52 protein-coding genes are annotated in these 44,996 nt (G+C 44.4%); 30 read left to right on the plus strand and 22 right to left on the minus strand.

Going from position 1 to position 44,996, the window contains the following annotated elements; all coding sequences use genetic code 11:
• Positions 1 to 425: 425 nt before the first annotated feature.
• From E2R66_RS25320 to E2R66_RS25345, 6 genes are all read right to left on the minus strand, one after another.
• Positions 426 to 746, minus strand: coding sequence for a hypothetical protein (locus E2R66_RS25320; RefSeq protein ID WP_133236306.1), 321 nt, complete (start codon positions 744 to 746; stop codon positions 426 to 428).
• 52 nt (positions 747 to 798) lie between these two features.
• The gene (locus tag E2R66_RS25325) at positions 799 to 1,572 is read right to left on the minus strand and encodes an HNH endonuclease (RefSeq protein ID WP_133236304.1); all 774 of its coding nucleotides are present in this window, start codon (positions 1,570 to 1,572) and stop codon (positions 799 to 801) included.
• A 164-nt stretch (positions 1,573 to 1,736) separates the two neighbouring features.
• Positions 1,737 to 3,191 carry an AAA family ATPase gene (locus E2R66_RS25330; protein ID WP_133236302.1) on the minus strand — a complete coding sequence of 485 codons (1,455 nt, stop codon included), beginning with the start codon at positions 3,189 to 3,191 and terminating at the stop codon, positions 1,737 to 1,739.
• A gap of 41 nt (positions 3,192 to 3,232) precedes the next feature.
• On the minus strand, positions 3,233 to 3,556 hold the full coding sequence (locus E2R66_RS25335; RefSeq protein ID WP_133236300.1) for a hypothetical protein: 324 nt from the start codon (positions 3,554 to 3,556) through the stop codon (positions 3,233 to 3,235).
• 54 nt (positions 3,557 to 3,610) lie between these two features.
• Entirely contained in the window at positions 3,611 to 3,712 is a 102-nt protein-coding gene (locus tag E2R66_RS29175) for a hypothetical protein (protein WP_133236298.1), read from the minus strand.
• 71 nt (positions 3,713 to 3,783) lie between these two features.
• A complete protein-coding gene (locus E2R66_RS25345) occupies positions 3,784 to 4,149 on the minus strand; it encodes a CoA-binding protein (RefSeq protein ID WP_133236296.1) in 366 nt (121 codons plus the stop codon).
• A 190-nt stretch (positions 4,150 to 4,339) separates the two neighbouring features.
• Here E2R66_RS25345 and E2R66_RS25350 point away from each other — a divergent pair, with 190 nt between their 5' ends.
• The 24 genes from E2R66_RS25350 to E2R66_RS25465 all read left to right on the plus strand — a co-directional run bounded on the left by E2R66_RS25350 (position 4,340) and on the right by E2R66_RS25465 (position 24,020).
• Complete coding sequence (locus tag E2R66_RS25350) at positions 4,340 to 4,915, plus strand: RNA polymerase sigma factor (RefSeq protein WP_240049530.1); 576 nt, start codon at positions 4,340 to 4,342, stop codon at positions 4,913 to 4,915.
• An 18-nt stretch (positions 4,916 to 4,933) separates the two neighbouring features.
• Entirely contained in the window at positions 4,934 to 5,329 is a 396-nt protein-coding gene (locus E2R66_RS25355) for a hypothetical protein (RefSeq protein WP_192902010.1), read from the plus strand.
• Between the two features lie 130 nt (positions 5,330 to 5,459).
• The gene (locus tag E2R66_RS25360; RefSeq protein ID WP_133236294.1) at positions 5,460 to 5,672 is read left to right on the plus strand and encodes a hypothetical protein; all 213 of its coding nucleotides are present in this window, start codon (positions 5,460 to 5,462) and stop codon (positions 5,670 to 5,672) included.
• Between the two features lie 277 nt (positions 5,673 to 5,949).
• Positions 5,950 to 6,387, plus strand: a complete 438-nt coding sequence (gene rplM, locus E2R66_RS25365) for a 50S ribosomal protein L13 (protein WP_133236292.1) — start codon at positions 5,950 to 5,952, stop codon at positions 6,385 to 6,387.
• A 19-nt stretch (positions 6,388 to 6,406) separates the two neighbouring features.
• Positions 6,407 to 6,793, plus strand: a complete 387-nt coding sequence (gene rpsI, locus E2R66_RS25370) for a 30S ribosomal protein S9 (RefSeq protein WP_133236290.1) — start codon at positions 6,407 to 6,409, stop codon at positions 6,791 to 6,793.
• Positions 6,794 to 6,814: 21 nt separating this feature from the next.
• On the plus strand, positions 6,815 to 7,678 hold the full coding sequence (rpsB, locus tag E2R66_RS25375; protein ID WP_133236288.1) for a 30S ribosomal protein S2: 864 nt from the start codon (positions 6,815 to 6,817) through the stop codon (positions 7,676 to 7,678).
• A 144-nt stretch (positions 7,679 to 7,822) separates the two neighbouring features.
• Positions 7,823 to 8,674, plus strand: a complete 852-nt coding sequence (gene tsf / locus E2R66_RS25380; RefSeq protein WP_133236286.1) for a translation elongation factor Ts — start codon at positions 7,823 to 7,825, stop codon at positions 8,672 to 8,674.
• A gap of 152 nt (positions 8,675 to 8,826) precedes the next feature.
• On the plus strand, positions 8,827 to 9,948 hold the full coding sequence (nagA, locus tag E2R66_RS25385) for an N-acetylglucosamine-6-phosphate deacetylase (RefSeq protein WP_133236284.1): 1,122 nt from the start codon (positions 8,827 to 8,829) through the stop codon (positions 9,946 to 9,948).
• Between the two features lie 50 nt (positions 9,949 to 9,998).
• Positions 9,999 to 10,703: a UMP kinase gene (gene pyrH / locus E2R66_RS25390; RefSeq protein WP_133236282.1), complete on the plus strand. Its 705-nt coding sequence runs from the start codon at positions 9,999 to 10,001 to the stop codon at positions 10,701 to 10,703.
• Between the two features lie 294 nt (positions 10,704 to 10,997).
• Positions 10,998 to 12,260, plus strand: coding sequence for a PAS domain-containing protein (locus E2R66_RS25395; RefSeq protein ID WP_133236280.1), 1,263 nt, complete (start codon positions 10,998 to 11,000; stop codon positions 12,258 to 12,260).
• Positions 12,261 to 12,628: 368 nt separating this feature from the next.
• Entirely contained in the window at positions 12,629 to 12,868 is a 240-nt protein-coding gene (locus E2R66_RS25400; RefSeq protein ID WP_133236278.1) for a helix-turn-helix domain-containing protein, read from the plus strand.
• A 60-nt stretch (positions 12,869 to 12,928) separates the two neighbouring features.
• On the plus strand, positions 12,929 to 13,573 hold the full coding sequence (locus E2R66_RS25405; RefSeq protein WP_133236276.1) for an HD domain-containing protein: 645 nt from the start codon (positions 12,929 to 12,931) through the stop codon (positions 13,571 to 13,573).
• A gap of 30 nt (positions 13,574 to 13,603) precedes the next feature.
• A complete protein-coding gene (locus tag E2R66_RS25410; RefSeq protein WP_133236274.1) occupies positions 13,604 to 14,911 on the plus strand; it encodes a carbohydrate porin in 1,308 nt (435 codons plus the stop codon).
• 108 nt (positions 14,912 to 15,019) lie between these two features.
• Positions 15,020 to 15,553, plus strand: a complete 534-nt coding sequence (locus E2R66_RS25415; protein ID WP_133236272.1) for a YceI family protein — start codon at positions 15,020 to 15,022, stop codon at positions 15,551 to 15,553.
• 83 nt (positions 15,554 to 15,636) lie between these two features.
• Positions 15,637 to 16,701, plus strand: a complete 1,065-nt coding sequence (locus E2R66_RS25420) for a sensor histidine kinase (protein WP_133236270.1) — start codon at positions 15,637 to 15,639, stop codon at positions 16,699 to 16,701.
• A gap of 48 nt (positions 16,702 to 16,749) precedes the next feature.
• Positions 16,750 to 17,400: a DUF47 domain-containing protein gene (locus tag E2R66_RS25425; protein ID WP_133236268.1), complete on the plus strand. Its 651-nt coding sequence runs from the start codon at positions 16,750 to 16,752 to the stop codon at positions 17,398 to 17,400.
• A gap of 14 nt (positions 17,401 to 17,414) precedes the next feature.
• The gene (locus tag E2R66_RS25430; protein ID WP_133236266.1) at positions 17,415 to 18,446 is read left to right on the plus strand and encodes an inorganic phosphate transporter; all 1,032 of its coding nucleotides are present in this window, start codon (positions 17,415 to 17,417) and stop codon (positions 18,444 to 18,446) included.
• A 41-nt stretch (positions 18,447 to 18,487) separates the two neighbouring features.
• The gene (locus tag E2R66_RS25435) at positions 18,488 to 19,210 is read left to right on the plus strand and encodes a DUF4197 domain-containing protein (RefSeq protein WP_133236264.1); all 723 of its coding nucleotides are present in this window, start codon (positions 18,488 to 18,490) and stop codon (positions 19,208 to 19,210) included.
• A 506-nt stretch (positions 19,211 to 19,716) separates the two neighbouring features.
• Positions 19,717 to 20,169, plus strand: a complete 453-nt coding sequence (locus tag E2R66_RS25440; RefSeq protein WP_133236262.1) for a 3-oxoacyl-ACP synthase — start codon at positions 19,717 to 19,719, stop codon at positions 20,167 to 20,169.
• Positions 20,170 to 20,314: 145 nt separating this feature from the next.
• Positions 20,315 to 20,719, plus strand: a complete 405-nt coding sequence (locus E2R66_RS25445) for an RNA recognition motif domain-containing protein (protein WP_133236260.1) — start codon at positions 20,315 to 20,317, stop codon at positions 20,717 to 20,719.
• Positions 20,720 to 20,928: 209 nt separating this feature from the next.
• Positions 20,929 to 21,171, plus strand: coding sequence for a lipocalin family protein (locus tag E2R66_RS29180; protein WP_133236258.1), 243 nt, complete (start codon positions 20,929 to 20,931; stop codon positions 21,169 to 21,171).
• A gap of 113 nt (positions 21,172 to 21,284) precedes the next feature.
• The gene (locus E2R66_RS29335; protein ID WP_394347207.1) at positions 21,285 to 21,371 is read left to right on the plus strand and encodes a hypothetical protein; all 87 of its coding nucleotides are present in this window, start codon (positions 21,285 to 21,287) and stop codon (positions 21,369 to 21,371) included.
• Positions 21,372 to 21,548: 177 nt separating this feature from the next.
• On the plus strand, positions 21,549 to 22,112 hold the full coding sequence (frr, locus tag E2R66_RS25460; RefSeq protein WP_133236256.1) for a ribosome recycling factor: 564 nt from the start codon (positions 21,549 to 21,551) through the stop codon (positions 22,110 to 22,112).
• Positions 22,113 to 22,259: 147 nt separating this feature from the next.
• Positions 22,260 to 24,020: an ABC transporter ATP-binding protein gene (locus E2R66_RS25465; RefSeq protein WP_133236254.1), complete on the plus strand. Its 1,761-nt coding sequence runs from the start codon at positions 22,260 to 22,262 to the stop codon at positions 24,018 to 24,020.
• An 83-nt stretch (positions 24,021 to 24,103) separates the two neighbouring features.
• Here E2R66_RS25465 and E2R66_RS25470 read toward each other — a convergent pair whose 3' ends face one another.
• Together E2R66_RS25470 and E2R66_RS25475 are read right to left on the minus strand one after the other, a co-directional pair.
• The gene (locus tag E2R66_RS25470; RefSeq protein WP_133236252.1) at positions 24,104 to 24,595 is read right to left on the minus strand and encodes a hypothetical protein; all 492 of its coding nucleotides are present in this window, start codon (positions 24,593 to 24,595) and stop codon (positions 24,104 to 24,106) included.
• A complete protein-coding gene (locus E2R66_RS25475; RefSeq protein WP_133236250.1) occupies positions 24,596 to 25,768 on the minus strand; it encodes a THUMP domain-containing class I SAM-dependent RNA methyltransferase in 1,173 nt (390 codons plus the stop codon).
• An 83-nt stretch (positions 25,769 to 25,851) separates the two neighbouring features.
• Between E2R66_RS25475 and E2R66_RS25480 the strand changes: the two genes are divergently transcribed.
• Positions 25,852 to 26,217, plus strand: a complete 366-nt coding sequence (locus tag E2R66_RS25480) for a DUF3127 domain-containing protein (protein ID WP_133236248.1) — start codon at positions 25,852 to 25,854, stop codon at positions 26,215 to 26,217.
• A gap of 204 nt (positions 26,218 to 26,421) precedes the next feature.
• Here the strand turns inward: E2R66_RS25480 and E2R66_RS25485 are convergent, their stop codons facing one another.
• The gene (locus E2R66_RS25485; RefSeq protein WP_133236246.1) at positions 26,422 to 27,363 is read right to left on the minus strand and encodes a T9SS type A sorting domain-containing protein; all 942 of its coding nucleotides are present in this window, start codon (positions 27,361 to 27,363) and stop codon (positions 26,422 to 26,424) included.
• A gap of 134 nt (positions 27,364 to 27,497) precedes the next feature.
• Between E2R66_RS25485 and E2R66_RS25490 the strand changes: the two genes are divergently transcribed.
• Together E2R66_RS25490 and E2R66_RS25495 are read left to right on the plus strand one after the other, a co-directional pair.
• Positions 27,498 to 29,318, plus strand: coding sequence for a sensor histidine kinase (locus E2R66_RS25490; protein ID WP_133236244.1), 1,821 nt, complete (start codon positions 27,498 to 27,500; stop codon positions 29,316 to 29,318).
• A 105-nt stretch (positions 29,319 to 29,423) separates the two neighbouring features.
• Positions 29,424 to 30,119, plus strand: coding sequence for a response regulator transcription factor (locus tag E2R66_RS25495; RefSeq protein ID WP_133236243.1), 696 nt, complete (start codon positions 29,424 to 29,426; stop codon positions 30,117 to 30,119).
• On the opposite strand, the gene E2R66_RS25500 is transcribed toward E2R66_RS25495, so the two are convergent.
• Genes E2R66_RS25500 through E2R66_RS25510 form a run of 3 tightly spaced genes read right to left on the minus strand, consistent with a single transcriptional unit; the run spans position 30,116 to position 31,147 of the window.
• Positions 30,116 to 30,478 (minus strand): bleomycin resistance protein, encoded by a 363-nt coding sequence (locus E2R66_RS25500; protein ID WP_133236241.1) that lies wholly within the window; start codon positions 30,476 to 30,478, stop codon positions 30,116 to 30,118. The genes E2R66_RS25495 and E2R66_RS25500 overlap by 4 nt on opposite strands.
• Positions 30,479 to 30,480: 2 nt before the next feature.
• On the minus strand, positions 30,481 to 30,942 hold the full coding sequence (locus tag E2R66_RS25505) for a DUF6036 family nucleotidyltransferase (RefSeq protein ID WP_133236239.1): 462 nt from the start codon (positions 30,940 to 30,942) through the stop codon (positions 30,481 to 30,483).
• Positions 30,935 to 31,147 (minus strand): hypothetical protein, encoded by a 213-nt coding sequence (locus E2R66_RS25510; RefSeq protein ID WP_133236237.1) that lies wholly within the window; start codon positions 31,145 to 31,147, stop codon positions 30,935 to 30,937. The genes E2R66_RS25505 and E2R66_RS25510 overlap by 8 nt, the downstream gene beginning before the upstream one ends.
• 113 nt (positions 31,148 to 31,260) lie before the next feature.
• Here E2R66_RS25510 and E2R66_RS25515 point away from each other — a divergent pair, with 113 nt between their 5' ends.
• Positions 31,261 to 32,847, plus strand: coding sequence for a M28 family metallopeptidase (locus tag E2R66_RS25515; RefSeq protein ID WP_133236235.1), 1,587 nt, complete (start codon positions 31,261 to 31,263; stop codon positions 32,845 to 32,847).
• 117 nt (positions 32,848 to 32,964) lie between these two features.
• On the opposite strand, the gene E2R66_RS25520 is transcribed toward E2R66_RS25515, so the two are convergent.
• The 9 genes from E2R66_RS25520 to pdhA form a co-directional block, all read right to left on the minus strand.
• The gene (locus E2R66_RS25520) at positions 32,965 to 34,311 is read right to left on the minus strand and encodes an energy transducer TonB (protein WP_133236233.1); all 1,347 of its coding nucleotides are present in this window, start codon (positions 34,309 to 34,311) and stop codon (positions 32,965 to 32,967) included.
• A complete protein-coding gene (locus E2R66_RS25525; RefSeq protein ID WP_133236231.1) occupies positions 34,304 to 34,879 on the minus strand; it encodes an RNA polymerase sigma factor in 576 nt (191 codons plus the stop codon). Before E2R66_RS25525 ends, E2R66_RS25520 begins: the two co-directional genes overlap by 8 nt.
• A 182-nt stretch (positions 34,880 to 35,061) precedes the next feature.
• Positions 35,062 to 35,616 (minus strand): YceI family protein, encoded by a 555-nt coding sequence (locus E2R66_RS25530; protein WP_133236229.1) that lies wholly within the window; start codon positions 35,614 to 35,616, stop codon positions 35,062 to 35,064.
• 10 nt (positions 35,617 to 35,626) lie between these two features.
• Positions 35,627 to 36,124: a hypothetical protein gene (locus E2R66_RS25535; protein WP_133236227.1), complete on the minus strand. Its 498-nt coding sequence runs from the start codon at positions 36,122 to 36,124 to the stop codon at positions 35,627 to 35,629.
• An 89-nt stretch (positions 36,125 to 36,213) separates the two neighbouring features.
• On the minus strand, positions 36,214 to 37,311 hold the full coding sequence (locus tag E2R66_RS25540) for a helix-turn-helix domain-containing protein (RefSeq protein WP_133236225.1): 1,098 nt from the start codon (positions 37,309 to 37,311) through the stop codon (positions 36,214 to 36,216).
• A 130-nt stretch (positions 37,312 to 37,441) separates the two neighbouring features.
• Complete coding sequence (locus tag E2R66_RS25545; protein WP_133236223.1) at positions 37,442 to 38,140, minus strand: SMUG2 DNA glycosylase family protein; 699 nt, start codon at positions 38,138 to 38,140, stop codon at positions 37,442 to 37,444.
• Between the two features lie 56 nt (positions 38,141 to 38,196).
• A complete protein-coding gene (locus tag E2R66_RS25550; protein ID WP_240049531.1) occupies positions 38,197 to 38,928 on the minus strand; it encodes a M90 family metallopeptidase in 732 nt (243 codons plus the stop codon).
• A gap of 391 nt (positions 38,929 to 39,319) precedes the next feature.
• The gene (locus E2R66_RS25555) at positions 39,320 to 41,002 is read right to left on the minus strand and encodes a pyruvate dehydrogenase complex dihydrolipoamide acetyltransferase (RefSeq protein ID WP_133236221.1); all 1,683 of its coding nucleotides are present in this window, start codon (positions 41,000 to 41,002) and stop codon (positions 39,320 to 39,322) included.
• A 33-nt stretch (positions 41,003 to 41,035) separates the two neighbouring features.
• Complete coding sequence (pdhA, locus tag E2R66_RS25560) at positions 41,036 to 42,031, minus strand: pyruvate dehydrogenase (acetyl-transferring) E1 component subunit alpha (protein ID WP_133236219.1); 996 nt, start codon at positions 42,029 to 42,031, stop codon at positions 41,036 to 41,038.
• Positions 42,032 to 42,713: 682 nt separating this feature from the next.
• Between pdhA and E2R66_RS25565 the strand changes: the two genes are divergently transcribed.
• Together E2R66_RS25565 and E2R66_RS25570 are read left to right on the plus strand one after the other, a co-directional pair.
• Entirely contained in the window at positions 42,714 to 43,295 is a 582-nt protein-coding gene (locus E2R66_RS25565) for a C40 family peptidase (RefSeq protein ID WP_133236217.1), read from the plus strand.
• Positions 43,296 to 43,356: 61 nt separating this feature from the next.
• Positions 43,357 to 44,478: a CapA family protein gene (locus E2R66_RS25570; RefSeq protein WP_158288504.1), complete on the plus strand. Its 1,122-nt coding sequence runs from the start codon at positions 43,357 to 43,359 to the stop codon at positions 44,476 to 44,478.
• Here E2R66_RS25570 and E2R66_RS25575 read toward each other — a convergent pair.
• Entirely contained in the window at positions 44,475 to 44,660 is a 186-nt protein-coding gene (locus E2R66_RS25575; protein WP_133236213.1) for a hypothetical protein, read from the minus strand. The genes E2R66_RS25570 and E2R66_RS25575 overlap by 4 nt on opposite strands.
• Positions 44,661 to 44,996: the final 336 nt, after the last annotated feature.

Here is a 44,996-nt window from a genome sequence, read left to right on the forward strand (position 1 = left end):
TACCGACTGGTTCCGATACATCACTAAGTGGACAAGTTTCTCTTTAAACTCTTCCGTGAAGCTAAACTGCTCCAACATCTTTTCTTTCATTTGGAATACGATTATTCCAAAAGTGTAAACCTATAGCCGTATAAGACCAACCCGAATTTTATGAATTAATGGAATAGGCAGAATACGTTTATGCACCATTCTGATAATTCGTTAATTCTTTAAAATTCGAGTTCAGACAACCTCAGCAGCTCAGCTTCGGCCGAAAGCTGGCAGATAGCCTGCATGCAAAGCGGCTAAGCATAATGGCGACATTTATGATGGGTGTTGAAAAAGTTTCAACATGACGGATTTATTACCAACCATTTTCGTGACATCACGAAAATGGTTAATTGGTTTTGCTTCAAAATAACCGAAATGGTGTTACGCAATTAAAATTACCACTTAAATGGCTTTACCTTTTCTATAGCCGACATGAAATCGGTTAAGCTAAACGCGGTATTCGGCGCTTCGTTGGTGTGTTCTATGGATTCAAACTCGTGCCAGGTATGGTCCAATTGGTTGTTCCATATGGAGAAGTGGAGGTCGGGCAGGAGCCATTGGTCAACGTAGAAATAAGTCTCGTCGATTAGTTTGGTTTGGATGAGGGTTTCTAAATCCCTTAACTCAACATTGTGAGGATTGTCGAAGACAACCCAGCCGTGGTTTTTATAATTGCCGGCATCGCGGTAGCGGTAATTGAATTTGATATTGTGCATGCGGCTAAATTAGCCGGATGGGGGAGAATGGGCAATCGGATATAAGTGAAGATTACGCTTTGAAAGTGCTGTTATGCACTTTCAGGAACTCCACGTCAATAGAAAATTTCTTAGGCGAAAGTAAAGGCATACCATCGTAAGCAATAAAGTTCTCTTGGATGCTCGGGATACCCGCACTCTTTAAAAAGACGGACGATACCTTTATTTTGAAATCTTCCGTGATGGTAAGCAGCCCCCTGTCAAAAGCCTTATCGTGCAGGCAGTTTAAAGCCAGGCCATTCTTGGGGTTGAGGCGATTGCCTTCGTCTTTGCTCCATGGCAAAATATGGCTGGCAACCAGCAGCGATGTTTGGTCGATGCCGGTAATGCAGCATTGGTTATCAAAATTGCTCAACACCATCTTGCGGAAAGCCGTTTGATTAAGCCTTACCAATACCGAGCGGACAACTTCCCTGCCTTCCCTTTGTTCGAATTCTTCTTCCTCGATGGGATTTAAAGCTTCGATGGTGGTGTTCTTTTTTTGTGCAAGCAGGGCTTCGCTTTCTATAAATTGCTGGTCCCAATTGTGCATGTATTCTTGCCAAACCTGTTTATCCAGTTTGCTGGCGTTCTCCAAACCTTTAATACCACGGGCCTGCAGCTTTGGGTCGAAACTGGCAAAGTTGCCCAACTTGCGGGCTATAGCCGATGGGCTCCTATCGATAATGGCGGCCAGTTCCTTAACCTCCGCATTGTTGGCATGCATTTGCCCGAACCGTATTTTACTATACAGGTTGATGGCGAGGATAAGCTGCTCTTTTGTCCAGAGGGTTTGGCCGGGTTTCATGTTAATTTTCTATCTCAAAAAATACATGTTTACAATCGGTATTCAGGCATTCCTTAATTTTTAACTGGACGATGGTGTGGAGGAAGTTAGACAACTCTTCAGCTCTTGCTCCGCAGATTGGGCAGGTTGTGGATTGGTCAGTGGTTAAGTGAAAAGCTATCATTTTAACGATTATGTGCTTTTATAAATTCATATAGTTTTTCAGTTAATGTCAAAGCCTCGTCACCTAAATCATCGTTACTTTTAATATTTGACACCGCTTTCTTGGCGAAATTAAGTTTGTCTTTGACCGTTCCTGATTTATCCTGATAAGTTTTGCTTAAACCAATAACATGCTTGTCTATATATTCACCAATCTTTTTGCTTTGATACATCGATTCATTGTCGAATGCTTTCTTAAAATCTAATTGGGAAGACGACTCGGTTTCGATAATTGTCTTTTTTAGAATTTCGGGTTTTAGCGTATTTTCAATTTCTCGCGCTCGCAGGCAGTAATATCTTTCCTTTAAAGTATTATTCAATTGTTCTTGTCGCAAACCTTTAGCTGATTGATTACCGTTTTTTGTAAGTCCATCTCCATCTTTATCTGTTATTAAAAACAACTTCCCACATAGCCGTTCTACTTCGATATTGGGGTGTTCTCCATCTGCATCGTCTAAAAATGACCAATGCGTTATGTTATTGCCACCGTATTCAACGAAGGAATAATGCGTATCCTCTTTGAACTTAATGTTCTTACTTTGTTGATAGACCTCCAAGTATTTTCTAACATAAATCCTATCCGTAATTCCCTCAACCCAAATTGTGCAGTTAGATAAAAATACCGATGAATTTCTTACACCTATGCATGATAATATATTTGAGTCGCTATTCTCCACGTTCTCAATCACAAACCCAGGGTTAGCTGTATCTTTAAAGCTTTTCTTAAAAGTGTATACTGAAATCTCATTTTGCTCGAGCGTAATATCAAGTAGGTGGTTAGAATGCGTTGTTATGAAATATTGATATTCAGGGAATGTTAAAAGAGTTTCCACAAATGTTCGCTGGAAGCCAGGATGCAAATAGTGTTCAGGCTCTTCAATGAAAAAATTCAACTTCTGACCTTTGTTAAAAAACAAAGGATACGTTAAAATGATAATTGATTGAATACCATCCCCTAAATCATAAATAGGGTACTCATGATTACCAATTTGCAAAAACACCACCTCTTTATCTGACCGCGGGGTTAGAACAATTTTCTGATTATTGAAGAAACTTTCGCTCAAAAAAAACTCGAAATCTTCGATTTTTTTCCTGTCGGTAGGCCCTCCCAATTTTAATTTTTTCGAATCGTTATACAGGCTCCACCCAGTATAAATTTTGCTTTGAATATCCCCTTCGGTATTATTGTGGACAAAATAATCGTTAAATGTTCGTTCTAAATACAAGTCGGAATTCGCATTGCCTACGTTTCTCAGGCCCCGAAGAGTAGGTATATAAATATTTTTTAACCTGAAGTCAAAATCTCTGTTATCGAGAAATTCATTTAGTTTACTCGTGTATTTTTTACCAATGCTTTCAGCTAAGTATTTTAATTTGGATTGAGCAGTGGTGCTTGGATGGATGTTAGCATATAGCATTGTCAAATCACTAAAGTGCTGTTGAACGAGTTCCGTTATATTTAATGTTGAATACAAAAATCCAACGCCTTAAAATCTTCTATAAATCGCTTGACTATAAATGCCCCTTCGACTAGACCATCCAACCCTTCCTTTAATTCTTGTTTAAATTCATCTATTATAGAATTAAGTACAGTAATGTCAAGCGTATCCGAATTATATCTCAATTCATTATCAGAAAAAATAGTTCTTAAACATCTGCTTTTGCCGGAATTATTACTACCGATGAAAATGTTAATCTTAGACAGGTTTCTGATAGTACGGTCATCATCAATAGTATTATATTCTTTGAACTTGTCTTCTCTTAAATAGATGCTATTTATCACTCCGCTTAGTTTAGATTTTATAAATATATCAAGAATATTTACAAGGCATCTAATTTAAGCTATCAACCTCCGCACCACCATCTCCGGCTTGGTATCCTTCCCGCGTATGCGCGACATATTGTAGCTTCGGGTTTCTTTGGAGTGTACATCAGCCATATTGAGTCAATACGTTTCCTTTCCCTTTTGTTGCTCACGCCCTGAACGGCGCAACCACTCACTACTAACCACTAATATTGCCCTATACTTAGCAGCACCAGCGTGCAGGCGTATTCAGTTTCGATGCCCTGTTCTTCGGCCATGCGGCGGAGGTCGGCGTTCTCGGTGCCGGGGTTAAAGATGATGCGTTTAGGCCTGGTGCCGAGGATATAATCGTACAGTGGCGGCTGGTTCTGCGGGCCAACGTACAGGGTAATGGTGTCTATATCGGTGTGGAGGGTCTCCGGCTTTTCGATGGGTACACCGGCAACTTCGCCGGTTTTAATGCCCACGTTCACAATGCTGTGCCCGCGGCTCACCAGGCGGTTAGCGGCGAGGTAGGCGTAGCGGCTGGCGTCTGGCGTTGCGCCTAGTATCAGTGTTTTTTTATCGGCCATGTTTAAAGAACGCGCAAGGTAGGGATTTGGTTTTAAGCCCCCTCTACATCTCCCCCGGGAGGGGAGACTTTTACTTTTTGGTGATTTTAAAGCCCTCCCTACCGGGGAGGGTTGGGTGGGGCTTATTTATTTTATTTTATTTAAAATGTTTTAAAAGGCTGTTCGTCTTTATCTTTAAACACACATACAATTGCAAAGCGTAGTAATGCCCCAGGATAAAGAAAGCCATATCATACACACTATTAAGGCGTATGGTAAAAGCCTGTTGGGGTTTATCCGCAAGCGGGTAAAAAGCGATGCCGATGCCGAAGACATCCTGCAGGATGTTTGGTACCAGTTCAGCAACGTACTGAATTCGGAGCCCATTGAGCAAACCAGTGCCTGGCTGTACCGTGTTGCGCGCAACAAGATACTCGACAAGCATAAAAAACACACCGAAACCCTGTTGGATGATATGGCAGGCAACGATGCCGGCGACGACGACGACGCGCCCAACTTTAGCGAAATACTCCTCGCCGAAGCCCGCACGCCCGAAACCGAATACATACGCAACCTGTTTTGGGAGCAGCTCTTCATAGCGCTTGACGAACTGCCCGAACAGCAGCGGCAGGTATTCACCTGGCACGAACTGGAGGACGTCCCCTTCGAAGAAATTGCCAAACGTACGGGCGAAAACGTAAACACGCTGGTATCGCGTAAGCGCTACGCGGTACTGCACCTGCGCAAACGCCTTAAGCAGTTGTATGATGAAATGAATGATTATTAATTTAAAAAAAATACTGAAATGAACATAAGACATAAAAAGAAGCTTTTCCTGATACCTTTTGGGATAGCAGCCATATTAGCCCTGGTAAGTTACGTAGTAATGCAGCTTTGGAACCATCTGCTGCCCGATATACTGCACGTTGGCACCATTACCTTTTGGCAAGCCATGGGGATATTCGTCCTGAGCAAGATACTCTTCGGCTTTGGTGGCAAAGGCGGCAGTGCGCCATGGATGCGCCGCAAGCAAATGATGGAAGAGCGCTTCCGTAACATGAGCCCCGAAGACCGCGAGAACTTTAAAGCCCAATGGAAAGACCGCTGCGGCTGGGGCCGTAGGGGCGAACACCGCCGTGGCGGCTGGGATGCCTTCAAGGAAGAAAAACCCGAAGCGGATTTTAAGGAAGAAGCTAAATAATTAATTGCCCTGCCGAACTTGTTTCGGCACCCCATAGCGTACCGGCGACAGGCATGCACATTGCTTACCACGCGGGGTGCGGGAACAGGTTCGGTAGGGCTTTACAACATCACCAACAAAATAACAACCTATGGATGTGCTGATATTTAAAACAAGCGTAGCAACGCCCAGGCAGGCAAACAGGTTGCAGCCCCTATTAACTGCACTTACGGATATCAAACGTTACACCTTCGATTTGGAAGATTGCGACCGCGTGCTGCGCATCGTAAGTTCCCGTATCGAGCCGCAAACAATTAAGCATATCCTTAGGGTGGCGGGGTTTAGCTGCGAGGAACTGGTTTAAGAAGTGGCAATTGCGGTTGCAGTAGCAGTTAGCAGATGCAGACCACTGCTACCGCCACTGCAACTTTCCTTCCTTTAACTGCAACTTCCTCCCGCCACTGCAACTTGCTTCTGCTCCCAAACGCCCAAACCAGCCTCCGCGCCACCCTACCTACCTCATTTAAAATCAAGGGACTGCAAAAAGTAAATACCATTTGTAAATTTAACAAATACGCGTATCTTTGCAGTCCCGTAATTACGGGGTATAGAATACGTTTAATACATTTAATTTAAAGCAAGTGAATACGTTAAGTTACAAAACTGTCTCAGCCAACAAGAAAACCGTTAGCAAAGAATGGGTTGTTGTTGATGCAAACAATGAGATTTTGGGGCGCTTGTGTACGAAGATCGCGATGATGATCAGAGGTAAGCACAAGCCAGGTTTCACCCCACACGTAGACTGCGGAGATAACGTTATTGTTATTAATGCAGACAAGATCAAACTGACCGGAAACAAGTTTAGCGATAAAACTTATGTTTCTTACACCGGCTATCCTGGTGGTCAGCGTTTCATTTCTCCAAAAGAGTTAATGGCAAAGCATCCTGAGCGTGTGATTGAAAAAGCCGTACGCGGTATGTTGCCTAAAAATCGTTTAGGCCGTGCTATTTACGGTAACCTGCATGTTTATGCAGGCGCAGAGCATCCTCATGCAGCTCAAAATCCAAAAACCATTTAATTAACAGGAGAAAAGAAAAATGCCAACAACTAACACTTCAGGCAGAAGAAAAACAGCAGTTGCCCGCATCTATTTAACTGATGGTGCAGGCGCAATTACCGTAAACGGTAAAGATTACAAAGAGTACTTCCCAACCTTACCTTTACAATACATCGTTATGCAAAGCACAGAAGTTTCTGGCTCGGCTGGTAAATTTGATGTAAAAGTAAACGTAGCAGGTGGTGGTGTAAAAGGACAGGCAGAAGCCGTTCGTTTAGCTATTGCGAAAGCTATTGTTGAACTGGATCCGGAGAAAAAACCGGCACTGCGCGCTAAAGGTTTAATGACACGTGATGACCGTATGGTTGAGCGTAAGAAACCAGGTCGCAGGAAAGCACGTAAGAGATTCCAATTCAGTAAACGCTAAAATTTTAGGAGGACAACAACAATGGCAAGAACAACATATCAGGATTTACTGGATGCAGGTGTACACTTTGGCCACCTTACCCGCAAATGGGACCCGAAAATGTCACAGTACATTTTTATGGAGCGCAACGGTATCCACATTATCGATCTAAACAAAACCTTATCTAAGGTTGAAGAAGCTGCTGCAGCTATAAAACAAATCGTAAAATCGGGCCGCAAGGTATTATTCGTAGCTACCAAGAAACAAGCTAAGGATATCGTAGCCGAGCAAGCGAAACTGGTAAACATGCCCTACATCACCGAGCGTTGGTTGGGTGGTATGTTAACCAACTTTGCTACCGTACGCAAGTCGATCAAAAAGATGTCTAACATCGATAAATTGACTAAAGACGGTACTTACAGCAACCTTTCTAAAAAAGAAAGACTGATGATACAACGCGAGCGTATCAAACTAGAATCTTTGCTGGGTGGTATATCAGATCTTAACCGTTTACCGGCTGCTTTGTTCCTTATCGACGTGAAGAAAGAGCACATCGCTGTTTCGGAAGCTTTGAAATTAAACATCCCGACTTTCGCGATGGTTGATACCAACTCAGATCCTTCTAACATCGATTTCCCTATCCCGGCTAACGACGATGCTACTAAATCAATATCTTTGATTACAGGTATCATTATCAAAGCTATCGAAGAAGGTTTGGAAGAACGCAAACGCGATAAAGAAGACGAAACTGAGAAAGAAGCTGCTGCTGCTAAAGCAAAAGCTGACGCTCCTGAAGTAGCAGATCGTTCTGCAGCAACTGAAGGTGGCAAAAGGAGAAGGACCGCAGAAGTTACAGCCGAAGCTGCTGAAACAGAAGCCCCTGCTGCTGAATCAACAGAAGAATAATATTGGTGAGTGGTGGGTAGTGAATGGTGAGTTGTTCCAACCCGCTGGTTACTATTCACCACTTATTCATTAATAAAATTTGGTGTTTGGAGATACGAGTTAAAACTATTTACCACTCACTACCCACTATTTAACTAAAATAAAATGTCTACAGTACAAATCTCTGCATCTGATGTAAACAAACTGCGCCAGCAAACCGGTGCAGGCATGATGGATTGCAAAAAAGCTTTAACTGAAACCAATGGTGATTTTGAAGCGGCTATTGATTTTTTAAGGAAAAAAGGTGCTAAGGTTGCTGCAAGCCGCCAGGACCGTGAGAGCAACGAAGGTGTTGTTATATCACGCACTTCGGCAGATGGTAAACGTGGTGTTATCATCGAGCTTAACTGCGAAACAGATTTCGTAGCTAAGAATGCCGAATTCGTAGCATTTGCTAACGAAATTGCTAACATAGCTGTTGAGGCTAACCCAAAAAGCATCGAAGAGCTTTACGCTTTAAATATCGATGTTGAAAACACTAGCGTTAAAATTGGTGATGCTATCATCGATAAAACCGGCAAAATCGGCGAGAAAATAGGCGTATCTAAATACGAAGTAATTGAAGACGATAAAGTTGTGGCTTATATACACGGTAACTTCCGTTTAGGTGTATTGGTAGGCTTAAGCAAAAACGTTGAAGGTGCTGATGAAGCAGGTAAAGATGTTGCCATGCAAATTGCTGCCATGAACCCCGTTGCTATTGACAAAGATGGCGTTGATGCATCAGTTATTGAGCGCGAGCTTGAAATTGCAAAAGATGTTATCCGTGCAGAAGGCAAGCCAGAAGCAATGGTTGAAAAAATCGCTGCCGGCAAGCTGAACAAATTCTACAAAGATTCTACTTTGCTTAACCAGGAGTTCGTGAAGGATTCTTCGAAGAGCGTAAGCCAGTTCCTGGATACCGTAGATAAAGGTCTTACCGTTACCGCCTTTAAGCGGGTAGCTTTAGGAGCTTAAATATATTATCCCCCTCGTTTTTAGCGAGGGGGATTTTTTTTGCAATAGCCCCACCCAACCCTCCCCGGTAGGGAGGGCTTTATTATGAGGGGACATTATAAAACACAATTTATAAAGTCTCCCCTTCCGGGGGAGATTTAGAGGGGGCTACTATGATAACAGCACTTCATAATCTTAAACTCATCTCTAATGGTGCCATCAGCCATGGCAAGGCAATTATCATCTCAGGTGATACGATAATCGACGTGGTTGATGAGTCGGCCATACCGCATGAAGCATTAAAAAAAGATTTGCAAGGTGCTTACGTCGCCCCCGGCCTTATAGACTTGCAGATTTACGGCAGTGGTGGCAAACTCTTCGCCGGTACGCCGGAGGTGGCTGCTTTAAAGCGGATGGAAGATGATTTGCTTAAACAGGGTACTATCGGCTTTTTCGCAACCATTGGCACCAATACAAACGAAATTGTTGAACAAGGCATTGCTGCGGCAAAAGCCTACCGTGCCGAGGCACGCGGGTGCTTTTGGGGTTTGCATCTCGAAGGCCCATACCTCAATCCCACCAAAAAAGGTGCCCATCCGGAAAAGTACATCAAGAAAGCTACCCTTGCCGAAGTTAAAGGTTGGGTGGAAAGTGCCGAGGGCACCATTAAGATGATAACCATTGCGCCCGAGCTGCAAGACGAGGAGGTGATTGATTACCTGCACGCGCAAGGCATCATCATATCGTCGGGCCATAGCAACGCTACTTATGAGCAGGGTAAGGCATTCTTGAATAAGCCTATCCCGGCAGTTACGCATTTGTTCAATGCCATGCCGCAGATGCATCATCGAGAGCCGGGCTACATCCCCGCTATTTTCGAAGAGAAACCTTATACCAGCATAGTAGCTGATGGCAACCACGTAGATTGGCCCATGATACGCCTGGCCAAGCGCGAATTGGGCGATAAGCTTTTCCTGATAACCGATGCTGTAACCGCAGCCACCGAAGGTGCTTACCAGCATCGTTTAGAAGGCGATAAATACGTAATGCCTGATGGCACGCTTTCTGGTTCGAGCCTTACCATGCTGAAAGCCGTGCAAAATTGCGTAGAAAAGGCAGGCATTGACTTAGCTGAAGCCATCAACATGGCCTCTAAATATCCTGCTGAATTATCAAAAATGAACCAAAATGGCCAAATTGTTGAAGGCTTTTATGCTGATATGCTAGTTTTTGATGAAACTTATCAAATTAATGCAACTATTTTTAAAGGGAATTTATTAACAGTAGCTACATAAACTTTTTACAATCCTATTAATTAACTATTTTTGAAAAATCATTCCTATACATGAAATACAAAAGAGTTCTCCTAAAGCTTAGCGGCGAATCCCTGATGGGACAAAGACAATACGGTATTGATAACAACCAGGTTTTGCAATATGCGCAAGACATCAAAGCTGTAAAAGAACAAGGTATAGAAATTGCAGTAGTAGTTGGCGGTGGCAACATATTCCGTGGGCTAAGTGCCGAGAAAAGCGGCATGGAACGCGCCCAGGCCGATTATATGGGCATGCTTGCTACCGTGATCAACTGCATGGCACTACAGAATGCATTAGAAAGCGTGGGTGTTGAGACCCGTCTGCAATCGGCCATTAAGATGGAGCAGATCTGCGAGCCTTACATCCGTCGTCGTGCTATGCACCATTTGGAATGCGGCAAAATCGTCATCTTTGGCGCAGGTACAGGTAACCCATATTTTACTACCGATACGGCCGCGTCGTTGCGTGCTATCGAAATAAAAGCCGATGTGGTTTTAAAAGGAACCCGTGTAGATGGTATTTACACCGCCGACCCGGAGAAGGACCCCACCGCAACTCGTTATGATGAAATATCTTTCCAGGAAGTGTATGATAAAGGCCTTAGCGTAATGGATATGACTGCCATTACCCTTTGCCAGGAAAACAAACTGCCCATCATCGTATTCGATATGAACAAACCGGGCAACTTTATGAAGATTGCTCAGGGCGAACCCATTGGTACCTTAGTTAAGTAAGGATATCTTTTATTGAAATAATAAAACGCCATGATGGTTATGCCATGCATGGCGTTTTTGCTTATAACGACTTTTTATAGAAACAGCCTCTCTTCATCCTTAAGAAATTGCTTGTTGGTTTAGCAGTTCGATTTTTTTTACCTTTGTAAAATAATAACGTCAGGTTGAAATCTTTTTAAAGCCACCTGTAGCTGATTATCGGCTAAGCACCAGATCGTTTCAAAATAGCATCACGGTGCTATTCGTTTTGAATAATCCGATTTGTCCGGCGCATGATCTGCTATTTAATGTCCCATGAAATTTCTTTGCTCTTACCCCAATTATTTAATTAACCGCTACAAAGCCGGCATACGGTTAATCAAACAAAACCCTTCTGTTGACGAGCATCAAATTTTTACTTATTGGCAAAATAAAACGTTTGCTATACTTTTAGTATATATAATGCCGGCATGTATCGTGGTATTGGTTCCCAGTATGATTTTGGAGTTTCGTGAAGGAGATCATAAGGTAGTTATTTTAGATGTGCTGGCGTTTGTGGCTGTTTATATTACAGCATTAAGCCGGCAGTTAAGCTACAGTTCCCGCAAAATAATAATAGCTGCTATCCTTACCGTTTTTTCTTTCCTGCTCATGATTTTTATGAAATCACTTGCAATGGGCACCATATACTTCTTTGCGCTTAGCATTTTTCTAACGTTGCAGTTCTCAAACGAAATGGCTTATAGCTGGATAATTACAAAAACTGTTTTATGCCTAACTTTTACAGGTTTGTTTTGGGGTAATATTGTTTCGTTAAGCCAATATTTCAACATCAGCTTTTACCGGTGGGTAATTTACACATCAAACTTTTTGCTGCTCGATTGGATTATTATCATTACCATTAGACAGTTGCTCGGCGGGCTAGAAAAAGCAACGATAAAAAGAGCAGGTTTGTACGATCAGCTGGAAATGGAAATAAGCCATAAAATTAAGCAAAACAAGCTTTTGACGCAGTCACAGGCTCAATACAAAATGCTATTTTCCAGTAGCCCATTACCCAAATTTTTAATAGATAAGGATTCAAAGCGATTTAAGCAGGTAAATCAAGCCGCAATAGATCATTATGGCTACACCGAGGCCGAGTTTTTAAATATGCAGCAAAGCGATATTGAATGCCCGGGCGAAATGATGGTAAACGAACTCCGACATCCGGGCGAAGCTGCCTTATTCAATACCATTCACACTACAAAGGGCAATAACAAGATCCATGTTGAAGTGCGAAGCAATGAATTGATATTTAACGATAGAAATGCTATACTGGCTACAACAACAGATGTTACGCAAAGCGTAAAAAACATTAAAGCAATTAAAGAACAGAATGAGAAGTTGCAAAAAATAGCCTTTTTGCAGTCGCACGTGGCGAGGGTACCCGTAGCCAATATTATAGGGCTAACCAATTTGTTAATCGATTCAACTTCCTCCGAAACCGAGCAAGAGCTTATTGTTTATTTAAGGCAATCTGCCTTGCAGTTAGATGCTGTAATCAGAAATATTGTTAAAAACACAGAAGAAAATTGAAGTAACTCATCAAATAAAGTTCCCGCTGGTTGTATGTCTATGTAATTTGACGTTAAAAAACTGTTTACCACTTTGGTGGGCAATTTTAAACAGACCTTTAAAACAGAGGTTGATAAAACTATTGATTTGGGAGACTGGAGCAACCAACGACCAACCAATAACAATTTTATTTATAAGTGACAGCAAATACTGACCGTGGTTGAAAAATTAGGTCTAAAAGTAATTTCATCCGTTCGAATAGAAGGGCAGCGTAGCTTTAAGTCCTCTTTCATAAAAAAAATTAACCAAAAACTAATCCAAACAAAATCCGCGTGTAATTTATTCTCGTTTGTATATTAATTATAGCATCCCCTCTATTGAGACATACAATGAAGAATTTGTTAAATTTTAAAGTAAAAGCAGTAGCGGCCAACATCCGCAAAAAACGGGAAGAATTGAATTATACCCAGGAATATTTGGCAGCAAAGCTTAATATATCACAAAATGCCTACAGCAAAATTGAGCTTGGCTATACAAAGATTACCTTGGAGCGCCTGTTCCAGATTTCTGATGTATTAGAAACAGATTTGCTTGAGTTGATCAAAACCCCTGAGGCAGAAGCCGCATAATTTCATAAAACAACTGCAAACTAAATCTGATAAAATATATTTGCGGCAAATTGTGTTAACATGAGCCACGCAGATATAATAGCCAAAACCGTCCGTTTTGTGCAGGATACCCTCAAGGATGCTGAAGGCGGCCATGACTGGTGGCATATCAGTCGCGTGCACACCAATGCCAAACGGATTGCAGAAACTGAAGTATGCGATACCCTTGTTGTTGAACTGGCAGCATTGCTGCACGATATTGCCGACAGTAAATTCCATAACGGCGACGAAGAGATAGGGCCTAAAACTGCAGGCGATTTCCTCTGGGGGTTGCAGCTGGATGCCGCCATAGTCATGCACGTGCAGCAAATCATCAGGCACATGTCCTTCAAATCCAGCTTCGACAAGGCAACCTTTTATTCTTTGGAGTTCGGCGTAGTACAGGATGCCGACCGGTTGGATGCCATTGGTGCCATTGGCGTTGCCCGCGCATTTACCTACGGCGGTTTTAAGGGCCGCGAAATTTACAACCCCAATATTGCCCCCCACCTTAACATGAGTAAGGAAGAGTATAAAAATACTACCGCGCCCACCATCAACCACTTTTACGAAAAACTACTGTTGCTTAAGGATAAGATGAACACCGATACCGGCAAGCAAATGGCAACCCAAAGGCATCAGTTTATGCTGGATTATCTGCAGCAATTTTACAGCGAAGTGCAATAGCTAATTGCTTCATTCCCTTGTTATAAAATCATGAATAAGCCTCTACTTTTTATAGCCCTGTTATTTATTTGTGCAAACGGGCTGGCGCAGGATAGCCTAAAGCAGCAAAAGTTTAACTTGCATTTTCAGCAAACCATTATCACGCAGTTCAAACCTGCATTCAGCGCGCCTTACACGGGTGACAATAGCTTGTTGACGAGCAAAGAAACGCAAACATCGTTAACCACCACATTATTCGGGGGAGCCCGTTTGTGGAAAGGCGCCTCGGCTTATTTCAACCCCGAGATGTCGGGCGGCTCGGGTTTAAGCAAAACGCTCGGCATAGCGGGTTTCCCCAACGGCGAAACCTTTAGAGTGGGTGGGGCCGAACCTAAGATATATATTGCGCGACTGTATTTCTCGCAAAATTTCGAGTGGGGCAACGATAAAGACACCCTTGCAGATGATGTAAACCAGTTGGCTGGCCTGCGCAGCAAGCGTTATCTTAATTTTACCGTTGGCAAATTCGGCATGGCCGATTTTTTCGATGGCAACGAGTTTAGCCACGATGCACGTTCGCAGTTCATGAACTGGTCGCTGATGGATAATGCCGCCTGGGATTACCCGGCCAATACCCGTGGCTACGTAATGGGCGCCATGGCCGAGCTGGGCCAACCCACCTGGGCCCTGCGCTTTGCCTTTACTATGACTACCACATCCGCCAACGGCGCCATTTGGGACGAGCGAATCTCACGTGCTAATACGCAAACTTTAGAGTACGAAAAACGCTACAAGCTAAACGGCCAACAAGGCACGTTAAGAGTGTTAGGTTTCCGCAACAACGGTAAAATGGGCAATTACCGGCAGGCGCTTGCGGTGCAGCCCATTGCCCCCGTGGTAGATACCAACCTGGTTTACGGTAAGCATAAGATGGGCTTCGGTATCAGTGCGGACCAATACCTGAGCAAGGATTTTGGCGTATTTGCGAAGCTGAGCTATAACGATGGCAAAACCGAGACATGGGCATTTACAGAAATCGACCGCTCTGTAAGCCTGGGCGCAGTACTAAAAGGCGGCAACTGGAAACGCAAGGACGACGAGCTCGGCCTGGCCTTCGTGGGCAACGGAATTTCCAAACCCCATCGCGATTACCTTGCTGCGGGCGGTTATGGCTTTATTATAGGAGATGGTAAACTCAATTATGCTTCGGAACTGATTGCCGAAGTTTATTACAAACTGAACGCCTACCAGGGCAAACTATGGCTTACGCCCGATTACCAGTTTATAGCCAACCCGGCCTACAATAGCGATAGGGGGCCGGTAAATGTATTCTCGTTAAGGGCGCATGTAGAGTTTTAGGCGATAAAGCCCACTGGTGTCAAATAATATGATTGTTATAAAGTTTCTTTTTGCAGCATTAAACCAAAGGCCGTAAGATAAGTCCGTACTGATAGAAAGAACCCCGAGATGAGAAAAGCATATTTAGCAATAGCCCTTTTAATAACCAGTATTACCGCGTTTGCGCAGGTTAAAAATAACGTTACCAAATCGTCCATCACCTTCAAGATAAAAAACCTTGGTATTTATACGGGCGGCAAGTTGGGCACCATGCAGGCCAACGTATCTTTCGACCCGGCAAAACTGGCTGAAAGCAACATAGAGGCCGTTGCCGATGCAACCACGCTCAATACCGAAAACGAGATGCGTGATAACCACATTAAAAACCAAGACTTTTTCGATGTGGCCAAATACCCTAAGATAATCATGTCTTCGGTATCCTTCACCCGCAAAAACGCAAGTAATTACGTGGGCCGCTTCAACCTCACTATTAAGGATAAAACCAAGCAGGTAGATGTGCCTTTTAGCTACGTACCAACCGCAACCGGCGCCAACTTAAAGGGCAGCTTTAAAATAAACCGTAGCGATTTTGGCATTGGTGGCAGCGCCCTTACCCTGGCCGATGAAGCAATAATTACTATTGAGGTAGAAACAGCCAACTAGGTACCCCAATACTTAACAATAATTTAACTGTAGCCTGTGCCGGTGCGGGCAAATCATTCATATACAAAGCGTAACTTTGCTGTATGAATTTGCGCGTACTGGTCCTAATTAACTCGGCGGCGGTGGCCATTAGCCTTTCGGCGGTAAACTATTACTTCCAGCATAAATGGTACGATATGATGATAACCTTTTTGGTTACGCTGATAAGCAGCTACATCGTATTTTACTACCTTATAGAGAAATACATCTACTCTAAAATAAAACTCATCTACAAACTTATCCATAACCTTAAGCTTGGCCGCGACCTGCGCGATGCCTTGGGCGAGCACGTAAGCGCTAACCCAATAAAAGATGTGGAAGAAGAGGTTAAAGAATGGGCCCGCCTTAAAAAAATAGAGGTAGATGACCTGAAGAAGCAGGAGCGTTTCCGCCGAGATTTCCTCTCGAATATCTCGCACGAATTCAAGACCCCTTTGTTCGCCATACAAGGCTACATAGAAGCCCTGCAGGACGATGACTTTGAGGACAAGGAAATGGCCACTAACTTTCTTGAAAAGGCCTCTAAAAATGTAGACCGGTTAAGTTACCTGATCAAAGATCTGGACGAAATATCTAAGCTGGAATCGGGAGAGATACCTATAAACTACACCAAATTCAAAATAAACGATCTGGTTAAAGAGGTTTTCGAATCGTTGGAACTGAAGGCCAAACAGCACCATATCAAACTTACTTTCAAACAAAAATACGACGAGGGTATCTACGTAAATGCCGACCGGGAGAAGATAAGGCAGGTACTGGTAAACCTGATAGACAATTCTTTTAAGTACGGCAAAGAAGGCGGCGAAACCGCAGTAAGCATCTTTACCCTGCACGAGCAGGTGCTGGTAGAAGTTACAGATGACGGCATGGGGATAGAGGAAAAGTTCCTGCCGCGCCTTTTCGAGCGTTTTTTCCGTACCGATACAAGCCGTTCGCGGCAAATAGGCGGTTCGGGTCTTGGCCTGGCCATCGTAAAACATATTATAGAGGCGCACCAACAAACGATAAACGTGCGGAGTACTGAGAGCCTGGGGTCTACATTCGGGTTTACGCTGCAAAAAACCAAGCAAATACTGCCTTTTCCAAACATACCAGTGTTAAAAAGTTAACATTAAATTAACATTGCAACCGTACCTTTACACCAAATACATAAAATAATGTCACTTAACAGTATCTTCCAGTACTTCGTCCCAAAAGATAAAAAAGTTTTCTTCCCATTATTTGAGCAGGCCGCAAGCAATGTAGTAGCAATGGCAACTATTTTGGTAGAAGCTGTTAACAGCACCAACGCGGCCACACAGGAAGAGCTGTTTAGGCAGATAGACAAACTGGAGAACAAAGGCGACGAGCTTACCCATCAGATATACCTGGAGCTTGGCAAAAATTTTATAACCCCTTTTGATAGGGAAGATATACACGCGCTGGCTACTGCTATTGACGATGTAGCCGATTATATACATGGCGCGGCCAACCGAATGGCTCTTTACAAGATAGATGATTTTAACGAACATATACGTAAGCTATCTGATTTGATACTACAGGCTGCAGGCGATCTGGAGAAAGCAGTGCGCGAACTGAAAGATCTGCGCAACGTACGCGCCATAGCCGATTCGTGCATACGCATAAACAGCGTAGAGAACCAGGCCGATTACGTTTTCGACCGTGCCGTGGCCGATTTGTTTTTGTACGAAACAGATGCCATCCGCCTGATAAAATATAAAGAGATACTGGCCGCGTTAGAAACTGCAACCGATATGTGCGAGGATGCAGCAAACGTAATGGAATCCATTTTAGTTAAAAACGCCTAACAAAAACCCATTAAATGGTTACCACCTTATTAGTTGTCGTAGTTTGCCTTGCGATTATTTTCGATTTTATCAATGGTTTTCACGATGCAGCCAACTCCATAGCAACCATCGTTTCCACAAAGGTACTTACGCCTTTCCAGGCGGTGCTCTGGGCTGCTTTCTTTAATTTCCTGGCGTATATAGCTGTAAGGTACTGGGGTTTCCACGGCGGCAACTTCGAAGTGGCCAACACCGTTGCTAAAACTGTACTTACCCAATTCATTACTATGCAGGTAGTATTTGCCGGCCTTTGCGCCGCCATTACCTGGAATTTAATTACCTGGTGGTTTGGTATTCCTTCCAGCTCGTCACACACGTTGATAGGTGGCTTTGCCGGTGCTGGTATGACAAACGCCATGTTTATGGGAGTAAACGCCTTCACGGCGGTAAACGCCAAGGTTGTTTTAACCACTATTGCTTATATATTCCTTGCACCGTTTATTGGTTTGATTATTGCCTACATCATTACTATTTTCATACTTAATATTTGCCGCAACGCAAAGCCTTCAAAAGCCGAGAAGTGGTTTAAAACAGGCCAGTTGATTTCGTCGGCTGCGCTAAGCTTTGCCCACGGGGGTAACGATGCCCAAAAGGTAATGGGTATCATTTATGTAGCGCTGCTTTCATCAAATGTTATAATCAAAGGCGCGCCAATGCCAAACTGGATACCTATTTGCTGCTATAGTGCCATAGCGCTGGGTACTATGAGCGGCGGTTGGAAGATTGTTAAAACCATGGGTACAAAAATCACCAAAGTTACCCCGCTTGAGGGCGTTGCCGCAGAAAGTGCCGGCGCGGTTACCCTGTTCATTACCGAAAGCTTTGGCATACCGGTTTCTACCACACACACCATCACGGGTTCTATCATTGGCGTGGGCCTTACCAAAAGGGTATCGGCAGTACGCTGGGGCGTTACCATAAATCTGGTATGGGCCTGGATTATTACTATTCCAATCTCCGCTTTATTGGCCGGGCTGGTATTTGCTTTAGTAAGGGCAATATCGTAATATTGTTTTATTGGCAGCACTTTTGCATACAAGTAAGCACTATGAAAAAAACTCTCCTGTTTATCCCGTTCATTTTTATACTATTTTCCGGCTGCGATACGCTTAGTCAGGTTGCGCAAAGCACTGTGCAACAACTTGGCAACCCAAGCACCCTGGAGATTGCCAACGGACTTAAACAGGCTTTGGAGATAGGCACGGGTAAAAGCTCAGATCAGTTATCGGTTACCGATGGCTTTTTTGCCAATACTGCTATCAAAATTCTCTTTCCGCCCGAGGCTTTAAAGGCCGAGAAAACCCTGCGCAGCATAGGCTTAGGAAAGTTGGCAGATAATGTAATATTATCGCTCAACCGAGCTGCCGAGGATGCAGCCAAAGAAGCTAAGCCTATTTTTGTTAACGCCATAAAGCAAATGACCATTCAGGATGTTACCAATATATTGTTAGGTAACCAGGATGCTGCTACCCAATACTTCAAACGCACCACCACGCAGCAGCTTGCGGCAAGCTTTAGGCCGGTAATACAAAACAGCCTGAATAAGGTTGGCGCAACCAAATACTATAGTGACGCTGCTACGGCATATAATAAAGTCCCCTTCGTAAGTAAAATAAACCCCGATATAACCGATTACGTTACCCAGCGCGCTATAGATGGTTTATTTGTGGAGATTGCTAAGGAAGAAATCAGCATCCGCCAAAACCTATCGGCACGTACTACGCCACTGCTTCAAAAAGTGTTCGGTTATTACGACAAGAATAAGAAGTAGCAAGGATAGGTTCCTTGCTTAGAGTACTCTATGCGCGATATCTTCAGATTGCTTTCCTCTTAAACTAGGTTTTACAATCCCTTGCCTACCTAAATGGCACAACAGCAAAAAGCGCAATAAGCAATAATAATATCGAGATTAGCAAGAGGGTAAATGTGTAGCCCTTTAAGATAGGTTGTTTTGCGTGCGGCATCGTTATAATTGTTTCCAAAATTATTACGCAGCTATTAACGCAAGCGCAACAAGAGTTATAACATTATTCCGGGCAGATTGCTTTACTCGCCGATAAAATTGATCTATTTATCATTGTCAAGTAAAATGAGACGTGGCTTGCACAACATTTTGGACAATTATTTCGTTTAACAAGTCGTAGGCGCAACCCGCGCTTACATTGTGATAAGGTTTAGGTTGAAAGTCCCGGGCAGCGAGTGCTCCGGGGCTTTTATTTTTTTAGGGGCTTTGTATGTGGCATACATTTACCATCTTCGTTTTTTTGAGGATAATAGATGAGCGATATTAAAGAGCAGTTGTATGCACTATGCATTACTTACGTACGCACTCGAATGCACGCCGCAGAGCAGGCGATAGCCGAAGCGCAGCAAAGCGCTAATAATGACACCAAGAGCAGCGCAGGCGACAAGTACGAAACCGGGCGGGAGATGGCCCAGCAAGAAACAAACCGTAACCTTAGTCAGCTAAATGAGGCCAACAAGCTAATGGTCGCCCTGCAACAAATAAGTGCTGTCGGCAAAGCCGTAACAGCAGAAGCAGGCAGTTTGGTAACTACCAATAATGGAGCGTTTTACATTGCCATAAGCGCAGGCAGTTTACAATTGAATGGAATGCATTATTTTGCCGTGTCGCCGGCATCGCCTATCGGGATGCAGTTGAAAGGCAAAAGTGCCGGCGATAAATTCGCCCTGAACGGGAAAAATTACGTGATTGAGGCCGTTTCCTGAAAAAAACGGTGCAAAACGCGGCTATTTTCAAAATAAAGAGGATAGATTGATAAATTATTGTACAAGTGATTAATATCTATTCTATATTTGATGTAAACAAATAAAATGACAGGACAAAAACTGCTCATACTAAACTAATTTTTTGATGAACATATTCGTAGGAAGCCTTCCGTACTCATTAGAGGAAGCAGATTTAAAAGAGCTTTTTGAAGCTTATGGTGAAGTAACCACCGTTAAAATTATTATTGACAGAGAATCCGGCCGTAGCAAAGGGTTCGGGTTTGTTGAAATGTCTGACGATGAGGCTGCTCAAAAAGCAATATCTGGCCTTAATGGTTCGCAGGTTGCAGGCCGCAATATTGCGGTTAGCCAGGCTGAGGACAAAAAACCAGGCGATCGCAGAAGCGGTGGCGGTGGCGGCGGTTACAGCGGCGGTGGTAACCGTGGCGGCGGTGGCGGCGGCTACTCAAGAGACAGTAGAGGTGGCAGCGGCGGTGGCGGCGGCTACTCAAAAGATAGCAGAGGCGGCGGCGGCGGTAGCCGTTGGTAGTTCTTTAAGGCTTTGGCAAAGCACCGTTTCAACCGGTGCTTTGCTATTGTTTTTCAATTGCACGCTTTCATATAGTTTGGTGGCGTGATTTTGTGTATCTTACTTTTTTGTTTGTGTTTCGTGCGCTGGTCCTAATAGCGTATTCATGTTGTGAGTAAGCGTTAAAGCCTGAAAAAAACTGCCCTTGCGCTTACTTCGTTCATCGGAGTATGAGAGCGATTTGCACCATTGCTGTTTTTTTACTCGCTACCTTGAGCTGTGTGCACAACAGCCCTGTTGAAAGGGTAGACATTAAGCGGTTTGCCGGTAACTGGTATTTGCTTTATTCCATCCCCACCATATTTGATAAAGGTAGACGCGAAACTACTACCGCCTACAACTGGAACGCAGATAAGCAATATTGCGATTTGCTAACAACCTGCAAAAAAAAAGATGGGGCAACACAATCGTAAAATCGAAACTTTTCCAGGTAGAAGGCACCAACAACGCTGAGAGGAAAGCGCAGTTTTTGTAGCCCTTCGAAGTAGATTGCCGGATATTTGGCCTTGCCGACGATTACGCTTGCGTGGTAGTTGGCCATCCCGCTCATGAGTTTCTCTTCATTAGGAGCCGCAAACCCGGCATCGACAAAAAAACGATGATGTATTGGTAGGGAAGTGTAAAGATATGGGCTGCCCGATAGAAAAGCTGATGTCGCAAAAACATAGTGGCAGTTAAATTACGAGGTGCAGCAGCGCTTGCGCAATTTACCGCCACAAAATGCGTTGTTGGGTGAAAGCTGATTAGGGGCTTTGATAGTTTTTATTATTTTTGTCGAAAATATAAACCGATGAGCGAACTCATTAAAAAACAAGTAGCTGATGCAAAAGCTTTGATGGAAAAGGCAATTGCGCACACAGATAGCGAATTATTAAAAATCCGTGCAGGCAAGGCAAACCCAAGCATGTTGGATGATATCCATGTTGATTACTACGGCACGCCCACCCCGCTTAGCCAGGTAGGCAGCGTAAACACGCCTGATGCCCGTACCATAGTTGTACAACCATGGGAGAAAAACCTTTTGCCGCTAATAGAGAAAGCCATTAAAGAAGCTAATTTGGGCGTTAACCCGCAGAATGATGGCATCATCATCCGCATAAACGTACCACCGCTTACAGAAGAACGCCGCCGCGATTTGGTTAAAAAAGCAAAAGGCGAAGCCGAAACCGGCAAAGTAGCCGTGCGCAACATACGCAAGGATGCTAATGAGAAAATAAAGAAACTGAAAACAGAAGGTGTTTCTGAAGATGAGATAAAAGTTGGCGAAGCCGAAGTGCAGAAACTTACCGATGCCTACATCATAAAAGTAGATCAGCTTTCGGATGCTAAAGAAAAAGATATCATGACGGTTTAAGTTTTTTAACTGTTTAAAAGTAAAGGGAATGGCCAGTGAGGTTATTCCCTTTTTTTTCTACGGTTAATCTCGAGCAAGTTACCGCATTGTCAAATTAAAGTGGATGAGCTTCTTAGCCATTCCCTTTTTTTAGTTTTGCAGCACAGCATGAAAATATTAATCTCTTACTTATCAAAACACCGCTGGACAGTTGTGCTCGCACTGGTCCTCGCAGGTTTAAATATTGGCTTTTCGCTACTTGATCCCATGATTACAGGGACAATTATGGACAAGTACATCATACCTAAAGATAACATAGCCCGCAGCTTCGAGTATCGGTTTTATGGCTCATTAAGCCTTGTTGGGCTGGCTATCGGTGCTGCCATGGTATCGCGCATCGCAAAAAACTTTCAGGATTATTTTACCAATATCATTGTTCAAAAAACCGGGGCTGAGATGTATGCCGATGGGTTAAGGCATTCCCTGGAACTCCCCTATCAGGTATTTGAGGACCAGCGCAGCGGTGAAACACTGGGCATATTGCAAAAAGTACGCATCGATTGCGAAAAGTTTATTACCTCTTTCATCAGCGTACTGTTTGTAAGTTTGGTGGGGATGATTTTCGTCATCGTGTATTCGCTAAAAGTGAATTACCAGGTAACACTGGTTTATTTTTGCGCCATACCTATCATCACGTTCGTGAGCATGTCGCTAAGCAAGCGTATTAAATCTATCCAAAAGAAAATAGTTGCAGAAACTACCGCCTTGGCGGGTTCAACTACCGAATCGCTCAGGAATATCGAACTGGTAAAAAGTTTGGGCTTAGCCAAACAGGAGATAGAAAGGCTTAATAAAACCACCTATAAAATCCTGGATCTGGAATTGCGTAAGGTGAAATTTGTACGGAGCATGAGTTTTATACAGGGCACCGTTGTAAACCTGGTGCGTAGCGCTATGGTGTTAGTGTTATTGGTGCTGATATTTAAAAACGAACTAACTCCCGGCGATTATTTAAAATTTCTGTTTTATTCGTTCTTCCTCTTCAACCCTTTGCAGGAGCTAGGCAACGTTATTCAATCATGGCGCGAATCGCAGATATCGCTGGCGAATTTCGAAAACATCCTCAATACGCCAATTGATAAGAAACCCGAAAAACCGGTTCTCTTAGAAAAAGTTGATACCCTTACTTTTAGCAATGTTACCTTTAAGCATTTAACCGCTAATCGCAATGCTTTAAACAATATCAGCTTTGAAACAAGCAGTGGGCAAACCATTGCCTTCGTGGGGCCATCGGGATCGGGCAAAACTACTTTAGTAAAACTCCTGGTGGGTTTATATCAGCCATTGGAAGGCGACATCCTTTACAACAGTATCCTGAGCAAAGACATCGACCTTGACCAACTGCGCGAGAAAATAGGCTTCGTAACGCAGGATACCCAATTGTTTTCGGGAACCATCCGCGAGAACCTTTTGTTCGTACGCCCCGGTGCTACCGATGAAGACTGTATGAATGTATTGCAGCGCGCGGCCTGCCAAACCTTGCTTGCCCGTGCCGATAAAGGATTGGATACGGTTATTGGCGAAGGCGGCGTAAAGGTATCGGGCGGCGAAAAGCAACGCCTTTCTATAGCACGTGCCTTATTGCGCAAGCCGGATATTTTGGTGTTCGACGAAGCTACCTCTTCGCTTGATTCTATTACCGAAGAAGAGATAACCGATACCATCCGTGATGTATCAGTGCTTAACGACCATATCACCATCCTGATAGCGCACCGATTATCTACCATTATGCACGCCGACAGGATATTCGTATTGGAAAAAGGCTACATCATCGAAGCTGGCAAACACCACGATTTGATAGACCAAAAAGGCCTTTATTACGCCATGTGGAGGCAGCAAATTGGCGAGAAGTTTGCGGTAGAAGCATAAGCTGCCACTGAAACCGGCCATAAATAATAAACGCCATGCCTCTATCAACAGGCATGGCGTTTATTATTATAACAGATGTTTTCCTATAAATCGTATTTCACTACCACAGTTGGCAGTAAAGTTGCCGCATTAAGCGGTATCTGATCGTGTGCTACTATGGGCTTGCGCTGGGTATAAAACTCGTAAGCTGCACGCTGCACTTCGGCCTGGCCCGAGGATGGGTTGTTATAGCCGATAGAGAACGGGATAATAAAATCGTGGAATTTCTCTTTGTTAGGGATAATCCACTTCTTGTTAGTTTTTTTAAGCGCATCTATCATAGGCAGGGTAAGCACGTAATCATCGGCGTAGTAGACAACTATTTTTTGGATATTGCCGTTGATATCCGCCGTGAACTTGAACACGGCCATACCGGTTGCTTTTTTATCAACGATATCTTTACTCAGGTGCAGGCTATCTTTAAAAAAGCGGTTCATGATTTGGCCGCCACCCTGAAAAGGGAACGCCAGGTCTTCCTGCGCCTTGCAATAAAAGGCCGACGATACTAACACGGCAATAATTAATAGCTTCTTCATTTAATCTGCTTTAGGTTCGCGTTTGCTGCCTTCGTACAGTTCGTATTCAAATAAGCGGCAATCTAATTTACCGTTGTAAAACTCAATTTTGCGGGCTGCGCGCAGGCCAATTTTCTTAGCCAGATCCGGGTTGCCGGTAAAAACGTAGCCTCGGTAGCCTCCGCATTGTTTTTTAAGGTAATCGCCAATACGAGCGTAAGTTATTTCCAGCTTGGTGTGCACACCAAGGCGCTCGCCATACTCGGGGTTAAACATTACTATGCCCGGCTCGGCAGGCACCTCAGTATCCGCAAAGTCACAAACGCTGAATTCGATCAAATGTTCTACGCCCGCTGTATTTGCATTTTTGCGGGCAATATCTACGGCATCATCAGATATATCTGTAGCAATAATTTTAAAGCCTAAGGCTTTCTTTGCTTTATCCTTTAGCTTGCGGCGTTCCACAAAAAACACCTGCTCGTCGTAACCCATAATATGCATAAAGCCATAATTCATGCGGAAAAGGCCCGGGTGTTTATCGGTTGCCAGTAAAGCGGCCTCAATGGCCAAGGTGCCTGATCCACACATGGGGTTGATGAAGGTGCTCTGCCTATCCCATTTGGTAGCCATGATGGTTGATGTGGCCAGGGCTTCCAGCATTGGGGCCTTGCCCGGTATTTTGCGGTAGCTGTGCTTGGCCAGGGTTTCGCCAGATGTATCCAGATAGATATCGGCCTTATCTTCCTGCCAGTACAGGCTTACTACAGTTTTATTGGCATCGGCACCGCTGTTGGGGCGGATGCCTTTCTGGGCCTTTATGCGGTCTACTATAGCGTCTTTTACTTTTACGTTGGCGAAGAGCGGGGTAAGAATATGCTCGTTATTTACGTTTGATGTAACCGAGAAATAGCCGGTAAAATCAATCAGTTTTTCCCACTCTATCTGCACCAGCTCTTCGTAAAGCTGGGTAGGGTTTTCGGCGGTGAAGCTTTTTAAAAGGTATAGCACCTGGCTTGCGCAGCGCAGGTTAAGGTTAAGGGCAATGGTATCGGTAACGGTACCAACCAACTCAACGCCTGTTTGGAAAACACGGGTGGGCGTAAAGCCCAGTGCCTCAACCTCCTGTTGCAGATAAGGCGAAAGCCTTTTGTTGCAGGTGATTATGATTTTACTCTCGGTGTGGAAAACTTGCATGATATATTTGGCGAATTTATGAATAAATAACCCCGCTTTTAATTTCTTACTGCTAACTTTACATTTTAAATATTTTCGGAACTATGGAAATTAAAGGCAAAGTATATGAAGTATCTCCAACCACACAGGTTACGGAGTCGTTAAAAAAAAGAGAATTGATACTTGAGTACATCGAGAACCCACAATACCCTGAGTATTTGAAGTTCGAGGCTATACAAGATCGTACTGCGTTGATGGATAACGTTAAAGTTGGCGACGATGTGGAGGTTTTCTTTAACCTTAAAGGCCGTAAATGGACCGACAAAATGGGCAAGGTGGTTTATTTCAACACCCTGCAATTATGGAAGATAAACGCGTTAGGCGCAGCCGGTACCGCAGCAGCAGCACCACAATACGCGGCCCCAGCCGATATCAGCTCAAGCGCTGATGACGACGATTTGCCGTTTTAAGTTTAGTGAGTAGAGAATGGTGAGTAGTGAATAGTTGTAGAGCAGCTATTATTTATGAAATACAAAAGGCTTTTCGGGTAATCCGGAAGGCCTTTTGCATTTTCAACCTAACCTAAACGGGCGGTGCCGTCGCGAAATAATGACGCGAGGGCGGGCTAAGGCAACCACTCACTATTCACCGCTCACCATCCTCTACTCACCAAACTACTCCTTCACTATCCTCTTCACAGCAACATTTGCGCCTTGTTTTACAGTAAGGAAGTAGATGCCGTTACGTGGCAGGCTTATTTTTTTGCTGAAAGTACCGCCGGTGACCTTATCGCTCCAAAGGGCTTTGCCTTCGCTATCTGTCAGTTTCACGTCCGCACTGGTTTTGGCATCCAGGTTAAAACTCAGGCTGGTTTTGCCGGTGGAAAACTCGGGCGAGAGATTCAGGTCGTTGATGGCTAATGCTGCTTTATTCACCCCGGAAATCCTGTTAAGGGCCTCTTTATTGGCATCGGTTACCCGGAAGCTTACATCGGTACTGATGCCATCGTTATCCGTGCTGGAGTAGTTAAAAGTTTGGCTGTTCTTCCGGTCGAATGCCCTCATACGCTCACGCCCTGGTCCATCGAAAGCTAAAGGCCTGCGGGGCATTGGTGGCATATCATTAAAGCTGAAAGCATCGTCGCGGTCTAACCTTAAATCCGGGCCGTCCTGTTCAAGGTTGAATGCAAGCGTACTATCGCCGGGCACCTTCTTTAGGCGGAATGCGAATTTCTTGCGGATGGTGTCGCCATTACCGTTAACAAATGGGCCGGCCATATTGCCTTCTATGCGCCGTTCTATAATTACCTCCTCGTTATTCTTACGACCGCGCATGCCCGGCCCTCTGCGTATAACAATATCGCTGTTGCCGTCTTTATCGGTATGCCTAAAGGTGAGGTTGCCCATCTTATCCAGTTCGCCCAAGGCATCCCTGCGCTCCTCCTGCGTAAGTTTCTTAATGTCTTTGCCGTTTACGGTGGTATCGCCGTTGGTTATTTTTATTTCGATACTTTTTGGAGTATTTTGTGCCAACACCAATGGGGGCAGCCCAAATATGGCTACCAGGCTAAGTGCCAGTATTGCTTCCAGCCGTGGATGTATGATAAACTTTTTCATGTTTTGCGGATTAAGGTTATTGGCCAAAGTTATAAAACACTTATTAATCAATGTGTTAAATGCCCGCAGTGTAATTGTTAAAAATTGTTAAATGGAGTTATTGTCAGCGTAATTAAGATAATTTTGCTGTAACGATGAAGAAAAAGAGCATCAGTTTGATTATTGGTTTAATGGGTTTTGCGCTTTTGGGCGTTGTGGGCATGCAATATTATTTCTTGCGCCAATCATACCAAATGCAGTCTGACCTGTTTAGCCGCACGGTAGATGATGCTTTGAACAGCGTGGTAAGCAAGGTTGCCAAGCAGGATGCCATTACCTTTTTAACGGCAAAAACCAAAATACGCGCCTTCAGCCTCAAGGGAAGCGTTTACGATAAGCTTACCGAGATTAGCATTAACGGCAATGCCTCGGGAATGGACGACTCGGTAAACCTCAAAAAAAGCCGTAGCAAACGCATGCGCAAACTGGCCATGTTGCGCGATAGCTTGAAGCGCATGATCTTGCACAAAAAGATGGACGACGAGATTGCCAACCTTACCCAGCAAGGAACCGTTAACCTGCGTATCCGCATAGAGGAATATACAGACGAGTTTGGCAACGTGCAGGGCCGTTTCATCCCGGAGATAGAAAAAACGCCGCCCCGCCCCCTAAAAGCAAAAGTCTTTAAATACGATACTATACGCGGAACGTATAACGACCCGCAGTTTGGCCGCCAGGTGGTAACCGCTGTTAGCCTTAACCCGCTTTGGGTAGCGCAGCAAAAACGTCAGCAAAAGGAAAAAGAACTCAAGCAAGTAAAAAAGATGTTGGAGGCCGATTCATTGGCCAACCTGCCGCGTTACCAAACCAAATCGAACATCATAACCAACCTGGCCGAAGAATACCAAAAATCTAACGAACCCCTGGCCAAGCGCCTCAACGGTTTCTGGATAGATTCGCTCCTGAGATTTGAGCTGCAAAACCGCGGTATCATGTTGGATTATAGCTACGAGGTGGCCACCGCCAACAGCGATTCGCTCATCTTCTCCAGCGCAATGGATACCGAGGGCAAAAAGCCCGAGTTTATAGAAGCTAACACTTACCAAAAGGCCATCTTCAGCAACCAGGTGCTTGGCGACCCGGGGAAAATAAAGATATCTTTCCCCAAGCGGAACTCCTTTATATTGGGCAACATGACGGCTACTATGGGTACCACCGGCGGTTTGCTCTTTGTGCTGATATTTTGCTTTGGCTACACCATCTTCTCTATCCTCAGGCAAAAAAAGATATCAGAGATGAAGATAGATTTCATCAACAACATGACCCACGAATTCAAAACACCGGTATCAACTATTATGATAGCCAGCGAGGCTTTGAAAGATGAAGAGATTGCCGAAGATAAAACCCGTGTGGCCCGCCTGGCCAACGTTATTTACGAAGAGAACGTGCGCCTGGGTAGCCATATAGAGCGCGTACTGAACATTGCCCGCATAGAAAAGAACGATTTTAAACTGGATAAGAAACCGGTGGGCGTAAATGAGACGATAAACCTGGTGCTGGATAGCATGGCACTTAAGCTGCAAAAATACAGTGCTACAACCAGCCTTAGCTTAACCGATGAGGCACCCGTGATTATTGGTGATGAGCTGCATTTTAGCAACGTGATATACAATCTGATAGATAATGCCATAAAATACAGCAACAACGCACCTGATATCACTATCACCACAATAAAAAAGAATGGCTACGTTTCTATAAAGGTGGCGGATAAAGGTATTGGCATGAACCGCGACCAGCAGAGCAAAATATTCGAACAGTTTTACCGCATACCTACCGGCAACCTGCACGATGTAAAAGGCTTTGGACTTGGCCTTAGCTATGTAAACACCATTGTAAAAAGGCTTGATGGTACCATTGGCCTAAAAAGCGAAAAAGACAGGGGTTCGGAGTTTGAATTGAAGTTCCCCAACGCGTAGTTTGGGATTCGGAAAGTTCGCAGTCCGAAGAAGAAGCAGCGAAGCATAAGTAATACCTAAAATCCTGCCGATTTCCGCACTTACCGGACTTTCGGACTGAAAATTATGAAAAAAATACTACTAGTTGAGGACGACCCAAACCTGGGCCTCCTGTTACAGGATTACCTTCAGCTGAAAGGCAAGTTTGATGTGGTTTTATGTAAAGACGGCGAAGAAGGCCTGCGTGCTTTTACCAAACAAACATACGATTTGTTGATACTTGATGTAATGATGCCCAAAAAAGATGGTTTTACACTGGGCAAGGAAATAAGGAAGATAAACCCTAACGTACCTATCATTTTTGCTACGGCTAAAGCCATGATTGAAGATAAAACGCAGGCCTTTAACCTTGGTGGCGACGATTACATCACCAAACCGTTCCGTATAGAGGAACTGTTACTACGCATAAATGCCCTGTTGAGACGTGCCGACAAGGCAGAAAAGAAAGTTGCCGACGAAAACCCTACTCAGTTTAAACTGGGCAGTTATAGTTTTGATTATGGTATGCAGATGATAGCCCGGGGCGATGCGCAGCAAAAGCTATCTACCAAAGAAGCTGAGCTCTTGCGCTTGCTCTGCCTCCGAAAAAACGAAGTGCTTACCCGCGAGGAAGCCCTGCTAAATATCTGGCACGATGATAATTATTTCAATGGCCGCAGCATGGATGTGTTTTTAAGCAAGATACGCAAGTACCTGCGCGAGGACCCCTCGGTAGAAATTATCAACGTACATGGTAGGGGGTACAAGCTGCTTATCAATTAATCTTCCTCATCTCCCTGTATATCCTCCCCAAAATGGACAATGTTGCCGGCAACATCCAATATGCTGAACTGCCGCATGCCCCAGGGCATATCTTTCAGCGGCCCGTTGGGGTGTACCACGCCTTTCGGCTCTAATTCTGCGTATAGTTTATCTACTTCGGTCACGTTTACGTAGCAGCCCGTAGCTTTTGGTATCTCAGGGTCTTTGCAGGGCCATAGGTGGATGAAGATGCCGTCGCGGCTGAATATCAGGTAACCATCCCAGGCGGGGTGGAAAGTGAAGCCCAGTTTTTCGGTATAGAATTTTATGGTTTCTACTTCGTTAAGGGAGGCTAATATGGGTACTGCGTTGGTGAGCATTGTTATTTATTTTTGGTCAAATTCTCAATGTCATCTAGGTCTTTGTGCCTTCCTGATGCTTTTTTTGCAGTAATTAGATCGTTAATATGAATCGTTCGAACTTTTATGCCTTCCCTTTGGAAAAAAGTTGCGTTTCTAAAACACTCGTCAAAATTCATCCCCAACACTTCAATCATTATATCTATTGCCGTTGGCGGCCTTCCAAAAGTAAACACATCATGCTCGGGGTCGTGTAAAAAAACATCTTCGGTCATGCTAAAAACGGGCATACCAAAATGCAAAAATGCCATCTTGAGTCTTTTATAATTATCAGCAGTACGATCCACCCAAATGTCCATATCTCCGGTAGTCCTTTCATATCCATGTAAAACCACTGAAAAGCCACCGACAAGAATGTAGCGTACTTTGTTAAAATTCAAGGCTTTAACAAAGTCTTTAAAATCGTCTTTAAAAATGTTACCCATTTTTTTTGCGGCCCCTCATGCTAAAAGCTGTTCGGTCCATTTTAGGCGGATCATTTAACGGATAGTTATATGCGATACTATTAAGATAGTCGACTATATCCAAACGCTCTTTTAAGCTTAAATCTTTATAATAAGAATGATGGTCGGCGGCTTCTTCCGCCGTCTGCGCCTTAAAAGCCGTCCTATCTAATCGGTATTCGCTCATCACTCAAATATACCTCAATTAATTATTTCAGTGTAACAACTTTGTTAAATCGGCCATAAACTTATACCGCTTTATTTAAATAAGTTTGCCTATTGCTTAATTAACTGATCACGATGAAATTAAAACTACTTTATGCCTGTATAGTATTTACAGGCTTAACGGCCAGTGCATTAGCACAAGATGCCGTTGATGCGGCAGCCACTGCCAAAATTCGCGAAGAGGGGCTTAACCACTCTAAAGTGATGGATATCGCCTTCAACCTTACCGACGTTTCGGGTCCGCGTTTAGCCGGTTCGCCGGGCTTGAAGCGTGCGCAGGACTGGGCCGTTGCCCAGCTGAAAGAATGGGGCATGGCCAACGCCAAATTAGAACCCTGGGGCAAATTTGGTAAAGGTTGGGAAGTGCAGAAGAACTACGCTGCCATCACTGTGCCTTATTACCACGCCATTATTGCCGTACCAAAGGCATGGACTCCAGGCACCAATGGCCCTATAAAAGGTGAGGTGGTGTTGGTAAAAGCCGATAGCGTGGCCGAGCTTGATAAATACAAAGGTACCCTTGCCGGGAAGATTATCATATTTGATACCAAGCCGCTTACCGAGCGTACTTTTAAATCAGACGCTGCCCGCTATACCGACGAGGAACTGGATAAGATGGCACAGGCCACCATGGCACCACGTGGCCAACGCAACAATGCATTCGATCCTAACTCGCCTGCTATGGTGGCCCGGCGTAAGGCTATTGGCATGCGTACGGCTATCACAGCCTTTTTGCTGAACGAAAAAGCCGGCCTGATATTGAGCCAGGCCCGCGGTACCGACGGCACTTTATTTACCACCAACGGCGCGTCATATGCCGATACCGCCAAAGCCGTTGCGCCTGAGCTGGAAACCAGCAGCGAAGATTTCCAGCGCATATTGCGCCTGGTAAAAGCCGGCAAAAAGGTTGAACTGGAGGCGGATATCAAAACCGAATTCTTCACCAACGATTTACAGGGCTACAACGTAGTTGGCGAGATACCGGGTACCGATAAGAAACTGAAAGAGCAGGTGATAATGATAGGTGGTCACCTCGATTCGTGGCACGCTGCTACAGGCGCTACCGATAACGCCGCAGGCAGCGCAGTAATGCTGGAGGCTATGCGCATACTCAAAACCATCGGCTTTAAACCTAAACGCACCATCCGCATTGCTTTATGGAGCAGCGAGGAACAAGGCCTGTTCGGCTCGCGCGGTTACGTGCTTAATCACTTTGGCGACCCCAAAACAATGGAGTTGAAGCCCGAAGCGGCAAAGCTTGATGCCTATTACAATCTGGATAACGGCACCGGCAAAATTCGCGGTATTTATTTGCAGGGCGATTCGGCCGCGGGACCATTATTCAAAACCTGGCTGGAACCCTTTAAGGACCTTGGCGCAACAACCGTTACCATCAGTAACACAGGCGGTACCGATCATCAGAGCTTCGATGCGGTAGGCATCCCGGGCTTCCAGTTTATTCAGGATGCTATTGACTATGGCTCGCGCACACACCATAGCAACCAGGACACCTATGACCGACTCATAGAAGACGACCTGAAACAAGCAGCAACCATAGTTGCCTCTTTTGTGTACAACACCAGCGAGCGTAAGGATATGGTGCCACGTAAGCCGCTACCAACGCCGCCTACACCACCGGCAGGAGCCCCGGCGAGGAATTAAAGTTCACAATAGATCTGACTACTCTTAGAGCGTTGTCGAATCTTGAGGATATAAAAAAGCGATTGGTTTCTGCCAATCGCTTTTTTTATATCGGTAAATCTGGTCGTCGTTAAACCGCTATTTTTTATTCACGAAACCTATGCTTTGCGTTATCTCCTGTGGTTTGCCGTTGGCGTTGCCTTTCCATTTTGGCCCGTTAGTGATGAGCGCGATAGCCTTTTTATCCGTAGCGGCATTTAGGCTTTGGGTGATGTTTATATTGCTTAGTTTCCCATCCGCAGCCACCGTAAACTTAACTTCCACTACGCCCGGTTTCTCGCCCGCGGGCAGGTAACTGTTTTTAGCGATATACACGCGGAATACCATCCAACCTTTTGCGGGATGGGCAGTCGTTGGGTCTGTGTCTTCATCGTCAACGGTGTTGCGCGTAATTGCTGCATTATTAGCAACCGAATTATTTATAGCAGGCAATTTGGTGTTTAGTCCGGCTATGTTAACGCTATCCGCATTTGCATTAGTTTTTAGGTTAGCAAAACCCGAGTACCCAATCTGCAGCGGCAGGTTTTGAGAGGAGGTAGGCGACGCATATATGCCGTTCGCATTGTTAGTTAAAGCGGTTGTGGCTTTGTTATCGGCCTTTGCGGTAATGCCCGGTACAGGCAAAACGTTGTTATTATTAGCAACTGTATTTGGAAAATAACCCGGCAGGTATTTGTTAAGGTCGTAAGCACTGGTGGGCCGCTTGGGTTCGGTGTTAACGCCATCGGCCTTGCCGGGTAGCGGCTGCGATATGGCCCTTTTTTTGATGGCTACGGTAAGCGGCATATCTACGGTATCTGTTTTAGGGGCAGAAATGGCACCTATTATCATCTCATCCAAAGGCATCCGGCCACTATCTGCTTTTGCCGCCAGTGGGGGCGACATAGCTACTTCGGCAAGCGATGCGTCTCCGCTACTAACAGCGACGCGTTTATTAAGAATGACCTTATCGGTTGCCATGGTTGTTGGCCCGTTGCGCAATGCAGGGTTAAGCGCTTTTTTATCTACCTGTAGCTTGGCCAAATCATTTGCTTTCAACCGGGCTATGGCAGTAGTGGTGCCGGTTGTATCAGTTTGCGGTTTTAGCACTAGCTTTACCTCTGCTACTTTTGGTTGTATGGCGTCATCATTGCCTTTATACAACAATCCCACCACAACCATAAAACCTACTACGCCAGCCGCGATGGCGATAGTTGTCCATGGAATGATGCGGCTTGGTTTTTTCCCGGTACGTTCACGAAGCCGCTTGGCAAGCATATCGAGGTTAGTCTGCTGATTGCCGGCGGCCATTTGGTACCCCTCCAATGCATCCATCAAAAACGGGTCGTGCTGGGCTTCGCGCTCCAGTTGGTGCATAGCTTTGGCATCAAGCTCCCCGTTAAGGTACTTCTGTATCTGCAATATGTTGGGCCGCTGCTTATCCACCGTTTTTTTCCAGGCAAAGCCTTAAGTTGCGTTTGCCGTTTTGTATATAGCTTTTTACTTCGTTCAAGGTAAAGCCGGTTTGCGCAGCAATATCCTTGTAGCACATCTCATCTAAATAAAATAAGCGCACGCTTTGTTTTTGGGCGGGCATCAATTTATCCATACATCGCTCCAAAGCCTGTAGCGCTGCCTCTTTATCGGTACTATTATCTTCAGGATGCAAAACCGGATTGAATTCCATAAACTCATCCATCCCAACGGTAGGTAATTTTTTATCGTTGCGCAATTGCATCAAACAATGGTTGCGGCTAAGTACATACAGCCAGCTGCGAAACTGTTTTACCTCGTGCTGCTTTACCTTTGCCACCAGTTCTTCAAATATCGCCATAACGGCATCGCGGGCAAGTTCTTCATCCTTAAGGTATTTAAGGCAAAGGCCAAAAACCAGCGCCATGTGCCTTTCATATAACTTCCCCAGCACGCTTATATCAGCGTTTACGCGATAGCTGGCAACCAGCTCTTCATCTGCGGTATCATCGGGCCTGATTGGTTTTCTGAAGAAGCTCATTGAACGCCACAAAATAATTTTTTTTTATGGCTTATGGAAATTTGCTTTCGGCGATATTCTACTTGCAAAGGTTAAATATGGCATTTATCTGGTTAGTTCAACTGATCGTTGTTGAACTAACCTAATCTGTTTTAAAAGCGTAGAGGGGACTGTTGCCCACTCTTGCTATCCTTCGCATTCCGTTACAAATTTACTACGATGTTGAAAGCAACATCAAATGTGTTTTTTATAGCATGATCGCCCAGGCCGCTAAAGAAACTACCGGAGTTGTATATAATACCGTACTTAGTGCGGTCGATAATCGCTTTTCCGGTAACGCTTAACTCACCGCCGGTTTTTGTAATTGCTATGGGGCACTCAAAGGCTTGCGTTTTGTTTTTCATGGTAATTTGCCCATAAGCCTTACCGTTCCTGATGCTGTTTATTTTGATGGTACTTACAGAGTATTTTTCCACATCAAAAAAGTCTTCGCTTTTTAAATGGTTTACCAGGTCGCTGTTTTCCTGTTTCATGCTTTTCATGTCAACCGTAAGTAGTGCAGCGGTGATTTCATCGCCTTTCAAGTACACCACGCCTTCCCATAGGTTAAGCGTACCGCTAGGGGCATAAGTGCCTATTTCGGCATGCCCGGTCCATTTCAGCAGACTGGTCTTCGTGTCGATGGCAACCTTTTTTTGGGCCAGTAAAATGGTTTGACTCAGGCATAGCAAGCTTAGTAATATCAGTTTGGTTTTCATGGCTTTTATTTTACTTGGTGGTTAATACTTTGTCTTCGGTTTCAATTAAAGCAGTACCCTTGTACAGCTTTCCGTTCTCGTCTTTGGCTATAATGTACCAGAGCGCGTCACCACCGTAGGCTTGTTTGCCGTAACGCCAGTTTTTTTGGTAGGTGTAGGTTTTATTCGCTTTTAATATCGCACCCGGGCAATTAAAAGCTTTGGCGAAATCATCTGGTGAGTATTGCATGTTGGCATGCCAGCCACTTGCATCATACCATATAAAACTGCCGCATTCTATTACGGTTAAAGTGTGCTTGGTGGCGGTGGCATACGTGTGGTGCTTCCAGTAGAAGGTGTCGCCCTCTTTTACCGGGTAAACGGGGTTAGGGTCGTGCGACATGATAATACCTACCGGTAATTCCTTTAGCTTGTCGGGCATCAGGCGGCTTTTGTTGGTCCAATCGGTTTGTGCAAACAGGCTTAATGCTGTAATAGATAAAATTAGCGTGGTTAATAATTTCTTCATGGCTGTTTAATTTTTCTTCAAAATTGCAGCAATGAAGCAGGCGCATCGCCCCAAAACGTGAATTGGGGCGTACCAAAATAGGGCCGGGACTATTTTTTGATATATTCTGACGGCGAAAAGCCGGTAAGCTCTTTAAATATACGGTTGAAAGATGTTTTTGAATTGAAACCACATTCGAAGGCAATACCCAACAAAGTAAATTTTTCGAGGTCGTTTCCGGCCAATCGTCTTTTGACCTCATCAACCCGCCAGGTATTCACATAGCTGTTAAAAGGTTTGTTAAAGGCAGCATTGATATTGGCGGAGACAGACCGCGCGGGTAAATCGATATATTTCGCTAACTCGGCCAGGGTAAGTTCTGTGTTCAGATATAGTTTGCCGCTTTCCATTGCGGTATGTATTTTGGCAATTACTTCGGCATCAGCAATAGTGGTAGTGGTGTCCACCGGGAGCTGGACCTCCGGTTGGTAGGCAACTTCTACATTGGCCTGCCGGTAGCTATAAATACCTAAAATATAGATGAGCAAGCAAAGCAAATCATTAGACACATCGTATTTGTAAAACAAATTCCTGGCGTCGCGTAATACAGCTTCCACCAGCCAAAACACACAAACCATCACCATCAGCAATAGACATACTTTAAGCCAATTGAGCATCTTGAGGGCAATGTCTGAGTAGTTTTCTTTTAGCCAGCGTTGATAGTCTTTGATAATTAGAAGCGATAAAACGAGGTAAACTACAAGCGATAGCCAGGTGCCATCGTACTCTATACGATAGGTATAGGGTAGGTGCAGGTTAAACCAAATGTTATACCGTGTTTTATAATCCTGTAGAGCAACATACCAATAGAAACCTGCTTGCATAAGCACCGGCAAAAAATGCAGTAGATACCGCAAGCGGAATTTGAACGCTGCGTTGGTGATAGCTCTTACATAAAAATATAATAACGGCCCGAAACCAAAAGAAAAATAAATGGGTAGGAAATAAAGGTTGGCATTTTGGGAATATAAGCCGCTCACTCTAAAAAACGCATCGACGAGCCAGCCGCTGATAGCCAGTATTAGTAAGCCAAGCAGGCGGTTTGCTAGTTTGTTTTTGGTTGAAAAAATCAGCAGACCTGCTGAGAAAGCGCCTAATACAATTGCAGCAAAATACACAATTGTATATAGCGAGAGCTCTATTTTCATGGAAGGAAAGATAAGAAAAAAGGCCCGACGGACCTTACTTTATTCGAATGCGAATCCGGTAAAGCAGCATCGGCTTTTAAATTGGCTATAAACACTGCCACAGTTTAAAATACATAACTGTAATTTGGTATTAGCTATTCATCCTTGCAAAAGCCTCCAAATATTTATCAATATAAAATGCCTTCGATTTACTTTTGTATTGCATGATGAACCGGGGATGCTCCAGTGCGACAACCTCTTTAAAGAAGCTGTATTGCGCGTTTATTTTTTTGATGAACTTTTCGTTTTGGCCCGTACCGAAACAAAAGCATAGGTCAGTATCGATACCCAGCGCTATTTGCTTTCTGAAGTTATCGATGATATATGGCGTTACCGCCTCGGTTAATGCCGCGCTGTCGTAATAGTTGTAGTTCTTTTCCCTTCCTTTTGCATCAATGGTAGTAAAGCCGAGGGGGCAAACAGAATTGATGTAAATATCCTTATAAAATGCCTCCGGCCCACCATAGGCATTTATCACCTCGTACACGAATACGGAGGAAGGTTCGTGCGTTATGCGGCCCTCGTAAGCAATGTGGCACTCGCTTACCAGCCGTTTTGGGTCGGTAAAAGGGATGCCGGTTAAGCCGCTGCCGAACCTGCCGGGATTGATACCCATGATGAGGTGGCGTTTATGATCATCCGCATAATATTTACGATAAAATTCTTCGGATATGCGGAATACCTCCTCCTCTTCGCGAAAGGGGTTCATGATGCGGATGCCTGTAGGCAGGGGAGGGCCGGTGTACTCGAGTCCGCGGTTGAATTCAATTACTTTATCAGCGAAGGTCATGGAAGGGGTTTGATTTCGGATTTCGGAATTTCGATTTCGGATTTAGAATTTCGGATTTAGGATTTTTTTGATGGATCCTGTCCGAATACCTTGCTCAACATATCATATAACTCCGGATGTTTTGTTTGAAATTGCTCAGGCTTGGTAAAGAAATACTCCGATACTACCGCTAAAAACTCTGCCTCGTTGGTAGTAGCGTAGGGGTTGATGTCTGAATGCCCTTCTTCTATCTTATGAATTTCCTGGTGCATCATCTTTACCCATGGCTCCACATATTCATGCTCAAGGAAACCCTCGGGCACGCCGTCGGTTGCGCCATCGGCTTTGTCCAGCAGGTGCACAAATTCGTGAATTCCCGTATTTTCTTTGCCCGAATTTTTCGAAAAGCCTTTTGTCAACGCTGCGCGGGAGAGTATCATCTGCCCGTTCATATAACCGCTACCAACCATTCCCATAATGTTACGCCCCTCGCCCGCTTCGCCTTCAAACTCAAAATCTTTGTTGAAGGTATCGGGGTATAAAAGTACGTTGGTGACGTTACGATAGGTCCAATCCTTAAAACCGAAGATGGGGATAACTGCGCTTGCCGCCACCATGATGCGGTCGGTATCTGTAAGCTCCAGGCCAACGCCTTCTATACGGACATCATCCAGGAATTGCTCTATCTTATCTTCGAAGTAAAGTTTATCAGTATCGGTAAGATGGTTGTAGAATTGGATGTTGCTTGCGAGTATTTGCTTTTGAGCAGGTATAAGCACTGTTTTGGCCAATTTATGTTTGCGGCGCATTTTAATAATAACAGCAATAAAAAAGGCAGAAACAACTATGAACATTAATTCCATGACGACCATAAGTAGGGGGTATGCATGGGCAATTTAGTAAAAAATGTGGCATTGGTGGAATTACAAATATATCCTGTCCGCGACCGCATCTTTATCCCCGCGTCATTGCGAGGGAAGCGAAGCGACGAAGCAATCCTCGGCTTTAAGGTCCGGATTTGCAGAGCGGCTCTGCCTGCCGATGGTTGCCACGCCGCCCCCTTTCACAATCCACCCCTCGTGCGGCTCGCAATGACGATGTGGTGAATCTCGGTCCATTATCAATCGCCCAAAACAATAATAGCGATGAGCCTAAACCCATCGCTATTCTAAATCCGAAATCGAAAATTCGAATCCGAAATTATATCAAAAGCCTTACAGGCTCTTCCAGTAATTGTTTCAATGTTTGCAGGAATGCTGCTGCTAAAGCACCATCAACCACGCGGTGATCTGAACTTAGGGTAACTTTCATTACGTTGCCTGGTACTACTGCACCATTCTTCACAACAGGCACGGCTTGTATGCCGCTTACCGCCAGGATACATGCGTTCGGTGTGTTGATGATGGCCGTAAACTCGTCTACACCAAACATGCCTAAGTTAGATATGGTAAAGGTTGAGCCCTCCATTTCTGCCGGCTGCAATTTTTTGTTTTTTGCTTTGCCAGCAAGCTCTTTCACTTCCTGAGAGATGTGGCTAAGCGATTTGCCATCGGCAAATCTGATAACCGGTACCAGCAGGCCTTCGTCTACCGCAACAGCTACGCCGATGTGTACATGCTCGTTGGTACGTATCTTATCGCCCAGGAACGATGAGTTGATGGCCGGATGTTGTTTTAAAGCAACGGCAACGGCTTTCACCACGAAATCGTTGAAGGATATCTTAACCGGTGCAACATCGTTTATTTTACCACGGGCGGCAATCGCTTGATCCATATCTATCGACATGGTAACGTAGAAGTGCGGCGCAGTGAACAAGCTTTCAGACAATCTGCGGCTGATTGCTTTACGCATCTGCGTAACATTGCGTTCGCTGAATTTTTCTTCGCCTGTGAAGGTTGGCAATACTATTGGTGCTTTTGCCGGTGCAGCAGCCGGAGCCGATGCAGCAGGCGCAGCTGCTTCAGGAGCAGTAGCGGCTGGTTTTGCAGCCGAAGGTGTAAAGCTTTCTATATCTTTTTTGATGATGCGACCGCCATCTGCGCTGCCTTTTACATCATTCAAGTTAATGCCTTTGTCTTTTGCAATTTTGCGTGCCAGCGGCGATGCTTTCACGCGGCTATCGTCTTCGGTAGACCCTGTTGCGGTAGCGATTGGTGCAGCATCTGAACTTGCAGCGGGTGCAGCTTCGTCAGCCGGGGTGGCCTCCACAGCAGGTGCAGCATTATCAGCGTTCAGTAATGGGGTAATATCCGTACCGGCTTTACCAACAATGGCTATGATGCCGTTTACAGCAACAGCTTCACCTTCTTTAACCCCTATATATAATAACGTACCGGCTTCGTAACCCACAACTTCCATAGTAGCCTTATCGGTTGCAACGTCGGCTATTGAGTCATCTGCTTTTACTGTATCACCAACTTTAAAGTTCCATTTTTCAATGGTGCCTTCGGTCATGGTATCGCTTAGCAAAGGCATGCGTATTACAGCAGCCGGGATGCTTGCCAAATCAACCTTTGGTTTTGCTTCAACGGGTGCAGCAGGTTTTTTATCTTCGGCAGGTGCCGGTTTAGCATCTGCGGCAGGCGCTGCCTTTGTTTCAGCGGCCGGTGTAGCATTGCCTTCCAGCAACGGTTTATAGTCTTCGCCTTCTTTACCTAATACTGCAATGATGGCATCAACAGGTACGGCATTACCTTCCTGTACACCTATGTAAAGCAGTGTGCCATCCTGGTACGATTCAAAATCCATCGTGGCTTTATCGGTTTCTATCTCGGCCAATACATCGCCTGATTTTACCGTGTCGCCAACTTTTTTATGCCATTTTGCCAATACCCCTTCGGTCATGGTATCGCTCATCTTAGGCATTTTAACTACTTCAGCCATATACTGTTTGTTGTTAATATTTAGGTATAATAATTAGTCGCGGATGTAAGGATAATCCTGTTGCACATAAACATCGGTATAAAGTTCCGATGCTTCAGGCCATGGTGATTCTTCGGCAAATTTCACCGCTTCGTCTACCTGTGCTTTTATCTTGGCTTCAATTTCTTCAAACCAGGCATCGGTAGCGTAACCTTCTTTTTGTATGGTCAATTTTACCACTTCAATAGGGTCTTTGGCTTTGTAGCTTTCCAACTCTTCTTTAGTGCGGTATTTCTGCGGGTCGCTCATCGAGTGGCCTTTGAAACGGTAGGTACGCATCTCCAGGAAGGTTGGGCCTTCGCCGCGGCGTGCACGTGAAACGGCTTCGTCCATTGCGTTGTGAACAGCAACGGGGTCCATCCCGTCTACCGGCGATGATGGTATGCCGTATGGCAAGCCAAGCTTGTAAATATCTGTTTGTATGGTTGTCCGCTCTACAGAAGTACCCATGGCGTAACCATTGTTTTCGCAAACAAAAATTACGGGCAGTTTCCATAGCGCAGCCATGTTGAATGTCTCGGTTAAAGCACCCTGGCGAACGGCACCATCGCCCATGTAGGCAATGTTTACGTTATCAGTACCTTTGTATTTTTCGGCAAAAGCTATACCCGCACCCATTGGTATCTGGCCGCCTACAATACCATGCCCGCCATAGAAATGGTTTTCTTTGTCGAACATGTGCATTGAGCCACCTTTACCCTTAGAGCATCCGGTTGCTTTACCATACATCTCGGCCATGATAGCGTTTGGAGAGGTGCCTTTTGCTAATGCGTGCGCATGATCGCGGTAAGCGGTTATCAAGCTATCCTCGTGGCGTATAACCGACATAGCGCCGGCCAATACTGCTTCCTGCCCAATGTACAGGTGGCAAAACCCACGGATTTTTTGCTGACCATATAACTGGCCAGTTTTTTCTTCGAATTTCCGCATTAAAAGCATAGACTCATACCACATCAGGTAGGTGTCTTTAGTTATTTCGATTGAACTCATTTATTAAAAACAATTCTAAGAGAATGTGCAAATCTAATTATATCTCGCAAATAACCGAAACTGCAACGAATTTGTTGTAAAGATTTATTTAACATGAATGTAACCTTTTTCGACACCGGAACGCACTTTTAATTAAAACCGAAATATCATTTGGATAGTGTGTAAAAAGTACGCTTTATAAGGGTGCAATATATTGGTTTTTCGTAATAATCTTTTTAGTATTAGTGTTGCGTAAATTTTTTATAGCTTGGTTTAACCGCAGAGAATCACACAGAAAGGACAGTTTTTAGCAATATGCAAATCATTATAACACATCTCGAGACAAAAACACCAAAGAAATACTGTGTTGTTCTTCGGCTATACCGTGCGCACTTTTGTTAAAACTGCAGGCTTTGTCTTGATCGGAAATTGCCCTCATTACGGCGATCTGACTCGGTTTAAATAGCAGGCCTCTATAAGGCTTAAAATTAGTATTTTAGATATTTGTCATCTTTCGAAATATTTACTTTAACGATAAAATATATCAATATTGATTAATATATTCTACCGCAGCGAACATGAAATTAATTTCATTATTTATTTGGTGGTTTAGATTATTTGTATAGTTTTGTGTCTAACAATAGACACACTGTCTGATTTAATATACGTTTGTTGTCCCCTGATCAACAAAAAAAGAGATTAAATGAAGAAATTTGCACTTGCTATTGCATTATTTATGAGCGTTTTAGCCGCACAGGCTCAAACAAAAAGCGTTCCAGTTCAACCAGCTGATTCTGACGATCAGGAGTCTTTAGCTAAAGATTATCTTTCACAAATTATGGGAGTGGCTCTTTCGGCAACTTCTAACATGAAACTTTTCAACTTTGTGCACGATTGGATTGGTACACCATACCGTTTCGGAGGCAGCTCTAGAAAAGGTATCGATTGCTCTGCATTTACAAAACAGCTTTATAGCGATGTGTTTAATTTGACCATCCGCCGCAGTTCCCGCGATATCTTCAGCATGGTTAACCCTGTTAGCAAAGATGATTTGAAAGAAGGCGATTTGGTTTTCTTTAAAATACATAGCCGCCGCATTTCGCATGTGGGCATTTACCTGGGCAATAACAGGTTTGCGCACGCTTCATCTCGTGGCGTGGCCATCAGTAGTTTAGATGATGCTTACTACAGCCGTTACTTTTTTAAAGGTGGCCGTATGTTGGAATCGTTTAAGACTGAGCTGAGCAGCGATAACGCGGATAAGCCGGGGCCGGACAACAACTAGTAAACCTAAATTATTATATTCGTAATCCCCCCATCGCCAAATGGAGGGATTTTTTTTGCTTATGAAACCAGGGCCTAAACTCATTTCCTTTTGCGTACTATGCCTGTCGATAGCCGGTTGCATCAATCCGGCTATGCAGCAGGCAGCAAAAAAGCCTGAAACTGCGGTCGACACCATAATCCCAAAACCAACTGTAGATAGTACCGTACACATAGCCGCCGTTGGCGATATGATGCTGGGCACCGCATATCCCAACACCAATGGCTTGCCGCCCGATAGCGGCAAGAACAGTTTTAAGGAAGCCCTCCCGGATTTACGCGAAGCTGATATAGCCTTCGGTAACCTGGAAGGCGTTTTGCTCGATACCGGTGCGCCATCGGCCATGAAGCTGAAGTTCCGCAGTAAGCCTTATCTGTTTAAGATGCCTGAATATTATGGCGGTATTTTTAAGGATGCAGGTTTTGATATGTTGAGCGTTGGCAACAACCACAGTAACGATTTTGGATTACTAGGCCGCGACAATACTATGAAGGTGCTGGATAGCCTGGGCATTCACTACGCGGGACTTAAAACATCGCCCACAAAAATTTTTACGCTTAATGGGGTTAAGTATGGCTTTTGCGCCTTCTCGCCAAATAGCCAAACGGTGTCTTTGCTGGATGTTGAGGGTGCCAAAGCCATTATACAAAACTTGAAGCTGCAAAGTGATATTGTTATCGTGTCGTTCCACGGTGGGGGCGAGGGTGTTGCCTTTGAGCATGTAACCCAAGCCAGCGAATCGTACAAAGGCGAGCGGCGTGGCAACGTGTATGCATTTGCTCATGCGGCCATAGATGCAGGCGCAGATGTGATACTGGGGAACGGCCCGCACGTAAGCCGTGCCATGGAACTTTATAAAGATAGGTTAATAGCTTACAGTCTGGGTAATTTTTGTACTTACCGCAGCGTAAGCGTAGACGGTGTTTGTGGCCTTGCGCCTCTGCTAAAATTGCGTATAGATAAAAAAGGTCGCTTTTTAGGCGGCAATATCGTGTCGTACCGCCAATCGCACGATAGGGGGCTTGAGCGCGACACACTCAACCGTGCATCGCGACGCATAAAAATGCTTACCGAAACCGATTTCGGGCAACCGGGCCTCAGTATTTCTGAGGATGGTGCGATAACGCCGGTTACGGTTAACTAAGCCTCGTCCTTAGTGTTGCGTACCAGGCTTATGCCGGTAGAAAAGAATAATACAGAAATTACGCCCACTACGATTAATGTAGTGGCGTCCCCTTTATGGTTGATAACTTCAACCCCTGTCCAAATGAGGCCGATAATACCCAATACGGTAAGCACAGTTCCGAAAGTTCGTTTTAAATTCATATGTTTTTTATAGGTTATATACGTTTTGTATAGATGTATGGTATTAACCTGTTTTTGCGTAGTTTGTTTGGCTGCAATAAACAGGGGAAACAAAAAAGCGATTGGTAAATTACTAATCGCTTTTTTGTTTGGCTTAAGCATCAAAAAGCTTTATACTTGATTTTTGATTATCAAAGCCTTATTATTACCCAATGCATTTAGATAGTTATGACTATAAACCTGAGTTCGATTAATAATTGAGAATAGATTTGCCAATCAAAGGAAATGTAAGTATATTTAAGTGTCTGAAATTCAAATATTTAAATACATTTCCACATGATTGACTTCAATAAAATT

Source organism: Mucilaginibacter psychrotolerans, from assembly GCF_004519315.1.
In the GTDB taxonomy this organism is placed as follows: Bacteria; Bacteroidota; Bacteroidia; order Sphingobacteriales; family Sphingobacteriaceae; genus Mucilaginibacter; species Mucilaginibacter psychrotolerans.

Coding starts and splice junctions, on each gene's coding strand:
- E2R66_RS25320 (WP_133236306.1), bottom strand. CDS start 746: ATGCACAATATCAAATTCAATTACCGCTACCGCGATGCCGGCAATTAT.
- E2R66_RS25325 (WP_133236304.1), bottom strand. CDS start 1,572: ATGAAACCCGGCCAAACCCTCTGGACAAAAGAGCAGCTTATCCTCGCC.
- E2R66_RS25330 (WP_133236302.1), bottom strand. CDS start 3,191: ATGCTATATGCTAACATCCATCCAAGCACCACTGCTCAATCCAAATTA.
- E2R66_RS29175 (WP_133236298.1), bottom strand. CDS start 3,712: ATGGCTGATGTACACTCCAAAGAAACCCGAAGCTACAATATGTCGCGC.
- E2R66_RS25345 (WP_133236296.1), bottom strand. CDS start 4,149: ATGGCCGATAAAAAAACACTGATACTAGGCGCAACGCCAGACGCCAGC.
- E2R66_RS25355 (WP_192902010.1), top strand. CDS start 4,934: ATGAACATAAGACATAAAAAGAAGCTTTTCCTGATACCTTTTGGGATA.
- E2R66_RS25360 (WP_133236294.1), top strand. CDS start 5,460: ATGGATGTGCTGATATTTAAAACAAGCGTAGCAACGCCCAGGCAGGCA.
- rpsI (WP_133236290.1), top strand. CDS start 6,407: ATGCCAACAACTAACACTTCAGGCAGAAGAAAAACAGCAGTTGCCCGC.
- rpsB (WP_133236288.1), top strand. CDS start 6,815: ATGGCAAGAACAACATATCAGGATTTACTGGATGCAGGTGTACACTTT.
- tsf (WP_133236286.1), top strand. CDS start 7,823: ATGTCTACAGTACAAATCTCTGCATCTGATGTAAACAAACTGCGCCAG.
- nagA (WP_133236284.1), top strand. CDS start 8,827: ATGATAACAGCACTTCATAATCTTAAACTCATCTCTAATGGTGCCATC.
- pyrH (WP_133236282.1), top strand. CDS start 9,999: ATGAAATACAAAAGAGTTCTCCTAAAGCTTAGCGGCGAATCCCTGATG.
- E2R66_RS25395 (WP_133236280.1), top strand. CDS start 10,998: ATGAAATTTCTTTGCTCTTACCCCAATTATTTAATTAACCGCTACAAA.
- E2R66_RS25400 (WP_133236278.1), top strand. CDS start 12,629: ATGAAGAATTTGTTAAATTTTAAAGTAAAAGCAGTAGCGGCCAACATC.
- E2R66_RS25405 (WP_133236276.1), top strand. CDS start 12,929: ATGAGCCACGCAGATATAATAGCCAAAACCGTCCGTTTTGTGCAGGAT.
- E2R66_RS25410 (WP_133236274.1), top strand. CDS start 13,604: ATGAATAAGCCTCTACTTTTTATAGCCCTGTTATTTATTTGTGCAAAC.
- E2R66_RS25415 (WP_133236272.1), top strand. CDS start 15,020: ATGAGAAAAGCATATTTAGCAATAGCCCTTTTAATAACCAGTATTACC.
- E2R66_RS25420 (WP_133236270.1), top strand. CDS start 15,637: ATGAATTTGCGCGTACTGGTCCTAATTAACTCGGCGGCGGTGGCCATT.
- E2R66_RS25425 (WP_133236268.1), top strand. CDS start 16,750: ATGTCACTTAACAGTATCTTCCAGTACTTCGTCCCAAAAGATAAAAAA.
- E2R66_RS25430 (WP_133236266.1), top strand. CDS start 17,415: ATGGTTACCACCTTATTAGTTGTCGTAGTTTGCCTTGCGATTATTTTC.
- E2R66_RS25435 (WP_133236264.1), top strand. CDS start 18,488: ATGAAAAAAACTCTCCTGTTTATCCCGTTCATTTTTATACTATTTTCC.
- E2R66_RS25440 (WP_133236262.1), top strand. CDS start 19,717: ATGAGCGATATTAAAGAGCAGTTGTATGCACTATGCATTACTTACGTA.
- E2R66_RS25445 (WP_133236260.1), top strand. CDS start 20,315: ATGAACATATTCGTAGGAAGCCTTCCGTACTCATTAGAGGAAGCAGAT.
- E2R66_RS29180 (WP_133236258.1), top strand. CDS start 20,929: ATGAGAGCGATTTGCACCATTGCTGTTTTTTTACTCGCTACCTTGAGC.
- frr (WP_133236256.1), top strand. CDS start 21,549: ATGAGCGAACTCATTAAAAAACAAGTAGCTGATGCAAAAGCTTTGATG.
- E2R66_RS25465 (WP_133236254.1), top strand. CDS start 22,260: ATGAAAATATTAATCTCTTACTTATCAAAACACCGCTGGACAGTTGTG.
- E2R66_RS25470 (WP_133236252.1), bottom strand. CDS start 24,595: ATGAAGAAGCTATTAATTATTGCCGTGTTAGTATCGTCGGCCTTTTAT.
- E2R66_RS25475 (WP_133236250.1), bottom strand. CDS start 25,768: ATGCAAGTTTTCCACACCGAGAGTAAAATCATAATCACCTGCAACAAA.
- E2R66_RS25480 (WP_133236248.1), top strand. CDS start 25,852: ATGGAAATTAAAGGCAAAGTATATGAAGTATCTCCAACCACACAGGTT.
- E2R66_RS25485 (WP_133236246.1), bottom strand. CDS start 27,363: ATGAAAAAGTTTATCATACATCCACGGCTGGAAGCAATACTGGCACTT.
- E2R66_RS25490 (WP_133236244.1), top strand. CDS start 27,498: ATGAAGAAAAAGAGCATCAGTTTGATTATTGGTTTAATGGGTTTTGCG.
- E2R66_RS25495 (WP_133236243.1), top strand. CDS start 29,424: ATGAAAAAAATACTACTAGTTGAGGACGACCCAAACCTGGGCCTCCTG.
- E2R66_RS25500 (WP_133236241.1), bottom strand. CDS start 30,478: ATGCTCACCAACGCAGTACCCATATTAGCCTCCCTTAACGAAGTAGAA.
- E2R66_RS25505 (WP_133236239.1), bottom strand. CDS start 30,942: ATGGGTAACATTTTTAAAGACGATTTTAAAGACTTTGTTAAAGCCTTG.
- E2R66_RS25510 (WP_133236237.1), bottom strand. CDS start 31,147: ATGAGCGAATACCGATTAGATAGGACGGCTTTTAAGGCGCAGACGGCG.
- E2R66_RS25515 (WP_133236235.1), top strand. CDS start 31,261: ATGAAATTAAAACTACTTTATGCCTGTATAGTATTTACAGGCTTAACG.
- E2R66_RS25525 (WP_133236231.1), bottom strand. CDS start 34,879: ATGAGCTTCTTCAGAAAACCAATCAGGCCCGATGATACCGCAGATGAA.
- E2R66_RS25530 (WP_133236229.1), bottom strand. CDS start 35,616: ATGAAAACCAAACTGATATTACTAAGCTTGCTATGCCTGAGTCAAACC.
- E2R66_RS25535 (WP_133236227.1), bottom strand. CDS start 36,124: ATGAAGAAATTATTAACCACGCTAATTTTATCTATTACAGCATTAAGC.
- E2R66_RS25540 (WP_133236225.1), bottom strand. CDS start 37,311: ATGAAAATAGAGCTCTCGCTATATACAATTGTGTATTTTGCTGCAATT.
- E2R66_RS25545 (WP_133236223.1), bottom strand. CDS start 38,140: ATGACCTTCGCTGATAAAGTAATTGAATTCAACCGCGGACTCGAGTAC.
- E2R66_RS25550 (WP_240049531.1), bottom strand. CDS start 38,928: ATGCGCCGCAAACATAAATTGGCCAAAACAGTGCTTATACCTGCTCAA.
- E2R66_RS25555 (WP_133236221.1), bottom strand. CDS start 41,002: ATGGCTGAAGTAGTTAAAATGCCTAAGATGAGCGATACCATGACCGAA.
- pdhA (WP_133236219.1), bottom strand. CDS start 42,031: ATGAGTTCAATCGAAATAACTAAAGACACCTACCTGATGTGGTATGAG.
- E2R66_RS25565 (WP_133236217.1), top strand. CDS start 42,714: ATGAAGAAATTTGCACTTGCTATTGCATTATTTATGAGCGTTTTAGCC.
- E2R66_RS25570 (WP_158288504.1), top strand. CDS start 43,357: ATGAAACCAGGGCCTAAACTCATTTCCTTTTGCGTACTATGCCTGTCG.
- E2R66_RS25575 (WP_133236213.1), bottom strand. CDS start 44,660: ATGAATTTAAAACGAACTTTCGGAACTGTGCTTACCGTATTGGGTATT.